Consider the following 57,671-nt stretch of genomic DNA (forward strand, 5'->3'; position numbering starts at 1 on the left):
ATGCAGGCCATCATTTACATTGGTCGCAATTTTCTGGTTGTTTTTATCCAGAACAATGTCGCGTGTCCAGTACGGCGAATAAAAGCTGGCTGTACGCGGGTCGATGCCGGGGAGTTCGGAAATCGTACCGTTCACCGTTTTTACCGGTACCGGCATGTTCATGGGCGTTTTGTCATCAAGGTGCTTGAAGCTCAGACGAATATAACCATTATCCAGATCATGCGTGATATTGCCACGGATCTGACCGCCATCTTCTGCAGTAACTCCCGCAGGGCGAGAGCTGTCACCCTGACGGTAATAGCCGGCAACGAACATCCGGGTTTTCGGTGACAGTGCCGCACCATAATCAAAGTCGAAGCGGGTCTGATCAAAATCCAGGCCTTTGGTAATACCGATACTTCCGCCTTTTTCCTTACCATTTTTGGTAATGAAATTGATGATGCCACCCGGCGCATTGGTTGCCAGCGTGGAAGAACTGCCACCACGCACGACTTCTAAATGACTGAGGCTGCCATCCGCGCGGATATACATGTCCGGCGTAGCGAACGCGATATCACCGAACAGCAACACTGGTAAGCCATCTTCCTGAAACTGCACATAGCGCGCACCACCTGCGGAAATTGGTACACCGCGTACAGTCAGATTGGCATTCCCTTCACCACCTGAAGATTCAGCACGGACACCCGGTACGGCACGCAGAATTTCGGCAGCATTGGTTGGTGAGGACTGTGCAATCTGATCCGCGTCCAGCGAACTGATCGCGACACTGGCCTTCATTTTTGATGTACCGGTTGGTGTACCGGTTACGATTACCGTATTCAGATTCAGCGAATTTTTCTCTTTCTCCTGGCTTGCAGCAGTCGGCGCTTCCTGCGCCCAGGCGCCCGCCATGTGCAAAACTGCCAGGGTAACGACGCTGGCCATACGTGTCATACGATGTTGCTGAGGTGTCATTATTGTCTCCGTTATCTTTTGCCCACCGGTTGTCCGGCGTCAGGGGGAAGTACCTGTGTCGCCCAAACTGGAAAACGACTGTGATGCAGCGTTGGTGTTCGGGAGCAAAAGACCTCCAGCAATTCCCGGTGCGATGATGTTGATGCAGGTTGCAGCATGTCCGGCATCACCAGAAATTCCTGAAGATCTTTTGCACTGTAGGTGAGTGCCATTATTGTGCAAAAAATTTCTGTTTGCAATCGATTGCAAAGATGCGGTGCAGCATGCGCCGATATTGTGCGTTTAAGGTCCTGATTTCAGCATCAGGCGAGAAATGGAAATGCATTCGCAAACGATTGCAGGCGGAGTTTCGTTGACGAATCGCCATTCGTTGAATGTCCGTAAATGATGCGAAATGGCTATTTGCGAGCTGAAAACGTCTGAAATCTGCAACTGCATTCGATTGCATTTCTCATTTTTGCTGCAATGCAAAATGAGAAATCAGCCTTTGCTTAGCGCTCGAAGGGCCTTTTTGTTTGAATACACAGATTTTTTTGCAATCGTTTGCAATCGGAGGATGGTATTTGCAAACCGGGTGCTTCAGATGCTGCTCTGTCGCACGATCAGTTCGGTTTCCAGTAAGCGTGGCTGCATGCTCTGGGCATCGATTTGATGCACGACAGCGTCTGCCATCGCAAGCGCAGCCGCTGGCATGGGCTGGCGGACAGTCGTAAGAGGGGGATGGAAATAACGAGCCAGCTCGATATCGTCATAGCCGACAACCGCAATATCATCCGGTACACGGAACTGCTTTTCGCGCAGGGAATTAATCGACGTCATTGCCAGCAAATCGCTGGTGGCGAATAAGCCATCAAACCGGACTTGTCTTCGGCAAAGTTCATCTACAGCCTGACGGCCACCATCTTCTGAGAACGATGCCGGAATGATCAGTGATTCCTGCAGGGGAATGCCGGCATCCTGCAGTGCTTCGCAGTATCCCTGAAAACGCAACGAGACTTCCGGCAACCTTGTATCACCAAAAAAAGCGATCGATGTTTTACCCCGGCTGATCAGATGACTGGTTGCGAGACGTCCGCCGGTAATATTGTCGCTACCCACTGTAACGTAAAGTTGTTGCGGTAATTGTGCGCCCCAGACAACCAGCGGAACTTTGCGTAATGCCAGTTCATTCAGCTGATCATGATGCCGCCACTGTCCGATCAGAATAATTCCCGAGGCGCGGCCTGTATCGTAAATTTGTGACACGCTGTCCAGCTGCTCCGCATCAACACGCGATACCAGCATATCAAAGCCACGTTCAGTCAGCGCATCGGCAAGGCTACCCAGCATGCCAAGAAAGAATGGATCTGTTAAGTGCTGGCGGGTTTGTGTGTCATAAGGAATGACCACTGCGATCGTGCGGCTTTGCTTTAGTCGCAGATTCTGCGCTCCTATATTAATTGAGTAATTAAGAGATTTCGCAAGAGCGGCAATCCGCTCTTTGGTTTCATCGTTGACCAGTTTGCTGCCACTGAGTGCGCGCGAGACAGTTGAGGTGGAAACGCCGGCAAGTCGTGCAATGTCTGCCATTTGTAAGCGACGCTGCTCTTTTTTAGCAGCAGAAGTCTGATTCTGTTGTTCTGTCTTGCTGTGTTTCATATCAACGGTCCGGCCTCTGGGTTACATACGCAGGTGCAAGGATAGCAAATTCAGTGCCGGGATTGGCGAACTTCTCGCTGGCTTCGCAATAGCCAGTTGTCGACATCGTTGTAAAAAGAGTGTCGTTTTTTTAATCCCAGAGAATTAATTAAAGTATTTGCAAATCATTGTTCTGGTGTTATAGTTAACTAACACACCAACACATTGAGAGGGAGCGATGGCTGTGTATAAGAGAAAAGGATCGCAATGGCGCATAACTGGCACGACAACGCACCGATTTACCGGCAGTTAAAGGAAAAAGTGGTGCAAATGATTCTGCAAGCGCAACTGGCACCGGGTGATGCATTGCCTTCTGTCAGGCAAATTGCTGCAGATTTTGAACTGAATCCGCTGACAGTGTCGCGGGCATATCAGGAATTGGTGGATGAGGGGATCATAGAGATGAAGAGGGGGCTTGGCATGTTTGTTTTAGATGGCGCAAAAGACCGCTTACTGCAAAGCGAGCGCGAGCGCTTCCTGCAGGAGGAGTGGCCTGCCGTACTGAAAAAAATGCAGAGTCTGGGTATCAGAATTGATGATCTGATTGCACGCAAAGACAAAGGAGGCATCTGATGGATGTGATGATTTCCGCCAGTGGCCTGGGCAAGTCGTATGGCAAGACCGAGGTCCTGAAGCAATTGAATTTCAGCATTGAACGCGGACGCATTCTGGGCATCATTGGCCCGAACGGCTCCGGCAAAACCACCCTGCTGAAAGCCATTCTGGGCATGACACCGTTTAAAGGTGAGTTATCGGTACTGGGCCTGAATCCGGAAACCGAGCGCGATGCCCTGATGAATGACGTGTGTTTTGTCGCCGATGTTGCCGTCCTGCCGCGCTGGATCAAGGTCAGTCAGGCACTGGATTTTGTGGAAGGTGTGCATCCGCGCTTTAACCGCGCCAAAGCCGAGCGTTATATCGCCGCGACCAAGTTAATACCGTCGATGAAAGTCAAAGAAATGTCGAAAGGCATGCTGGCGCAATTTCATCTGGCGCTGGTCATGGCAATTGATGCGCAATTGCTGGTGCTGGATGAGCCAACACTGGGGCTGGATATCATGTACCGAAAAATGTTTTACCGGCATCTGATTGAAGATTACTACGATGCACAACGCACCATCATCATCACTACGCATCAGGTCGAAGAAATTGAAAACATCTTATCGGATGTGATGTTTATACAAAACGGCGAAATCGTTTTGCACGAAACGATGGAAAAACTGCAGCAGCGCTTTATTACCATCGCCGTCAAACCAGAAAATCTGGAACAGGCGCTGGCTTTAAAACCGATTGATCAGCGAAAAACACTGGGTAGCCAGATCATGTTATTTGATGGTGTTGATGCGGAAACGCTGATGGCTCTGGGTGAGTTGCAGGCATGCAGTGTGACAGACGTATTTATTCAGGCTATGAAGGGAAATTATCAATGAAGACTTCATCAGATTTTGGATTGTTAAACCAGATGTCGATTCCAGAAAATAAAATGAATAATCGCGATTTCAGTCAGATACATGTTTTTAAGCAATTGCTGAAAAAAGAATTTTGGGAGCACAAGCAGCTGTTCTGGTTACCAGTAATTTTTTTTGCAGTTTTTTTGGCATTGTTTGTATTTCAGTATACATATCTCGCGCCAATAAATTTTTTTGGAACTTCGATAATTGTATTCAACGCAGGTTTGGTAAATGACTTGCCTCTTGAACTAATGATTACAGGTTCTTTCAGTGCGATGCTTTCGTTAATGTACGTGATGGGGGGCTTACACACGGATCGCCTTGATCGCAGTATCCTGTTTTGGAAGTCGCTGCCTGTGCCGGACTGGCTTACTGTACTGTCAAAGCTTGTTTATCCGCTACTCTACGGACCTGTAACCGTCATTCTGGTTTGCTTGCTGTTATTTGTTGTTAAAGGCATGGTATTTCTTATCCTGACTCAGCAGTTAAGTCTGGCACAGATTGCCAGCGTGTTATTCAATCCAAAGATATGGCAGGATTTCACTCGAATTTTTGTGATGCTGCCTTTGTATAGCCTTTTCGCACTTCCGTCAGTTTCGTGGATGCTGATGATGTCTGCGGTATGTAAATCACGTGTATTTCCCTGGGCGATCGGAGTGCCGTTTCTGATTGAATTTGTGGTGCTTATTTCAAAAGTAATGGATAAGCTTGGATGGAGTACTTTTGAGTTTTCATACCAGATATTTGTACGCGGTATCTGCAGTTTAATTCCTGGCATTTGGTATTTTGCTGCAGATGTTACTCAAAATAAAATACCTACACCTGAATTCACTCTGGAAAACACTTATCAGCAAGCGTTGATCGAATATGTAAGCCCAGGTTTGTGGATCGGTGTCTTGTGTTCTTTCGTCATGATTGCAATTGCCATCCGCCAACGCCGCTACGCCGACGTCATCTGATTTGCAAGAAGTTAGCATTTCCTGTTTTTACCGTGGTTTTTCCCGTTCAGTTCTCAAAAACTGAGCGGGTTTTTTTATTGCGAAAATAAAAAAACGGACAAAGCCCAGTCAAGCTTTGTCCGTAACCCACTTTGGAGAAGTTGGGGTAAAAGGGATAAAAAGGAAAATTACTTAATAATCATGTTTAAAGGAAGGCGCATAAAGCGGATGCCGTTGCCGCCGTTTTCATAAATGATGCCGACATTGTTTGCATCCACCAGTGTCAGATCGCTGTATGCGGAAGCGCCGGAAGTAATCAGAATCGAATATGGCCAGGTTTTGCCGTCATCGGCACTGGCGCGTATGGTCAGGTTAGAGCGGCTGGTCGTCGAGGCGGGATTAGCGTGCAGCAGGTATTTTTTGCCATTCCAGACTATGTTCAGCAAACTGCCTTCGCAGACGGGATCAATCAGATTCTGATCCGGCGCTGCTGTTGCAAAATTCTGGCCGCCGTCAGCACTGCTGGCAACGATACGGCGTTTGCTGACACCACTCTGATCGCGGCTGTTCAGCATGACCATTGTGTCACTGAGTTCTGCCGCAGTAGATTCATTCGCGCCCGGATAGGAAGCAGGATTGCCGATTTTAAACGTATCGCCATGATCATCGCTGTAAAACACATAGGCACGGCCATCGGCGTATCCGGCTAAAGGAGGTCCGGCAGTGAAGTTACCCGGAACGATCAGACGTCCGCTTGAGTGCTGTAAGCCATGACCCGGCCCCATCGCCAGCGTGCGCCAGCCAGCCGGATTGTTGTACGGAGCTTGTCCCATTTTGGCGGTTTGCGCGGTGATATTGCGTGGCGTGTCCCAGGTCAGGCCATTGTCGACAGAAGTGACAACATATTGCTCGCGTGAACCTTTACCGCCATTGCGCAGCGTGCTTTCTGAGACATTGCCGGTGTTATAAAACAAAAACAGACGGCCATTCGGATAGCGCGGATCTTTCATATCCAGCAAAGGAACGGCATTGCCGGCCTGTACTGTACCGTTACGGGCAACGACGGTTTGTGCAGACCATGTTGTACCGCCATCTGTACTGCGTTTCATGACGATCTGGATATTGCCAAAGTCGGCGCAGCCGGACGGGCGACCTTCGCTGAACGCCAGTATTTCGCCGTTCGGTAATGTGATAGTTGCCGGAATCCGGTAGCAACCATAACTGGCATCCGATGCCGGAAATGGTGTGCTGGCCGGAATACCGGCTAAGGCATTCAGACTGGTGCAGGCAGTTGCCAGCAGCATGGTGATTGCCGGAATAGTCATCTGAAATTTCATTGTTGTCTCCTCCCCCTGACTTGCGGGATGCGTTAGATATAGCCCATACCTCCGTACAGCGATATTGTCCTGATGGGCAAAGGACAAAATTCTGCATATTTTGTTGTCAGCAAATTCTGTTTTTGTTGTATTGCGCAAACAGTAAAAACGGAAATTGTCTTTATGGATATTGGTTTTATAAACAGGCAGTGTGCAGCGGGAGTGATGTGCTGAGCTCTTCCTTTCACCTGTGACAGGAGAAATGTTTCCTGTCACAGGTGAGAAGACAATGCACGCATCGTTGCCGTTTTAAACGGTCTTGGTAATTTTTTTCAGATAGGCCGGTGCATCCGGATTCATGCCACGGGCAATCGCAAGGGATTCCACCATCAGATAAAAGCTTTGAATCGCCGTCACCGGATCAAGATGCAGATCATCGGTGCAGATCAGATCGAGATCGCGGTCAGCAATATCTTCAGGCGCTGCCAGCAATACCTGCGCACCACGTTCACGCATATCACCTGCAAAGCGCAGGCAATCCGCTTGTTCAGGCCCGCGCAGCGCGAGTACCAGTACAGGATAACCGGGCTGTATCACTTGCATAGGACCGTGCCGGACTTCCGCGCTGGAGAACGCTTCTGCCTGTATGCCGCAAGTTTCTTTCAGTTTCAGCGCGCATTCGCGTGCGATGGTTTCACCCAGTCCGCGGCCAATGACATAGGCTTTGTCTGCGCTTTTCAGAGTAGTGATTGCGGTTTGCCACGGGTTATTGCAAGCAGCTTTCAGTTTTTCCGGCAGAGTTTGCAAGGCATTGATAAGGCTGGCATCGTCGCTGGCATAGGCCACAAATCGCGCCGTCGCCGTCAGCGATGCGATGAAGCTTTTGCTGGCTGCAACGCTTTGCTCAATGCCGGCGCACAGCGGTATATGCCACTCCGCGACTTGCTCCAGTGCCGAATGTGGCAGATTGGTCAGGCTGACGGTGCGTGCGCCTTGCTGGCGTAACTGGCTGATGCTGGTGATCAGATCCGGACTGGCGCCGGATTGCGAAATCGCAAATGCCCATTGCTTTTGCACCGGAAACTGCGTCTGATGCAGTGTCATCAGTGATGGCGGCAGCGACAGTACCGGACGTTTCAGTTTCAGCATCGCCAGATAAGCAAAGTAAGCAGCGGCATGATCGGAACTGCCGCGTGCGATGGTGATCAGGTAACCCGGCGGGCACTGATGATAAGCCGCGCATAAGTCGCGTAATGCTTCGCTGGTGGTTTCACCCTGAAACTGCACCACGTCCGGTGCACTCAGCGCCTCTTGTTTAAGCAGCGAGCTCAATATCTTCTCCTTCGACCCAGACTTGCCGGATCTGTAAATCATTGTCCAGCACCACCAGATCAGCCATCATGCCTGCGGCCAGCTGGCCGCGGTCAGTCAGACCCAGATAGTGGGCAGGGCGTAAAGACAGGCAATCGGATGCGGTTTGCAAAGGCAGACCGATCTTCACCAGATTGCGTAAAGCCTGATCCATGGTCAGGCAGGAACCGGCCAGCGTGCCGTCTTTCAGACGCACACCGCCCATACATTTGTGAACCTGATGGCTGCCGAGTAAATACGTACCATCCGGCATACCGGTAGCAGCAGTCGCATCACTGACGCCGTACAGACCCGGAATGCTGCGCAGCGCAGCCAGCATGGCGCCCGGATGTACGTGCAGCAAATCCGGGATAATTTCGGCGTATTCGGCATGCGCCAGCGCAGCGCCAACGATGCCGGGTTCGCGATGATGCAAGCCACTCATCGCGTTAAATAAATGGGTAAATCCGCTGACACCTTGTTCCAGCGCGCGTTTACCTTGCTCGTAACTGCCATTACTGTGTCCGATTTGCAGGCGTATACCGGCGCTGCTCAGCTCTTTCAGCAAAGCTTCATTGCTCAGCATTTCGGGAGCCAGCGTCAGAATTTTGATTGGAGCCAGTGCGCATAATTCACGGATGCGACTGGCATCGGCATGCTGAATCTGATCCGGTTGCGCGCCGAGCTTCACGCGGTTCAGATACGGACCTTCCAGATGCACGCCGAGAATCCGGGCACTTTGCGGGCGGCGCGCATCGCATAAAGGGGCAATGGCACTCAGCACTTGCTTCAAATCTTCATGCGCGGCACTGACTGTGGTGGCAACCAGTGAGGTGGTGCCAAAACGGGCATGGGTGCGGCAAATGGTGTTTGCGGCTTGCGCACCTTCCATCAGATCTGCACCACCGCCGCCATGCACATGCAGATCAATGAAACCGGGCAGTATCAGCCGGTCCGGTACCTGATCCGCCGGTAAGCGGGTGATGCCGGTAATACGGCCGTCGGCTCCGGTGTGTAAGCGGCCGGGCAGCATTCCCTCGCGGGTATAGAGATTGCCTTCGATGGTACGCATAGCGGGAAAAAATCAGAAAATTCAGACAGTTCAGAAACGGGTGCGCAGAAAAAAACGTGGTGCGTGTGCGCCGCATCACGCACCACGAAACTCGCAGCACCCAACCTACTCAGGGTTCGTTCACAACAGTGTGTTTGAAAGACGGATGAAGATGACGACTGCCTGACCCATGAAGTGATCAGCGCACGATCTCAACTTGCTGGCCTTTCATGCGCAGCAGAAACACATCTGCACTGGCTGCACCGCCTTGCAATTCACCACCGACAATCAGCACACCGTCATCTAGCTGAAACGCTGAGCCATAGCCCATCGCCACCGGCAGTTTGCCTGCCAGTTTCCACTGACCTTTGCTGTAGCTGTAGATTTCATCGCGCCAGGTTTTCTTCAATCCTTTGTGTGCAAAGTTTTCACCTGCACTGAATTGCTTCCATGCACCGGGGAAGTTTGCACCGCCAGCGACCAGCAGCGTCCCTTGCGCATAACCGGCAAATGCACCTGCAGGGCCTTCCTGCGCTTCATTGGCAGAAACGGAAGGCAGGGTTTGCTGCGCTTTCCATTCCAGCTTGCCGTCTTTCAGAATCACGGTTTTACTTTCACGGGAACGCAAACCGGGTTTGATTTCACCGCCGGTAATCGTGATCGTATTGCCACTGACTGCCAGTGCCGCACCAACGGTACCCGGATTCGGATCAATGCCTAAAAAGCGCCACTGATTGGTGCTGGTGTTATAGGCCAGCACATAGCGATTGAATAAATAGTCAGCCGGTTTGCGATCGAAATAATGCTGCGCGACTGCATCCTGCTTTTCTTTCTGACCGCCGGAATGCACGAAATAATCAAGGAAATAACCGTTGAAAATTTGCTGATTCACACCGCCAAAGAAAATCACTTCATCTTTGCTGACGACCGCAGAACTTGCCAGCAAGCCAACCGGTGTGCGGGTCGGCAGTTTTTCCCAGCGGTCTTCTTTGATCAGATAACGATAGACCGTATCAAACATTTGCAAATGTTTATCTGCAGGATCGGCTTTGCCTTGTCCGGCAAATACATAGACCGCGTCGCCAACCGTGACCGAGGTGGCAGCATCACGCGGCTGATCAGGAAACTCTGCCAGCGCGGTCCATTTCAATTCTTTTTCAGATAAATCCAGTTTGTACCAGGCTTTGCCTGCAGTACCCAGACCCGCATAAATCACATTACCGGCTTTCGCACCAGCCGTCATTTTGGCTGGCACCGGGAAAGCCGGATAGTGTGCATCGGCTGCCAGCACGGGCAGGGCGGTTTGCGACATGACAGCGGCGAGCACAGAACTCATAAATACTTTCTTCATTGCCTTCATCTCCACAGGGAATGGCGATCAATGGAAAACTGCAATCAGCTTGATGCCTTGATCAATGCGGAGCGCGTTGCTGCGCTCCGAGTCATACATCAGAAGTTGCTGGTAAAGCCGACACGCAATTCAGTGAATTTTTCGCCGGTCGCCCATTTGCGGTACATAGGACGCGCCCACAGCGTAGTTGCGCCATGTGGCTCGCCGATATTGAACTTGTAACCCAGTTCTACGCGCACTTGCTGGAAATCGGCGGTGTTCGCGCCAATGCCATCAACCTTATGATTGATGTAGACAGGGCGCAGGTGGAAAGCCGGCGTCACTGCGATATGACCACCCAGAATCAGCTCTGTATCTTTTACGGTATTGCCTGCTGGCAGCTTGGTTTTATCCTGATTAATCAGGAAACGGACTTTATGATCGCCGACCGGCACCATCGCGCCCAGTGCCAGTTGTGTGGTGTCATACACGCCGTTACCAATCACCACGCCATCGGTGGATTTCGCACCGCTCAGATTTTGCTTCTGACCACCGAAGCTGGCATCAATACGCACCGCCGGAATTTCATAACGTGCAGCCAGTACGTAACCATTAGCACCTTTGGTGTTCGGTGCGACATTCGGTGCTGTGCCGGAAGCCAGTGTTTCATCATTAAAGCTGACGCCGTTCCAGTAATACTGGCCGCGTATCGTAGTGGTGCCTGCCAGTTTCGGGCTGGTGTAGGTCAGGGAATTGTCTGCCCAGATTGCATTCGAAATACGGGTCAGACCAGCCGGATAGCCTTTCGCAACGCCGGTACCCAGTTCACTCATTTCACCGATGTTACCGCCGGAAGCATACGGGTCCATGATGTTGATATACGTGTCTACCCACTGACGACCAAAGCGGAACTTACCGAATTCATTGCTGTTCAGCGCGCCCCATGCCTCGCGGTTACCGACAGAATTGGTCCAGCTAGGATTCGCATCGCCGGATACCAGTTTGGTCGACACAAAAATTTCTGTCGTGAACATGCTGGTCTTCAGCGGCAGCTGACTGCCCAGTTCCAGCAACAAGCCCGGATGGCTGCGCTGGCGGTGCTGATTGTCACCTTGCTCTTTCACACCGGCGCGGTCACTGATCGAATATTCAAACTGGCCAAACACAGTGAACGGCAGATTCAGGTCCGCTGCCAGTGCGGATGTGGAACTCAGTGCAAGGATACTGCTGCAAATCAGCTTACGCTTCAGATTCATGGTCACTCCTCTAGGTTCAGAATTCATTGTTAGTGTGTTCAAGATCAGTCTCCGGCTCGTCCTGCAGCAGCAAACTGTGAAACCAGTGTACAGATATATGACATCTAATGTCAAACAACAAGAAATGCGATGTTGCGAAATTCCGCCACTCACCGTGGTAAATCCGCATCGTACATGCCGAAATAGTCAAAACTTCATGCAATTTCGCTCATAAGTCATGAAATTTCGCCAATAAATGCCCGTCAAAGCACGGCATCTGGCACGTAAATCGCCGATTCACATAGAAACCGGCTCACCGCCAGTGCCATACAGGACATCCATTTGCCGATGGCGCCGGATGGCAAGTCAGATCAGTTCGGGGGGCGTATCAGAAAAACAAGGGGAAGGCAGTCGCCGGAAGACGGGCATGCAGAAGCTGCAGAGGTAAGAAATGCATGCCGCCGTGGCAGGTAATCCGGGATATGGCAGGACGGTGTGAGTAGCATGATACGGACAAACGCTGTGCAAATATCGTCATTTGCTATTTCCGGAGCCCCGGACTTTCTGCCGACGACCGCCGGATCGCTGTGCTGAACACCGCATTTGAGGCATTTTGTGTCGAAACTTTGCTCTTTATCTCAGCCGAAAGGTCTAGTGCGTGTGATGGCGAAGGGAGCTGTACGGCAGTGTCTGTTCGAAATAAAGAAATTGTCCCCCCGTACATTTTTTTATAGATGCGGCGTATTTCAATTTAAGTTTCAGTTAATAGTGCATATAGAGCGATATAATTATCTTCTTCACCACATTTGCTTTTTAAGCAGTCCTGCTCTTGTCCCGCTGTATATCCCGACCGTTACCAATTTCATTCTTATGCAAATAAAATTATTACCTGTGCTGTTAATGAGTTGCATTATCGTTGCAATGCCGTTGCCCATATTCGCTGCTGATATACAAAAAGCAGAACTGCAGTTTGCGCATACCGCCGCCGAAAATGAAGTACTTGGTCTAAATGCGGCTCAAAAAAATGACATGACGACTGCGCAGCTATATTTCAGTAAAGCTTATGAAATTGATCCGTCGATGTTCACTTCCGCCCGTTTTGCGGCGGTGATTGCCGCCGAAACAGGGCAAACTGACGCGGCCTTTGCCTGGCTGGAACGGGCATATCAGGCGAAGATGACGAATGTGAATCAGATTCGCAACAGCAAGAATTTTGAAAAACTGCACGCTGATCCGCGCTGGGCGCCGCTGGTGAAAAAATTTGAAGCAGCAGAGCAAGCGGAAAAAGAGTTCTGGAACGGCAAACAATGGACAGGCAGCTATAAAGCGAAACTGAGTGAAGATGAGCGTGTGGCAGGCCTGTCCAAAGTCTGGTCAGAAATCAAATTCAACTTTGCATTCCCGGAAAAACTGCAGTCGCTGCAATGGGATCAGCTGTACTTACAATATCTGCCGAAGGTGCGTGCGGCAAAAGACAATGTCGCGTATTACCAAACGCTGATGGAAATGGTGGCGCTTCTGAAAGACGGGCATACCAATGTATATCCGCCGGACGAAGAACTGGATATGTTTTATGCCAAGCCGAAGATTCTGACGGAGCTGGTTGAAGGCAAGGTGATCCTGCGTCAGGTCGGGGATGCACAGTTACAAAAGGCCGGGATCAGCGCCGGTGACGAAGTGCTGGCCGTCAATGGCTTACCGGTGCGTTTGTATATGGAGAAAAACATAGCGCCTTTTGTCTCTTCCCCGACGCCGCAAGATATGGATGTTCGCCTGTATCAATACGGTTTTTTGATTGGCAAAGCAGGCGAGAGCCTGACGCTGACGCTGACGCTGCAAAAGCAAAGCGGTGAAACCGTGACGCAAGCGGTAAAACGTGCACCGTATAAAGACCGCTTATCGTCCGGCGATGCCAATTATGAGCTGGTGATGCGCGATGATGGCATTGCCGTCGTCACGCTGGGAAGTTTTGGAAATTTTGAAGTGGCCAAGGCATTTATCGATGATTTCAGCAAAATTTCCAGCGCCAAAGCGCTGATACTGGATGTGCGTGCCAACGGTGGCGGTAGTGGCAATGTTGGTTTTGAAATCCTGCGCACGCTGGCAAATGGCAGTTTTACAGCTGCAAGAGCGACGGTCCGGAATTACCGTGCCGCATCCCGCATTCATAACAATGTCAACAAGGAATACACCTACCCGCAGTTGACCATTTCTCCGAATCCGACGCTGCATTTTAATGGTCCTGTGGTCGTGCTGGCTGGCGGCCAAACCTTTTCTGCCGCGGAAGATTTTGTCGTCGCCTTTAAAAACATGAAGCGCGGCAAAGTGATTGGTGGACTGACAGCAGGCAGTACCGGCCAGCCACTGGGCTTTACCTTGCCGGGAGGCGGTGAGGCACGTGTTTGTACCAAGAATGACAGTTTTCCCGATGGTACGGCATTTGTCGGCACCGGTATTGTTCCGGACATTTCATCGTTCCAGACGCTGAAAGACCTGCGCCAGAAAACCGATACGGTACTCGAACGCGCCGTGGCGGAGTTAACAGCGCAGATGAAGTAAAGAAAGCGCGCAGAAACGATGGATGTAATCAGCCGTTTGCAGGGGATGCCTGCAAACGGCTGTTCATTTTGACGGATGAGCAGCCTGTATCCCCGCGTGTTGATTGTGCAAATATCGTCATTTGCTATTTCAGGAAGCCCGGACTTTCTGCCGACGACCGCCAGATCGCTGTGCTGAACACCGCATTTGAGGCATTTTTTGCCCTAAGCTATGCGCTACAGGAAATGGCGCTTCAACTTCAGTCGTGGAATCATTGAATTTTTTAAGCCTGATATCGTGCAGGCTACAGGTATTCTTTTGTGAGTTTTGAGAAAAATTTTATGCAGTCAGATGTTAATAACGTGATGGCGGATATTTCTGAATCACAGTTGCAGCAAAAACAGGTAGTACAGCATCAAACCGAGACGGAGACGCAAGTTCAGCCGGTTCAACAAAAATCCCCGATGACGCCAATCGCCAGCAACGAGCGTATTGAAGTGCTGGATGTGATACGCGGATTTGCGCTGATCGGTATTTTTCTGATGAATATCGAGTTTTTTAACCGCAGTACGTACGAAATTGGTGAAGGTATTCCGCATGGTTTAGCAGGACTGAACTGGCTGGCGGCTGTTGGTATTCAGTATTTTGTCACGGGCAAATTCTGGACCATATTTTCTGTCCTGTTTGGTATGGGGTTTGCTGTGATGCTGACCCGTGCGCAAGCCAGCGGCAGTGAATTCTTAAAACCATATATCCGACGGGTTGCTGCGCTGGCGGTGTTTGGTATCTTGCATAACACTTTTTTGTGGTCCTGCGATATTTTGTACTGCTACGCCGTAACTGCCAGTATGTTATTACTGATTTTATTTGCGTCAGTCAGGGTCTTTGTATCAGGTACGGTGTTATTCGGCGTAATTGCTTTCTTTCCCGCTATGAGCGCTTTCTTCAGTATTGCCGCCGTATTTGCGCTGGCAGCCTGGATCGCTTTGTATTTACGCAATGAAAGGGGCATCGTACATGGCTTTTATGCGGTTAGTGCTTCTTTATTAATGGTAGTCGCGGGAGGAATTGCAGCGTTCACAGAAAAAAAAGATGTCGCGCTGATCGTATTGCTGATTGCTGTATTTGGTTTTGTCTTGAGCTATGTACTGAAGCGCTTTCATCGCAAGCCGGAACAAAGGCCACTTGCCGTTGGCGTGATTTATTATCTCAGTATCTTCGTGGTTGCCGTTGCAATGTCTGCGTATCAGTATGTTACCGTCGATCAAACGGAGACCGTTACATCCCGGATTCATCAGAATTCTCAAAACGATCAAAAGACAGCAGCGGCAGACATGGCCAGTGCTGCAGGATCAGCCAAGCCTGCGCAGAAAACTGAAGATAAGAAAACACTGAAAAATCCGGAAAAGAAGCAACAGAACAGTAGCGATAAGGGGGATGACCAAAGTGATGATTCTGATGAAGAAGTCCGGCTTGTTCAGATTAACGCATATATTGAGTTAGTTAAGTTTCGTGCATACGAATTTGCGGATAATTATGGCGGACGAATTTGGGCGTCGCTTACTGTGATTGCCCTGTTCTTGATCGGATTCGGTCTCATGCGTCTGGGTGTGATGGAGAATACGGGAGCTTATTTATCGCAGTTTAAAAAAATGGCATGGACAGGCATTCCGGTCGGATGGAGTATAGGACTAGCGTCTGCTTACTTTGCAACAGAACACTTTCCCGGGAAAAATGACGAAGCATTCAGTCTGAGCACTAGCATGCGGGATCTCAGCGATTTACCCGGCTGCTTAGGCTATCTCTCACTGCTGGTGTGTTTAATGCACACTCGCTGTGCCAGGTACTTACGGCATTTAGCACCATACGGACGCATGGCGCTGACCAATTATTTAGGGCAAAGTCTGATCGCCAGTACGGTGTTTTACGGCTACGGTCTGGGCTGGTATGGCATGGAGCGCGCCAAGCAGGTGGTATTTGTGTTTGCCGTCGCCCTGCTGCAAATCGCTTTCAGTCACTGGTGGCTGGCACGTTTCCGTTACGGGCCGATGGAATGGGTATGGCGTGCCATTACTTACCGGACCTTGCCTGAGAACCGGATAAGGCGCACATCCTGATCTATCGGCTGTGCAAATATCGTCATCTGCTATTTCCGGAAGCCCTGACTTTCTGCCGACGACCGCCGGATCGCTGTGCTGAACACCGCATTTGAGCCATTTTTTGCTTGAAAACCGGTTTTGCTGGCGGTTTTGCGGGGGCTTCTGGTATGTTGGGGGATTGTGCCTGCGGGCAGGCTGATGGCGGAGAGGGTATGGCGGCGGGGATAGGGTTTGCGCTGATTGCAGGGATGTTGTGGGGGCTGGTATTTATTGCGCCGCTGATGCTGGCGGAGTATCCGGCAATGTTGTTGTCTGCGGGACGCTATCTGGCCTTCGGGTTGATTGCACTGCCGCTGGGCTGGCTGGACCGGCACAATCTGCGTCGTTTGTCGGCAGCAGACTGGCGCGAGGCGCTGAAGCTGGCGCTGGTGGGCAATCTGCTGTACTACCTGTGTCTGGCCAGCGCGATTCAGCGTGCGGGTGGCGCATTGCCGACCATGATCATCGGTACCTTGCCGGTGGTGATTGCGATTACTGCGAACCGGCGTAATGTGCAGCGCGACGGGCAGTTGCCGTGGCGTTTGCTGGCGTTTCCGCTGGTGCTGATCCTGAGCGGCATTTTGCTGGTCAATCATGCGGAAATGCAGGGCATGCAGCAGACTGGCGAATGGTCGCTGCAAACCTATGGCAGTGGCGTTTTGCTGGCGTGTCTGGCGGTGGCGTGCTGGACCTGGTATCCGGTGCGCAATGCAGACTGGCTGCGTAATCATCCTGACCGCAGCCCGCGCTCATGGGCGACGGCGCAAGGTTTGATGACGTTGCCACTGTCGGCCATCCTGATGGCGGGTATCGGTTTGCTGCCGGAAAGCGGCGGCGTGGCATTTCCGTTCGGCCCGACGCCGCAGAAATTCATTCTGCTGATGCTGGCGATGGGCTTGTTAGCATCGTGGCTGGGCACCTTGTGCTGGAACGAAGCGAGCCAGCGTTTGCCAACTGCGCTGGCGGGCCAACTGATTGTGTTTGAGACCCTGTTTGCGTTGCTGTACGCCTTTGTGTTGCGTGGTGAATTTCCGCCTTTGCAGATACTGGCCGGTATCGCATTGCTGGTATCCGGTGTGATTCTGGCGGTGCGGATACGCCCGGTCGGTGCGGTGGAATCGGCACATTAATCAGTAAGTCATCAGAGAATAGGGTTGTTGCACTGCAAATAACGCCGGATTGCTGAAATATTCAGCATTTCCGGCGTTTTTGCTATGTATTCCGGGTAGATTCTGTTGCGATGCAAAATCTTTTAACGTCGCTTAAATCACATTGAATGTCGCGTAAACATCAGTTAAATCCAGATTAAATACTCTAAAAACACGCCGAAAACCGAATGAGATGTCACACTGGCAACGGGGACTTCTATACTCACTGCAGCGTCACTTTGCAGTCCGTATCTACCCATAATAACCAGGAGACACCCATGCAAGTTCGTCGTATCGCAGCACTGTTGCTGGCCGCCAGCGCCACCTTGACCGCAGCACAGACTCAGGCAGCAGCTTACACCCAGACCCGTTATCCGATTGTGCTGGTGCACGGTTTGTTTGGCTTCGATAACATCGGGCCGGTCGAATATTTTTACGGCATTCCGTCCGCACTGCGTTCCGGCGGCGCAACGGTGTACACGCCGCAAGTGTCGGCGGCTAACAGCACCGAAGTGCGGGGCGAACAGCTCTTGCTGGAAGTAAAAAAAATCGTCGCGGTCACCGGTAAACCGAAAGTGAATCTGATTGGTCACAGCCACGGTGGGCCAACTATTCGGTATGTGGCTTCTGTGAGGCCGGATCTGGTGGCGTCGGCAACCTCGGTCGCGGGTGTGAATAAGGGTTCTGCCGTGGCGGATATTCTGCTGGGCATCGCGCCTCCGGGTAGTTTGTCACGCGATGTGATTACCACTATCGCAACCGGACTTGGTAAATTGCTGTCGCTGCTGTCCGGTAGTTCCACATTGCCGCAAAACTCTCTGGCTGCTGCGCAATCTTTATCGACGGCGGGTTCGGCAAAATTCAATGCTGCGCATCCGGCTGGTTTGCCAACAACGGCTTGCGGGGAAGGCGCCTATCAGGTCAATGGCGTTGCATATTTTTCGTGGAGCGGTGCGTCGAATTACACCAATGTGCTGGACATTCTGGACCCCGCGCTAGCAGTGACAGGGCTGGCATTTGGTGGCGCGAAAAACGACGGTCTGGTTTCTTCGTGCTCCAGCCATCTGGGTAAAGTGATCCGCGATGATTATGCGATGAACCATGCGGATGAAATCAATCAGAGCGTAGGCATTGTGAATCTGTTTGAAGTAAATCCGGTGTCGGTGTTCCGTCAGCACGCCAACCGTCTGCAGGGCATGGGCCTGTAATGCGCAGCTTGCCGGTATTGCCCGCTGCGGCGGGCATTTTTCTGACCGTCACCGGTTTTGTCTGGTTCCTGACAGAACCGGCGGCCGGTGTGCCTGCGGCTGCGCTGAATTCTGCTTCTGCACCCGTGTTTGCACAATCCATGCAGGGAACCCGTCCTGACGGGCAACTGACGATACGGCATGATCAGTTACAGGTCGATCCGGAGTTACTGTATCTGTTCGACTATTACCTGTCTGCGCAGGGCGAAAAACCCCTGCCGCAAATTCTGGAGGCAATTCGTGCAGAATTGCGTCAGCGTTTGCAGCCTTCGTCGCAGGCACTGGCGCAGGCGGAGCAATTGCTGAACCGTTATCTGGACTATAAAAAAGCCTTGCTGGCGCTGGAAAAAGCAGAAAACTCATCAGAAACAAAACTGAACACGGCCGCCAGACTGCGGGCACGTCTGTCACGTCTGCATCAGTTGCGGGTCAGTATGTTTTCCGAGAAAGATGCGTTAGCCTTGTTTGCGCTGGAAGAAATGCGCGATGCCGATGCTGTACGGCGTATGGAAATTTTTGAAGACACTAAGCTGAGTCTTGCAGAGAAACAGCAAGCCTATGCAAGGCTGGATGCGAACTTACCGGCGCGCTTAAAAGAAGAGCGCGAAGCGCCGCAAAGGATTCAGAATGTGGAACAGCAGGTAGCGCAAATGCGTGCATCCGGTGCCAGCGAGCAGGATGTTTATCAGTTCCGCGCCATGCAATTTTCTGCTGACGCCGCGTATCGCTTACAAGAACTGGATCGCGAAGAACAACAGTGGGCAAATCGCATTCAGCTTTATCAGCAAGCCTTGCGACAGGCATTGCAATTGCCGGACGGCCCCTTGCATTTGCCAGCGGTGCTGACGCCGTCACAACAGATCGCATTGCAATCGCTGCGTAACCAGTTTTTTAGTCCGCAGGAACAGCAAAGACTGGCGGCTTACGAGGGACGCAGCTGATTTTTTCGTGGTGAGGAGAATGCCATGCGGCACACCGTACGCATGGCATCGTTCTGACTTTCAATTTCTACTGCGGATCACACGGATCACTTTGATTACACTGGCGTGATATGTGTGATGTGCGGTGCACCTTGCAGCGGCTGATAAATCTGTACGATGGCTTCCCACTGACCAATAGCAGGGCTTACCAGGGAAGCAAGGCATTTATAACGGTAATTGGTTCCGGCCACAACCTGTGTCGAAACCATTTGCGGTGTATAGCTTACACCGAGCAAGCCGTGTGTCGCTTCTACGAAAATTATCTTTTCTTCCGGTGTAACAGGACCCCAAGCAGACCAGCCGCCAACTGTGTTCGTTGTCATTGCGATGCTCCTTAAATTGGTTGAGAGAAGAGTCAGTGCGAAACAGTTCGCTAGCCGACAACATGACCATTGCAAACCTTGTGCCAGCTATGACCAACCCGTCATCAGACCCGGAGCGGGTTTGTTTTAGTGTAAAAAAGGGATTTTTTGCTTAACTGACATGTCAGTGACATGTGTTAGCCTTGTAAATTATCTCAGTTACGATCAGAGTTTCCTGCCTCATCCTTGTGTTGGCGCAAACGCCTGCTGCAGACCGCCTGAAACAATACAATCAGACTTCGCCGGAGATGCCACAGATGGAAAATACGACGACTACCCCGAAAAAAATGCGCTGGTGGTTTTTGCTGCCACCGGTGGTGCTGGTGTGTGGTGTGCTCTGGTTTAACAGCAGTCATCCGCAACAGGATGTGTACACGGTGCAGCGCAAGGATTTCATTCAGACCGTGGTCGCCAGCGGACGGGTGGAAACGCCGCACCGGATTGATCTGGGGGCGCAAATAACCGCGCAGGTTGTCAGTGTTCCTGTTGCTGAAGGTCAGCAGGTCAGCAAAGGACAGTTGCTGATTGCACTGGATGCCAGAGAAAGTGAAGCATTGCTGGCACAGGCAGAATTACAAATTGCGCAGGCCGAAGCCAGACTCAGGCAATTGCGTGAGGTGGATGCGCCGGTGGCGGAGCAAAGTCTGCGTCAGGCCATGGTCACACGCGATACGGCGCGCAACCAGCATCAGCGGCAGCAGGATTTATTCAAACGCGGATTTATCGGTCAGGCAGCGCTCGACGAATCACAAAAAAATCACGATGTGGCGGAAGCCGCTTTGCAGGTGGCAGTACGTCACGCAGCTGGCACGGCGCCGAAAGGCAGTGATACCGCACTGGCGCTGGCAGCACTGGAAACCGCGAAAGCCAGTGCTGCGGCTGCCAAAGCCCGTGTGACCTATACCCGCATTACCGCACCAGCCGATGGCGTGCTGATCGCGCGGCAGGTGGAGCCCGGTGATCTGGTGCAGGCAGGGAAATTACTGATGACCTTGTCCCCGCAGGCGATACCGCAACTGGTGGTGCAGATCGATGAAAAGAGTATGCGTCACCTGCAAATTGGGCAGGATGCACTGGCATCGCTGGATGCGTTTCCCGAACAGCGTTTTCCGGCGAAACTGGTGTACATCAATCCGGCGGTGAATGCGCAGACCGGTGCTGTGACTGTGAAGCTGGATGTATTGAAAGTACCGCCTGAAATGCGGCAGGACATGACAGCGTCGGTGGATATTCAGGTCGCCAGTCATCCGCAGGCATTACTGATTGATAGCGCCGCAATCCGGGAACCTTACAGTCGTGAACCGTCGGTGATGCTGATCAGTAACGGCAAAGCGGAAAAACGGGTGATACGGACCGGCGCCAGTGCAGGCGGGCAAACCGAAGTACTGGACGGTCTGGTGCAGGGTGATCAGGTTTTGTCTGCGCAGTCTGCGGTGAAAGCCGGTGAGCGCGTACGTGTAGCGGCGCAGTAAGCGGAGGGCACATGAAAAACTGGCTGCCGTTTGAATGGATAGTCGCGCTGCGTTTTCTGAAAGAAGGGCGCATGCAAACTGCGTTTATTATGGGCGGTATCGCCATTGGTGTGGCGGTGATTGTGTTTATGTCGGAGTTACTGATCGGTCTGCAGGGTAATTTCATCAAGCGCGTGCTGACCGGCCAATCCCATGTGCAGTTACTGAATCAGAAAGAACAGGCCAGACCGTTGCGTGAGCAGGAGGCCGCAAGTATTCAGGCACCCGTGCAAAGGGTGCGCTCCATCGACCAGTGGCAATCGGTGAAAAAAACGCTGCAGGCGATACATGGTGTGCAAGTCGTGACGCCGACTTTGTCCGGCGCGGCATTGCTGACCCGTGGTGGTGGCAGCCGTTCGGTGTCGGTGGTTGGTGTGGAAGCGGAAGATTATTTTCGTATCGTCGCCATTCCGGAAAAAATCGTCAAAGGTCAGCCGCGTTTGTGGGCCAGCGATGTGCTGATCGGTACTGATCTGGCAACGGATCTCGGCGTTTCGCTTGGCGACAAAGTCCGGCTCGATACCGGTAACGGTTCTGCGATGGTGCTGACGGTGTCCGGTATTTTTGATCTGGGCAGTCGCGGTGCTAATCAGCGCACCACTTTTGTTGCGCTGCGTACGGTGCAAAGTCTGCTCGGCTTGCCGGGCGGCGCAACCACGCTCGAAGTCACGGTCAGTGATGTCTGGGCGGCGGAAGACATGGCGCGCCAGATGACGCGCCTGACCGGCATCGAGGCTGACAGCTGGATCCATAACAACGCCCAGTTTTTTGCATCGATCAGCGCACAAACCACCGCCAATACCGCGATCCGTTTTTTTGTTGGTTTGTCGGTCGCTTTTGGTATTGCCAGCGTACTGGTGGTGTCGGTTGTTCAGAAGTCGCGCGAAATCGGGATTTTGCGGGCGATGGGGATCACGCAGGGAAAAATTCTCAGAGTATTTCTGTTGCAGGGCGGGTTGCTCGGGCTGGGTGGTTCACTGATTGGTTGTTCGCTCGGCGCTACCGGTTTGCTGCTATGGGAGCATTTTGCGCGTAATCCCGACGGCACGCCGATGTGGGTACTGGAATTTCATACGGCGCTGTTCGGTGGTGCAGTCATTCTGGCCATGCTGACCGGCTTGTTGTCTGCGCTGGCACCGGCCTTACGTGCTGCACGGCTGGACCCTGTGATTGCTATCCGCGCCTGAGAGACTGACCATGAATACGCTGCCCGATCAGAAAAACAGTGTGCCGGTGATGGAATTGTCCGGCATTCGCAAGTCCTTTAATGTCGGTACGCCGATAGAAAACGAAGTCCTGCATGGTATTGATCTGATATTGCCGCAGGGAGAGTTTTGCGCCGTGATGGGACCGTCCGGTTCTGGTAAAAGTACGCTGCTGAATATTGTCGGTTTGCTGGACAGACCTACAGCAGGTGATTTGCGTATTTTAGGCGAGTCCACCATCGCGCTGGATGATGCTGCACTGACCCATTTGCGCGGAAAAACGATCGGCTTTGTGTTTCAGTATCACCATTTAATTTCTGCGTTTACTGCTTTGGAAAATGTCATGATGCCGATGCTGGGCCAGCGCGGATTTCCGGATGATGCTATGCGCGCCCGCGCTGAATTTCTGCTGGAAAGCGTCGGTCTGACGCGCTGGAAAGATCAGCCAGCCAATCGCTTATCCGGCGGACAGCAGCAAAGGGTGGCCGTGGCACGCGCACTGGCAATGGACCCGCCATTGCTACTGGCAGATGAGCCTACCGGTAATCTGGATACGCAAAGCGCCGAGAGTGTATTTTCCATGCTGCGTGAAGTCAGCCGTGCACACGGCACCGCAATCCTGTTCGTCACTCATAACCCCGAACTGGCAGAGCGTTGTGACCGCACCGTCCGTGTGGTGGACGGGCGTTTGCAGCAGTAAACGGTAAGGCCTGAAAACACTGCAGACGACCGGAATTCACTCTAGTTCCTTGCAATTGCATTGCTGACAATGGCAGATCTGCCGGTTACTGCACGCCATGTGATGGTAGCCGGATTTCTGTTACCAAACGAGGTCTGTCATGCAATTCACGGAAGAGATACAGCAAACCCTGCTGCAATTCAAAGCGCAGGGAAAAACCTATACCCAGTGTGTGTTTTTACTGGCGGGAGAACTTGGCTACAGTTTGCCGGTTGCGCACCGGATTACGGAAGCGGTATGGAATCTTGAAGGCAATCAGCGCCGGATTTTTCATTTGCCACCGTCTGCGACCCTGCCTTGCCCTGATATCAATACACAGGGTAGCGGTGCGACGATTGCTCTGTCAGACCGGAAAATTTGCATTGCATTTGAACAAATTGCAACGCGCATTGTTTTGCTGGATGGTTTCTTATCTGATGCGGAATGCGATGCCCTTTGCGCTTCAGCCGGAACTTTTCAGGCATCAGTGGTGATGAGCGGGAATGATGCAGCAAGCGAAGTGGACCGGGCGATTCGCACCAGCATGAGTGCATCGCTGAATACAGGCGAATCTATCGTGCAGACCGTACAAAAACGGGCAGCGGAATTGCTGAACTGGCCTTTGCATCAATGCGAAACCTTACAGATTCAGCGTTATCTGCCGGGTGACCAGTATCAGCCGCATTACGATTATTTTCAGCCCGGTGCGGATGATTTTGAACAGATCGTCAGCTACAGCGGTCAGCGTGTCGCGACGCTGATTATGTATCTGAATACACCGGAGCGTGGCGGCGATACTTATTTCTGGAATCTGGGTATGAAGATCAAAGCCCGTAAAGGCAGCGCTGTCTTTTTTAGTTATCCGGATGCCAGTCCGCGCGGAGGCAGTTTTCATGGTGGTGATATGGTGATCACCGGAGAAAAATGGATTGCAACGCAATGGCTGCGTTCACCGCCAGTACCGGTATCAGACGATACCGGTCAGTAAGCATCCTGACCGGTAACAACGCATGAGTCCGAACGCGGAAGATGCGTCGTGGCGTATAAGTTTATGCAATTTAATTATTTTTCAATCGCAGCACTTCGTTCTTAAGATGGGAGTTTGTTCACTCATCTTTGGAGCGCTTGCGAATGAAACCAGAAACGCTTGCAGTACACGCTGGCTATCAGCCAGATCCGGTGACACGTGCAGTAGCTGTACCGTTGTATCAGACAGTCGCGTATGCCTTCGATAACACGCAGCACGGCGCGGATTTATTTGACCTGAAGGTCGCGGGAAATATTTATTCCCGCATCACCAATCCGACCAATGATGTACTGGAAAAACGTGTCGCCGCGCTGGAGGGGGGCATCGGTGCGCTGGCACTGGCTTCCGGTCAGGCAGCGATTACTTACGCGATTCAGACCATCGCCGAAGCCGGTGACAATATCGTTTCTGCGGCAACCTTGTACGGCGGTACTTACAATCTGTTTGCGCATACCTTGCCGCAGTACGGCATTGAGACACGGTTTGCAGATGCGCGTGATCCGGCATCGTTTGCGGCGCTGATTGATGAGCGTACCAAAGCGATTTACGCGGAATCGATTGGCAATCCGCTGGGCAATATCACCGATATCGCGGTGCTGGCGGAAATCGCGCATGCACACGGTGTGCCGCTGATCGTGGATAACACAGTGCCGTCGCCGTATCTGTTGCGCCCGTTTGAGCATGGTGCAGATATCGTGGTGCATTCGCTCACCAAATATCTGGGTGGTCACGGTACGTCGATCGGCGGCATTATCGTGGATTCCGGCAAGTTTCCGTGGGCGCAGCATAAGGAACGTTTCCGCCGCCTGAATGAGCCGGATGTGTCCTATCACGGTGTGGTCTATACCGAAGCACTGGGCGAAGCAGCTTACATAGGTCGTGCGCGGGTTGTTCCCTTACGCAATATGGGTGCGGCGCTGTCGCCGTTTAATGCCTTCCTGATACTGCAAGGCATAGAAACACTGGCACTGCGCCTCGACCGCATCACGGAGAATACGCTGGCGATTGCGAAACACTTGCAACAGCATCCGAAAGTGGAGTGGGTGAATTACGCCGGATTGCCGGATCACCGCGATCATGCGCTGGCGAAGAAATATCTGGGTGGCCGTCCTTCCGGCATTCTGACCTTCGGATTAGCCGGTGGTCGTGAAGCCGGTGCACGTTTTCAGGATGCACTGAAACTGTTCACCCGTCTGGTGAATATCGGCGATGTGCGTTCGCTGGCATGCCATCCGGCGACCACTACGCACCGCCAGCTGAATCCGGAAGAACTGGCTAAAGCCGGTGTCACCGAGGATACTGTGCGTCTGTCGATTGGTATCGAGCATATTGATGACCTGATTGCCGATCTGGAGCAGGCGCTGGCGGAAGCGTGAGCCTTTTCCTTCGTGTCAGTGTTTTGTCCGGCGTCACCTGAGCTGCATTTGCCGGACGAATTCCCACAGTTTTACACCCGATATTGTGCAAATATCGTCATTCAGCATTTCCGGACGCCCGCAGTTTCTGCCGACGTCCGGCAAATCGCTGTGCTGAACCCCGCATTTGGGGCATTTCCAGGCATTCACCGGTGTTTTTTCCTGTTTTCAGACGATAAACTCAGGGCTGGCAGGGTGCCGGTGCGTTTTTGTCCAGATACGGCTGAATATACTTTTCAGCCCTGCCACCGGGATTCAGCGAAGTCAGTGCTGTTTTCAGGCTGTTCATTGCCTTCTCTAAACCATCCGCTTTATACGCTTTGGAAGCGACCAGAAACGCATCTCTGCCGCCAAAAGCGATGGCGGGCTGGGCGACGATTTTTTCGTTTTCTTCGGTGAAACGCAGATCAAATTGCGTCGTCGTGTAACTGGCAATAAAGCCATCAATACGCTGCAACATCAGGTTTTGCATATTCTGTTTGCTGGAATTGACTTCATCGCCGGTAATCACACCGTTTTGTATGGCTTCGGTAAATTCCGAAGGCAGCGCATAGCCACGGCTGTACCCGATGCGCTTTCCTTTCAGTGCCTGCAGAGACGTATACTCCCTGAGCTTTTCTTTGCGTATGAACAGTGTCGGAACGCCCTGATGCAGCGGGGCAATAAAATGTGCAAAGCCAGCACGCTCTTCGTTATAAAACAGAGGTAAGGCGAACGGAACTTGTCCGTTCTGCACCAGATACAAGACCCGTTTCCATGGGTATGGCACGATCTTTAAGCGGACTCCGGCCAGCTTTGCCGCATCCTGCAGCAAATCGATATCTGAACCTTTCGCAACTTGTTGTCCGCAGGAAAAAGAATACGGTGCCAGTGCCTCATCTACCGCGACCTCCCACACGGTTTCCTGTATCTGCTGTGTCAGCTGCGTATGTCGGGCTGTAGCCGTACCCGCGTGTCCCGCTAGTAGCAGCACCGCAGCGGTGAATATCAGGCGCCGGTAGCGAAGCAAGCTGTTCATTACCGTTGTTGCCCCTGAACGGGGAAAAATGCGGTTGAATCATTGTCAGTCAAAGTGCACTTCATTGTTTTCTGACCAGGTTGGGGTTAGTAGTCCGAATAACCCTGCTCATTGCAGGTGAAAGGGCAAATTTCCAGCAAAGGATTGTTGTTTTTCCTATAGTAGAACGAGTCGCACGATCATGCCAAATTAACTTTCAAAAGACATTATTTCGACACAAGTTTTCAAGCGTTCGTTGTTAACAGGCCATGCCAGTGAGTCAGTACAGGAGTAGCGGATGCCTCATCAGATTGACAGTCGTATCAGCGCAACGGAATTGATGTATGCCGTGACAGAGCAGGAATTGAATACGCTGTGCGAAGTCGCTGCCAGTTTTTTTCAGGTGCAGTGCTGCGTGGTCAAAATCCGGGATGCTGGACATTTTCGTATCAAAGGCAGCTCCGGTACGCCGGAAGCATTACCTGAACCGGGCACCCATTACTGCCTGCAGGTGATGGAAAATCGTGAACCGCTGCTGATCAGTGAACTGATGCTGAACGAGGCAGGGGCGACAGGAAATGCCGTTGTGGCAGCGTATGCCGGATATCCCTTATGCGTTGAAAATCAGCCGGTGGGTGTTTTTTGTCTGACTGATCAGCGACCGCATCCGGATTTTCAGGAGGCAGGTTTTCGCGCAAATCTTGCCCGTTTTTCGGCACTGGCAGCAGCGGTGCTGACCGCAGCGTATCTGAAAATGCGCGCCGCCGCCCGCCCGGACATTTTTCGTCACAGCCCTTTCGGCATGCTGGTCTGGCATATGGGGCCAGTGATGCGGATCACCTATGTTTCGGATCAGGCCAGAACTTTACTCGGCGATGATTTATTCATTTCAGCAACCGATTCCGGATTCCTGAGTCTGCTGACACCGGATGATGCACTGGCATATCAGAGAATACTCAGCCATCACAGAGCACCGGATACCGCAGAGCAGGAACTGACGTTTCAGCTGAAAGATAAACCGGTCTGGATCAGTCAGTTCAGCTATCCGGAATACGATACCAACGGGCATTTGCAGTCTGTGTACTGCTATTTGCTGAATGCCACAGCGCAAAAGGCGGTAGAGCAGCAACTCGAGCGTGCAAGGCTGGAAATGTATGTCAGACTGGATTCGGTTGCGATCGGTACCTGGTCGTATGATCCGCAGACGGAGATCCGGCGCGTCAGTCCGCGTATGGCGGAAATACTGGGTTTTCCGGCTGAAGAATTACGTATTGCTCAACGGGACTGGGTGGCGCTGATGCATCCGGATGACCGTGCCTACGTGAGTGCGGCAACGCAGGAGGAATTGCAGAACCGGCAACGCTTTCCGCATGAAAAGCCGCGTCTGCGTTCGGTGGAATACCGGATACGGAATCGCGAGGGTGTGTATGTCTGGGTGCAGAGCGGCGGTGCTTTTATTGAAAGCATCGATACGCCAGGTCGCTTTGTCCTGATGGGCTCGTACATCGATATCACCGCACGGAAACAGGCCGAAAGTGCGCTGAATGAACGCAGAACCCTGCTGAATATCATCCAGCAGGCGCAGCAGCAATTTATGCTGAACCGGGATCTGCATGCGGCATTTGATCTGATGCTGAGTCAGTTACTGACCCTGCTGCAATGCAGTCTGGGCTGTATTGCACTGGTCAGGAAAGATGCCAGTGGCCGTCTTGACTATTATCTGAGCGCAGTGCTGGATGTGTTCGGTGAACATCCGCATCCTGCGCTGAATGGCGCGGCACGCACCAGTGCGGGTCTGGAATCGGAGAATTTGCTGTCTGAACTGGTGCGTGAGGGCAGGGCAATGTACTTCAACCCACCCGCAGTTGCACAGAACGGTTTTCCCGAAGGAATGCCGCAGCCGGAAAACTATCTGGGTATTCCGGTTTTTTTTAATGGCGAACTGACCGGTTTGCTGGCGCTGGCAAACCGCTCGCAGGGATTCAGTAACGAAACCATTGAGTTACTGTCACCGGTGGTGCTGAGTCTGGGGGCGCTGATTCATACCCGGGATGAAGAAGAGAAACGCATGCAAACCGAAGCGCAGTTAGCCAGACTGGCTGTGACGGATACGCTGACCGGCATCTTGAACCGGCGCGGTTTTTTTGAGAAGACCACTGATTTTCTGGCACTTTTCCGGCGCTACGGAACGCCTTCAACCATGGCAATTATCGATATCGACTTTTTTAAGCGGGTGAACGACCGCTACGGACATACTACTGGCGACGAAGTATTGCGTTCAGTCGCAGCGACGCTGGATAGCGGCGTGCGGGATACAGATGTGGTCGCACGGTTCGGCGGCGAAGAATTTGTGATTTTGTTTGCCGCAACCGGTATGGAACAAATACAGGCTGTGATGGAACGAATCCGTGTGGCGGTGGCCAGTGTCAGTTATGAAGCGCCTGGCCGGAAAGATGAGTTCTTTGTCACGATCAGTGCGGGTCTGGCACAGCTGACAACGGAAGAAAACACCGTTGATAAATGGATTGCTGCAGCCGATGTCGCGCTGTATCAGGCCAAAGAGCAAGGGCGAAACCGGGTGGTGTGTTTTATGAGTGGCGGTGCGGGATTTTCATAGCAAAAAGGAAAAACCTATTCTTTTTATAGTCAAATACAATTGGAAGTAGTTATTTGATTTGTCTAATCTATCGATGTTGTCACACGAAACCCGAATAAAGGAAGCAAATCATGAGTACACCATCCAAATGCCCGTTTGCTGCACAACACGCCAACAAAGCCGTCGCCAGTGCGCGTTCCAACAGTGACTGGTGGCCGAACCAGCTGAATCTTGCCATTCTGCATCAGCATCATCCTGCATCTAATCCGCTTGGTGGCGAATTCACCTATGCGGAAGCGTTTGCACGCCTTGATTACACAGCCCTGAAACAGGATCTGACAGCGCTGATGACCAGCTCGCAAGACTGGTGGCCGGCAGACTGGGGACATTACGGTGGTTTATTCATTCGTATGGCATGGCACAGCGCCGGTACTTACCGTACTGCAGATGGCCGTGGCGGCGCAGGCACTGGCAATCAGCGTTTTGCACCACTGAACAGCTGGCCGGACAACGGCAATCTGGATAAAGCACGTCGTCTACTGTGGCCGATCAAACAAAAATACGGCAATCAGATTTCCTGGGCAGATCTGATGATACTGGCCGGTAACGTGGCACTGGAATCGATGGGCTTTACAACCTTTGGTTTTGCCGGTGGCCGTGAAGATATCTGGCAGCCGGAAGAAGACATTTACTGGGGTTCGGAAAAACAATGGCTGGCTAACAGCAAAGCAGAAAACAGCCGTTACAGCGGTGATCGCGAACTAGCGAATCCGCTGGCAGCTGTGCAGATGGGCCTGATTTATGTGAATCCGGAAGGTCCGGATGGCAATCCTGATCCGGTTGCCTCAGGCCGTGATGTACGCGAAACCTTTGCCCGTATGGCGATGAATGATGAGGAAACCGTCGCACTGGTAGCCGGTGGTCATACCTTCGGTAAAGCCCACGGCGCAGGCGATCCTTCACTGGTTGGCCCTGAACCGGAAGCCGCACCGATAGAAGCGCAGGGTCTGGGCTGGATTAATCAGTTTGGCAGCGGTAAAGGTGTGCATACGACCACCAGTGGTATCGAAGGTGCATGGAAACCAAACCCTACTCAATGGGATAACGGTTATTTCGACATGCTGTTTGGCTACGAATGGGAACTGACTAAGAGTCCCGCAGGCGCACATCAGTGGGTAGCGAAAGATGTGAAGCCGGAACACATGATTCCGGATGCGCATGATCCGTCCAAAAAGCATGCACCGATGATGACGACAGCGGATTTGTCGCTGCGTTTTGATCCTGCGTATGAAAAAATTTCCCGTCGCTTCCATCAGGACCCTGCAGCATTTGCAGATGCATTTGCCCGCGCATGGTTCAAGCTGACACACCGCGATATGGGCCCGAAAGCTCGTTATCTTGGCCCGGAAGTGCCGCAACAAGAACTGATCTGGCAGGACCCTTTGCCTGCCGTGACACATGCACTGATCGGTGAAACAGAAATTGCTGCGCTGAAACAGGACATTTTATCCAGCGGTTTGACGATTGCAGAACTGGTATCGACTGCGTGGGCATCGGCATCGACCTTCCGTGGTTCCGACAAACGGGGTGGCGCAAACGGGGCACGTATCCGTCTGGCACCGCAAAGTGAATGGGAAGTGAACCGTCCGCAACAATTGCAACGTGTATTGTCCGTGCTCGAAGGCATACAGACACGCTTCAACACCAGCCGCAGTGACAATATCCGCGTCTCGCTGGCCGATCTGATCGTTCTGGCCGGTACAGCGGCAGTCGAAGCCGCCGCGGCTGCAGCCGGACAAGCAGTCAGCGTGCGCTTCACACCGGGTCGTACGGATGCAACAGCTGAGCAAACCGATGCAGAATCATTCACTGTGCTGGAGCCGGTTGCGGATGGTTTCCGTAATTATCAGAAACAGACTTACCGTATGCCTGCCGAAGCTTTGCTGGTGGATAAAGCCCAGTTGCTGGCACTGAGCGCACCGGAAATGAGCGTACTGGTTGCCGGTCTGCGTGTACTCGGCACCAATGCCGATGGTTCTGACACCGGTGTTTTCACCAGCCGTGCCGGTCAGCTGACAAGCGATTTCTTTGTGAATCTGCTGGACATGCAAACCAGCTGGAAACCTGTGAACGAGTCTGCGCAATTGTTTGAGGGCACAGACCGTAAAACCGGTCAGCGTAAGTGGATGGCAAGCCGCGTGGATCTGGTGTTTGGCTCAAATTCGCAATTGCGTGCGATCGCTGAAGTGTATGCGCAGCAGGACAATGCGATGAAATTTGTGCGTGACTTCGCTGCTGCATGGAGCAAAGTCATGGAGCTGGATCGCTTTGATCTGTGATGATTCCCCCTGTGCGACCCGCTTCCCCCGGAGCGGGGTACAGCACAATCCCGCTGCGGCGGGATTTTTTTATTTCCGGCAACGCATTCTGCTGACATGACGTGTGTGTAGCCATTCGGGTAACATATATTCGTTTTCCCTTGTTGCTGGATTTTTGCGTGGATGCCAAATGAAAAAGCAGATTGAAAAAATCGGACAGGTCGTTGTGCGTTCGGCCAATGTTGCTGGTCGTGGATTATCCGGTGTGCAGCATCATGCGCAAGACCTCGGGCAGGTCATCACCCATACCGTCAGCAAAGGTGCGCAGGATGTCCTGGAAAAAGCGAGTTCAGCCGCCGGTTCGGTAGTCAGCACCGCTGCCAGTACGGCATTGCAGGCAAAAGACCTTGCGGTGCAATCGGTGACGGAGGTGATCACTCACGAAAAAACCAAAGCGATTGTTGAGCAAGTGATTGACGTGAGTACTACGATCGTTGACGGTGCGGGTCACGGCGCAAAAGTCGTCGGAACTCAGCTTGTTGATTGCGTTAAAAAAATTGACCAGAGCCTCGAAGAAAATCACCACGACATCAAAGAAAAAACGGAAATGGTTTCCATGGGCTTTGGTGTTGCTGCCGGCGTCACCGCCGGTGCCGCCATCATTGGCCCGCCAGTGGTTGCCGCGATCGCGCCTGTGATTGGCGCTGCCGCTACTGTATCCGGTGCCGTCGCCGGTACGGCTTACTTTTATTCTAAATGGCGTGAAAAGAAAGCGGGTACCAGTGAGCAGGCACTTGATTCGGAGAATAAAAATACTTTGCCTGACGCAGAGAGCAGCCACAAGCCAGAGTAGCCACAGCTGCGTGCATTCATCTGAAAACCCATGCAAGTGTTTGACGGATGCGTCAGGCCTTTAATCCCGCCGGACTGACGGGACTATGTTACGGATTCACAGGCTCACCGGTTCATGGATTCAGGGTTTCTGAATGTGATTTTTCAGAAATTTTTCAACCCGGGTCCAGAAGTCGATATTATTTTCCAGTCGTTGCCAACCATGGCCTTCATTCGGATAACTGACCCATTCCACTTGCTGATTGTGCTGCGTAACTGCATCGCGGAATTTGGTACCGTGAATCATCGGAACCCGCAGGTCTTCCGCTCCGTGCGCATACAGCAATGGCTGCCTGAGTCTGGCTGCATTCTGCAAAGGAGATGTTGCTTTAAATTGCGCAGCATCTTTGATGCGGTCACCGACTTTCAGAGGCAGAAAGAACTTTTCAACATAATCGTTAGAGTCACTCCAGGTCACGCTGTAGCGTAAATCGATATCTGTTACCGCCGCCCACGCAATGCCGCAGCGATATAACTCCGGTTCTTTGATTAAACCCATCAGGGTGGCATAGCCTCCGTAGCTGGCACCGGCCAGACAAATCCGCTGCGGATCTGCGATACCTTGCTGTATCGCCCAGCGAGTTGCATCGGTGATGTCATCCTGCATCGTTAAGCCCCATTGTTTCCAGCCCAGGCTTTCATGCTTTTGTCCGTATCCTTTACTGCCACGGAAGTCGACCTGCAAAACCGCATAGCCACGTGAAGCCAGAAATTGCGCTTGCGGATCCCAGTGCCAGTATTCACCCCTGAGATTCGGACCACCGTGAATCAACACAACCATAGGAAGCTGTTTTTTCTGGCCACGTGGCAGCGTCAGGTAAGCAGGCAGGCTTAAGCCATCTCTGGCGGTGATTCTGACCGGATCGCGATATGCCATTCGTGCCGGATCTATCCAGGGCTGTAACTGACCAACCGTGGTGATTTTTTTACTGGACGGATGGTAAATGTGGAAACTGCCGGGATCGTTGTCTGCGCCGGAATAGATCAGTATCACATCCAGATCACGGCTCGGCGACAGCAGATTCGACTTCCCTGGTAACAACTGATCGATGGTCTCCTGTATCTTTTTCAGTTCCGGATTGAACCATAACGCGCCCGGTGCATCGGTTTCATACTGCAAACCTAACCATTCACCGTCTTTACGGCTGATCAGAACATCGCCATTGTAATCATAGCCATCAAATGCAATCACCGGTTCAGCCGATGTCTGCAGCGTTTCTGTATCAAAGCTGTACAGTTCGCGCAGATCGTGGTTTTTCAGTTTACTGACATACAGCTTGCCGTGCTGATCAAAAAATTCTGCACGCAGACCATCGTCCTGAAACAGCGCCTCATCAAATAATTTTTTCTTGCTGCCGTCAGTGTTGAGCAGATAAGTCACACTGCGTCCGTTTTCGGACACGCTGACAAGGCGCGGGAATTTGTTCTGATCGAGCAGCCAGCCAAGCGCTTCGCCCGGACGCGGAATCAGTACCTGCGTACCGGTTCGGGTATTCAGACGCAATAAATCATTCGTCGGGGCACGGCTGCTATCGTTGTGATACTGCACTTTGTAGACAAAAATATCGTCCGGATAGGCATCACCAGCGCTGCTGACAAACCGGTGATTCCATTCAAGTACGCGCTGCATACTGCCGCTTTCTTTCCAGCCACGCAGAATCAGCTGGCGCTGGTTGCTGCCATCCGCATCAATCGCCCATAAACCCGGGCCACGGTTGGATTCGTCTTTATCCAGCTGATAATTACTGACCGAATAGACCAGCCGCTGACTGTTCACCCAGTGAAAACTGCTGATATCTACGTTGGTAAATTGCGCGAGGATGCGCGGTTTTAAATCTGACACATCCATTACCGCGAGTACATGGCGCTTCGCAGCACCTTCCGCCAGCATGGCGATCCGCTTTCCGTCGGGCGACAGTTGTGCTTTGGTCAGCGAAGGCATGCGGAAAAAATCCGCTATCGGTATGACTTCCTGCTGCCCGCTGGCGACAATTTGTGAAGTGTCAGCAGAAAAAGCCGGTGCATGGAAGATTGTGCTGGCGATCAGCGCACTCAGAATCAGTTTGTGAGGAGACAATGAAATCATATGTTTGTACAGACAAAAAACGGGATGGCGCAGCACTGTCATAAAGAAGGCCGTCAGAAAAAATGATCGGGAAAGAATATATTGATAAAAAGGCAGATTCCGGGTCTTTTTACTGTGCTGTGCGTATTTCATGCATTTACATATCGATGCGCATTTATGGTGTTGTCTTTGAGGCATATGAATCCTCATGGCAACAATATTTTTATTAATAAAACTGGTTACTAAATTTTTGTTTTCAGTAAACGAAGTTCATGCAAAGCAGAGGGGGAATTCGCTAACGTGTAAGAGACAACAATGTCATTTCCGGATGACACATGATCTCTTTCACCGGCTCAGTAAAGACTGAGCGTGATGACTTTGTCCCGATGTCTGAGGGAATGCCATTACACAACGTGCCGATGGGGGGGCACTTCGGCGTCCGGAGTCTGTATCTGGTGGAAAGCAGGAGGTTGCGTATCGATGAACTGAGCTCTGCGTACGATTTCTGCTCCGGCGCCCGGGTTCATAAACATGAAGCATGCTGAACACCGAGCGCAGAGCAATTGCAGATGACAGATTGCGGGAGGAGAGTACTGTCAGGTTGCTATTGATTTCTATCTGAAGCAGAACTGCTGATGCTTAACTTTTTGCGTCTGTGCTTGAAGCGCTTTTCTTAAACGGATTGCGCTCCGGTGCCTCATCATGCTCCATGCCCAACAGTAAGTGTTTGATGACCTTATTCAGAATCGGCTGGCGGTGTCTGATCAGGACGGAAAATTCCTGTGGTTTTGCGCCAAGCGCTGCTTTGGGCTCAAGTGCGGTGCGGCCGAACGAAAGCTCCTTGCAACCGAGTGCCAGTGCATCAGCAATTGCCGCGTGCAACAGCCGCAGATATAAGGGCAGTCCCTGATCCGCTGCCTGACGGTCGAAGCCGATGTGCCATGCAATCGCGGTGTCTCCATCTTTCAGTGTGACGATAAAACCAAGTAATTCGCCGTTACGACGTATGCCACTGGCGCGCAAAAGCTTGCCTGCTGTTTGCTGTAATGCCGGAAAATAACCGGCGTCCAGTTCAAACGGCCGGAAATCTGCGTTGATTTGTACCATTTTATACAAAGCATGGATGCGTTCAGCTTCACCGCTGAGATCCGGCAGGCTGACCAGCTCACAGCCTGCATCATCTAATGGCTTAAGAATACCGTTTCTCACATTGCTGCGGTATTTGGACTGCAGACTGGCAAGATAGTCTTCCCAGGTTTTCCACGCCGGATCAAGCGTCAGCACCATATTCGGTTCCGTTTCCAGCAGACGGTAACTCAGATGTGTCAGTCTGGCGGCGGAATCCTGCCACGGTGCGTGCAAATCTTTGATCATCATAAAATGCGTAGAGCCTGTCAGCTTTTCTGCGCGACGCACACGGTATAAAACCTCAGCCACACCATGCCATGCCTGCTCAGGATCGGCATATTCTGCAAATGCCAGACCATGCTGACCAAAGGTGAGCATGTTGCCGCAAATCAGAATTCTTTGTCCGGGTGTGATTTTATCGATGGTTTCTGTAAGCACAGCCGCACTGCGGTGTACATCCGCAGAATGAGTTTGCTGCAGCCGTAACGTAGCGAGTTGCATCATCATCGCAACCAGCGGTTTGCCGTCTGCATCACGGATGATGGCGTAACGCGGCCACAAATTGTCCGGCAGCGCAGATTCCATCGCCTTCAGATAGTGTCGCGAGAGTAGCCAGCTGGTGTTTGCGGTTAATGCATCCCACACCTCGGGATTGAGATCATCGATATGTTCACTGATGGTGTAATGCAGGCTGGCCGGTCCGCGCAAGCGCTTTCGCTCAGCCTGACGCTGAAGATTTCTTGCGAGTAAGCTTTTGAAGGCGGTAGGCAGTGACATAGGAAGATCCTGTAAAGACGGAGAGGATATTGTATATGAGGTGTTTTTTATGCAATCACAATTCTGCCGGACGGTTTTTTTGCGCAGGGAGATCAGAATTTTTTCCGGAACCGTCACGGAAGCCTTCCGCATTTGCCGGTGCTGACTGAGTCATATCCACTCTTTCGCTTTGCCGGCACGGGCTTATTTCTGCAGCAGGGTTTGCTGATATGCCACCGGTGTCATGCCGGTGAGCACACGAAATGCGCGCACAAAATGAGCCTGATCGAAATACCCCAGTTCCAGTGCCAGCGCCGCCCAGTCCTTGCTGTCACCAGACTGAATACGGGCGATTGCTTCATGCAGACGATAACGCTGAATCACCCATTTGGGGCTGACGCCGACATATTGCTGGAACAGGCGCTGAAGCTGTCGTTTGTGGATGCCGTAACGCTTTTGTAAATCTTCCACGCTGTTCAGTTCCGGCTGTGCGACGATGTCCTGCATGATTTGCTGCAGAAGCGGCAGGGCCGGATCGGCGTTTGGAATCTGTGGGAGCAGGGAGAGAAACATCTGTTCCGCCAGCAGACACAAGGCGCTGAACGGCTGCTTGTCGCTGACTGCTGCGGTGAGTTTTTCTGCGGCTGATGCGATGTTTGCAGGAACGGCGCATTGCTGGTTATGAATGCTGGCCACGGGTTGTCCCAGCCAGTGATAAAAACCTCCGGCACGGAATTTGATACCGAATACGCTTTGTTTTCCGTGCAAGCGGCGTGTGAAGCGATCGGTTTGCACGCCCCAGATGCGGGCTTCCCCTTGTTCGATGACCAGATGCACATTCGGATGCGGCAGCGTGGTCTGTTCCGTCGCTTCGGCATCCTGAACATCCCAGGCAACAAACCAGAAATGTTCAATCCAATTGTTTAACTCCGCGCACGGTGCGTGTCGCTGATGCTGAAATTGCGCTTCGGGAATCTGCGGGCGTAAAACGCCGCGTGGCGGTGGCAGGCTCATCAGCTTGTTTGTCGCGTTTTTACTATGGTGAAATCGGGAACCGGTGTTTAATCGCTTATCTGTGCTGCATCCGGTATCCGGCGAAGCCAAAACCGATGTTGCTGTCGTCGAAGCTGCATTTAGCGTTGACGTAACAGCGGATCTTAACAGGAGCGGTCAGTATGTTCAAAATAAGCAATCGTATCGCGTTGTCACTTTGCGCTGCGTGCTTGCTGCAGGCAGGCGCTACTTACGCATCTGCAACGGAAACGAACAGTAATCAACTGAATCAGGGGAAAAACATGCAACAGATACGTGGCAGCTTCGAGGTGCAATTGCAGGCGCAGCCAGCGGCGGATGCGATTGTCAGTGCAGAGCTGGGGCGACGCACCATCGTTAAACAGTTTCACGGTGAACTGCAGGCTTCCAGTCTGGGGGAAATGCTGTCGGTACATACGCCGGTGAAAGGCTCTGCGGCCTATGTGGCGCTGGAGCGTGTCAGCGGCACGCTAAGTGGCAGACAAGGCAGCTTTGTACTGATGCATACCGGTCTGATGGATAAAGGACAGTCGTCGCTGACGGTGCAGGTCGTTCCTGATTCGGGGACAGACGCATTGCAGGGATTAAGCGGCAGCATGCAGATCGAGATACGTGAAGGCAAGCACTTTTACGTGTTTGATTACCAGTTGCCATCAGCGCAGTCGCCGGACTGAGCGCTTGCTGATTGTGCAAAAATCGTCATTTTGTATTTACGGAGAGCCGGACTTTCTGCCGACGACCGCCGGACCGCTGTGCTGAAGTCCGCATTTGGGGCTGAAAATGCAAAAAAACGCGCCTGAACGCGTTTTTTTCGACTGTGCCTTTTGATTCTGGGTTTGCCTGCAGAAACAGTGCGCTGCCGGATATTCACGGACAGCGCACGGTGTTGCTTATTTTGCCAGCGGTGTTACGAAATCTCGAATCGCCTGATTCAGAATGGCTGGCTGATCTTCCATTGGGAAGTGCCGCGATCCGCTGATGGGTTTCACCGTCAGTTGCGGGATGCCTTGGCTGAGTTCTGCCCAGTAAGCATGTTTGACCGCTTCGTCACGGAAGCGCGAATTTTGCATGTCCGGTGCGTAGTAAGGGGAAATCAGCATGACAGGAACGCTGATCTGCGGCAGGTCTGCGCGGAAATCGTTCAGGTACACATCGCTGACCCAGCTGGCTACCGTTGCCGGATCACTCTTGCTACTGCGCTCTGCGAAGTAGTCGGCGGTGGCCGGATCCACCATGCCCATGATGCGCATATAGTTTTTTTGTGAAGCAGCGTAAGCTTCGGCGCTCATGTTACTCATCCCTTGTTTCATTTGAGCAGCCACCGCTGTGCGTTGTGCACCCTGCGTATTTTCGCTGAACGGCAATACCGGTAAGCCATCCACTGCGACAACACCGCGAATCTGATCCGAATGACGGGTAGCGAACCATTGCGACAGGCTGGCTCCGATGCTGTGGCCGATCAGTACTGGTTTATTCAGTTTCTCATCACGGATCAGTTGCTGCAGAGAGGCTTCAAAATCCTGACGCGGTTGCGCAGACAGTTTTTCAGGGACAGGGCGACCACCAAAGCCGGCAAAAGTCACCAGATAAATCGCGTAATCTTTCTCAAACGCCGCAACCACATTGCGCCAGCTTTCCGCATCGCAGCTGAGACCGGGAACCAGGATCAGTGCCGGTTTTTGGGTGTTTTGTACGCCGCGCTTCTGTACATAGAACACACCAGTACGGGTTTCCGGCTGCGCTGACGGAATGCTGTTCTGTGTTGTGCTGGCTGCGCTGCTGGTATCAGCGTGACTGATGACAGGGAGGCTGGCTGCACTGAGCGCAATCAGGGTGCTGATCAGTGTTTTGCGCAGAAATGTTGTTGTGGTTTGCATGCTGAACTCCTGAATTTTGTTGAAAATGCCGGGGAAAACGTCAAAAAATCAAAAAGCCAATAAAGCAAAAAGCAAAAATCAAAACGAAGTAAGAACCGGTTTAATCTTCAGAAAAAATCTCTTCAATCCGCTTGCCAAACAGCCGGGCCAGCGCGAAAGCCAGTGGCAGGCTGGGGTCGTATTTACCGGTTTCAATCGCATTAATGGTCTGACGCGATACGCTGAGTAAATCTGCCAGTGCGGCCTGGCTCCAGCCTTTTTCTGCGCGTAAATCTTTGACGATATTCTTCATACTTCACCCCGGAATTTGCGGAACATGCTGATCACGAGCCAGCTGCCCATGAAGATGCCGTAATAGATAAATCCACTGAGACGCGCAAAGCCGACGCCTTCCAGAAAACCGTAGCTGAAAGCCAGCAGGGCAGTGAACCCGCCGGAAATCGCCAGCGTTTCCAGCATGATCAAACGCACATAGTCATCCATACGGCGCAGATGGCGGATCACGACCCACAACACACCGGCGGCCGGAATCGCTGGCAGCAGTACGATGGCCGCGCGCAGAACTTGCTCCGTGATGCCTTTCGCAATCCAGATCGATGCAAACAGCACCACCATGTAAATCGCGATGCAGCTGAACAATTCCTTACGGTACTGGCGCAGGGTGTTGATTTCGTGTTGAGAGTAGTCAGACATGGTGTTTCCTTTCTTTGTAAAGCAAACTTGACTTTCAAAGGGATTAAAAATGCCGCAATGCGGCTTCATGCCTGACACCGGTTTCCTGCCTGTTGTGTGTCAAGCTTCCTTTACATCATAGCGTTTACATTCAGGATGTCAAGGACGCTTTACATCAATGTTGGAATTTTGCAGAAATCGTCATTGGTGATTTCGTGAGAGCCAGACTTTCTGCCGACAAGCATGAAACTGCTGTGCTGAAGTCCGCAAAACGATGAAAAAGTGCTGTTTTTCAGCGATCTGCCAGTACTGAAATGAATACAGACGACACGGTTGCACCACTGCGCGGAAATTTTTCAGAATTATTTATTTGGCATGTCATAATTCTCAGCTTTGACTGACCACGGTATTGAGGTCCGCATGGCAGGAATACTGAAAAAGCATCGCTTAATCTCCCAGAAAGATCCGTGGCTGACGCTTGAAATCGAATTGATTCAGGTACAGGGCAAGGACGATGCGCCACGTTTTCTGGTGAACTGGCGCGAGGGTAAGTCCGGCACATCCTGGCTGGAAAACTCAAAGACGCCGTTCCCGGTATCGTTGCCGGAGGCTGAGCGTTTATTCGATGAGTTGTTACAAAGTCGTCTGCAGCAAGGATTTATCCATAAGGATGTGCAGTGGGCGGAAGCAGCAGCACCGGTACAGCACAACAGGCAGCAGGCGGATAAGACGGATGCCGGCACCGTGACGACTCAGCAAAAAGCCTTACTTGCACAACTGGGTCAGTGGCGCAGTTTGTCTGCCCGTGCGCGTTCACGCCTTGCTTGGCAGCTGGGCGAACACCGCTGCCGCGCAGCCTTGCCACAATTGATTCCGCACCTGCAATCCGGCACGGATTTACTCGATTACTGCATTTGTTTCGCGATCATCCGCTGCGATGATCGCGGTGCTTACAATGCGGTTCATGAATTACTGAACCGTACCTCATCCGATATGGTGCGCCGTATCGCCCGTCTGGCATGGTTACAGCTTTGTACGGAGACAGAAGCGCAGACTTACACAACGGGTCTGATTCAGGCATGGCCGGATGAGTTGCAGAGCGCCTGGCAGCACGGATTAAAAACGCAGGATACAGAACCGGTGTTAAAGGCCTTGCTGCATGGAATGGCATGGCATCACTGGCGTCTGGACGACTGGCTGGAAGCTTTGTATCTGATCAGTTGCAGCGCAGGCGGACCTGCCGCTGCACTCGCGCGGAAGCTGGTACTGTGCCAGTGCCGTAATTTACCGGTGGATAGTCTGGTTTTCCGCGCTTTGCGTCGTTTGTGGAAGAGCGCAGAAATGCGTCAGGACGCTGAATTGTTCGGCGTGCTGTCCATGCGTTTTGAGATCACACCAGCCCGCTTGTTTATCGCAAGCGCGCAGTCAAATATTTTTCTGCAGCAAAAGCGCCGCTATGTTCGCTTCCGGAACGCAGTCCAGCAGGAAGAAAATCAGCTGTGTTTTTCTAATCTGACCCGCGATTATTTCCGGCGTCGTGCATGGCGCACGTTACGCCGTCTTGCCATGATGGAACCGAAGGCCTATCCGGCGATGGCAACGGGTATTTTGCTGGCGGCGCGCGATAAAGATGCGCCGAAACCGTTTGTATCACGCCATCCTTACTGGGATGCCGACACACGCCGCTACAACACACATGAACGTCACCATAGCCCGTATTCGCGCTGGCTGGTGTTCAGCCAGATTCTGTTCAGGGAAGATCCTTCAGTTTGCTGGTCTTCCAGCGGACTGAGCTGGTGGCGTCAGCAGCCGGAAGCGCAACTGGCATTTGAGCTGCAGCCACGTACCGAAGCATTTGCCGATTTGTGGAATGCGCAACCTGCATGCTTAATGCAATGCCTGACGCAGGCCGATATTCCTGAAGTCAAGCGGTTTGCAGCCTGTGCGCTGGCGGATTTGCCGGAATTTCTTGCTGCGTTGTCAGTTGCTGAATGGGAGATTGTTTTGCAGCAGGGCGAGTACGGACTCGCACTGGCATGGCATTACTTCAAACCATTGCTTGAGGCAGGAACAACGTCAGCCAACTGTGCAGTCTGGTTTTTACGTGCAGTGTACGCGCCGGCAACGGACTTTTTGCTGAACTGGATAACGGCGAACCCTGCTGTTATTCAGCAGGTTCCGGAAATCCCCCTTTATCTGGCTTTACATCCTGATGCACGTTGTCAGCACTTGCTGGCATTGCTGATGCCGCGTTGCGAACAGACAGATTGTGGCCGGATCATACAAGCGCTGAATCAATGGTTATCAGCGAATCCCTCGCCGGATGCAGCAGCATCTGATCGGGTTTGTGTCTGGATACAGCAATGGCTTCCGGCAACCGTGTCTGTCTGCGGAACTGCCGAAACGGCTGTCTGGAAACATTCCTTACAGGAAGCGAATCCGCGTGTGAAACGGATCGCACTGATACTGCTCAGTATGCATCCGCAATGGCAGGCTGAAAGCTGCATCCGTCGCTTGCCGGAGTGGATGGCGGAATCAGATCCGGATTTACGGGTTCTCGCTGCAACACTGTGTATGGTGCTGCCACGTGCGCTGATGTATGAACGTACAGATCTGATCGCGTTTCTGGCATGTGCGCAACATGCCAGCGTACGCAAAGCGATATGGCCTTTGCTGTATCAGCTGGAAACGGGATCGTCTGCAGCAGGACAATTAGCCCGTGCGCTGGTGGACAGCCTGTTCCGCGCTTTACCGGATGATGCCGAAAGCGATGACGTTGAAACACCTGCTCATCATTTGCATCAGGAAATTGTCGGCTGGATGCAAACTTATGCCGCAGATGTCATCGGTGCTCTGGACACTGATTTGCAATGGCGCTTATTGCAGGCTCGCAGTGCCGGTGCGCAACTGGCCGGATTCTGGTTGCTGGAGGCAAACGATTCCACATTGCTTCCATCCATGACCACTGCCCGCTGGGTCAGTCTGGCAAAACATCCGATGGCTGCTGTTCGCCAGCGTATGCTTGAACATATCCGGCAAATTCCATTGCGGGAGCATCCTGACCGCTTACTGTGGCTGGATGCATTTAACTCGCCGTGGCCGGAATTACGCTCGTCGTTGATCGGGTGCTGGGAACAGCAGTTTGCTCCGGAAGACTGGACTCTGCCAGAACTGATGCATTGCTGCGATCATCCTTACGATGATATTCAGCGCTTTGCCCGTCAGTTGCTGACATCACGTTTCAGTGTCGAAGAGTCTGCACAATGGCTGGCGGAACTCAGTCAGCATCCGTCTGAGAGCATGCAGTTATTTGTCAGTCAGTGGCTTGAACAAGTATTTGCTGCAACGCCTGCTATCGAAAAAATATCATTGCTGACGAAGTTGATGCCATATTTTCTGAGTGTGCTGTCGCGTGTGAATCGCAGTCGTATTACCCGCATCCGTATTCAGCATCTGCTGCATACGCTGGCAGCACAGCAAGCTGATCTCGCGCAGCGGATTATTCCCTTATATGTGCGGCTGGTCGCAACGCAGGCAGTACAGGATAAAGCGAGCTATATCCTCGGCCTGACGGAGATACTGCAAGCCCATCCGCAGCTGGCTGAACTGGCAGAAGGCATTGTCAGTTTGCCGCAACCGGAAATACGTGTATACCGTCGCGGAGAACCAGTATGAAGTTTCGTTATCGCTATTACGGGCAGAGTCAGATTCAGGATTCGGCAGACAGCACGCAAATGCAGTTTGCTCCGGACACTTTGCGTGCACCGGTTTTTTTCGATGGCGTATTACAGCCTTCTGCCTCACTGCATTTTCGGGAGGCAATCAGCAGTCTGCATGATGTTGTGGTTTCTGACCTGAAAACCCGTCCGAAAGACCGGTCTGCTTATCAGCAGTGGTTGCAGGAAAATCAGCAATCCATGCTGAACCAGTTTATGGCGCGCTCTGATGTTCTGCGCGAGGAAAGCGGACTGATTCAGAGTGAGCTGACACAGTTAAGAACAGAAAAGAATAAATTACTCAAACCTTTTTATGAGGCGCGACAACGCTATTTTCACGACCTGTATCAACAGAACCGTGATATGTGGATCGTGCTGGATCCTGTGATCACTGTGCATCCGGATCAGATTTTGTTTGAGTGTTTCAGCCGTGATGAGGCCAGTTACGCCAGTTTATCCTGTTCGCACAATGTGTTCAGTCAGCGTGGCGATATGGCTTACGGGACGACGAATATTGATTATTCCGATGCACTGTATTCGGAATTTCAAAAAATACGCGATTACAAGAAAACCCGCTTTGGTGTCCAGCAGGCTGGATTTTCGGTGGCGACCGCGAATGATGAACAATGGCAGGAACCGGAAATTGAACTGCCGGACAGCTGGGTTCGTGGTTTTCTTCAGGTCAGTACCGCGATGTGTTTACCTTCGGTGCAGTTGCAATTGCATCCGATGGATATTCACAGTATTTGCCTTGCTTTACGTCGCCGTAAAGAAAAAAACGGGCCACGTTCTTTGCGCTTTATCCTGACGCCCGGAAAGCCGGTTGAGGTACTGATAGAGCCATGGAATCAGCGTCTGCAATTTTCCCGCTCACTGTTTCAGGGAAACGATGCGAAGGAAATTCGTATCTGGGGACGACGTCGTTTGCTGACGCTGGAGCGACTGATTCCGGTCGCGCAATCTTTTACCGTGCATTTGCTCGGCAACGGTATGCCTAGTTTTTGGGTCGCAAATATGCCGGATATGGTGTTCACGCTCGGTTTGTCGGGATGGACGTCGAATGACTGGTCGTCAGGCAGTCAGCTGGCGCTGATGGCGCCGCGCGCTTATTTCCAGGCTTCAACGATGCAGGCTGTGACGAACGCGCTGAATACCCGGTGGCATCTGAGCGTTGCAGATCTCAAACAGCAGCTGTCACTGCCGGAAGCTGAAATTCCGGCCGCAGTGGAAGCGCTGATACAAAGCGGCAGAGCAGTGTACGACCTGCAAACGCAGTCTGTGCGCTGGCGCGACCTGATGCGTGAGCCGTTGAAAATGGAAAGCTTACGTTTTCAGAGTGAGCAGGAATCCCTTGCCAGTGCGCTGGTGACAGAAGGACTTGTGAAGGATGCAGGAATGGAAAGTGGTGGCGAATATCCGCTCTGGCGGGCGCAGATTGCTGACAAACCATACGGTAAGTCGCGCTGGCTGGCAGTTTCTCTGACGCTGGATACTGATCTGAGAATTCGCGAAACGCAGTGCGCTTGTGATTATTTTTTCCGCCATCAGCTCAGGCGGGGGCCGTGCGAACACATTCTGGCTTTGCGACAAGTTGTTTATCAGCGCTAAGCAAATGATTTGATGACGTATTGCGATATTGAAACTCAATTCACCAGTATCCGCGAAATGCGTTTGCACGCGTTGCTATGAATGAAGTGAATTCCGGAAATTAAGAAACGTTTGTAAATTAATATTCAGGCTTTGGTTTACATGGCTGCAATCAGGCAGTAGAATCGCAGTTGGCAGGAAGGCTCTTGCAACCCGAATGATGTTTCGTCATTCTTGCAGTATGTCTTGTTATGCATCACTGAGCCGCTCTTCACTGTGCCGTATATGACTACCGGCGCAATGACGATGCGGGTTCCGTGAACCTCATTAGCGCCGGTAGTCATATACGGCGTCGAGTGGAGCTTCTCAGTACCAGAGGCTCTTCGATGAGCTTCCTGCCCTCTCTTCCTGATTGCTGTCGTTCATTTTATGTTGACTATGACAGCGAACTCTACAACTCCCGCCAAACCTTTGTCGCAAATGACGCGCGATGAACTGTATGCCCATGTCAGAAGTCAGGGTAAGGACCTCATTGTTTTGCGTGAAATGCAAAGACTGGGTTACTGGCCGCAGAGCACTGATATTCCAGCTCCCGAAGAAGAATTGCTGGAGCGCGAAAAGTTTCTCACGCAGCGACTACTGGACATGCAGTCTGAACTGGCGAAAATCAGTGATCCGGAAAAAGCACTGCGCTTACTGCAGCGCGAACGGATGGATGCCGCACGTGAACGGCGTGAGCAGACCCGGCGTGAAAAAATAAAACAGCGATATGAAAAAGCGCAGGCATTCTGGCAGAGACGGCAAACAGGCATTGACTATATTGGTGAAGACCTGAGTGCCGGACTGGTGCAGCAGCAAAGTAATGTTCAGCGCTTGCAGCAATATGGTTTGCCGGAATTTCACGATGCTGCAGGCTTGGCATCATTTCTGAATATCAGTTTGCCTGAGCTGCGCTTCTTAAGTTTTCAGCGCAAGGTCAGCCGCTATTCGCATTACCAGTATTTCTCGCTGAAGAAAAAAACGGGTGGCTTACGCGAAATTGCTGCGCCTATGCCCAGAATTAAACGTGTGCAATACAGAATTCTGGATGCTTTATTGCAGAAAGTTCCGGTTCATGATGCGGCTCACGGATTTGTCGGCGGCAAGTCTGTGCTGAGTAATGCGATTCCGCATACGGGACAGGCTATCGTCATCAATCTGGATGTGAAAGATTTTTTCCCCAGCGTAGGCTGGCGCCGTGTAAAAGGCATTTTCCGGCAGCTTGGTTACAGCGAGCAGGCAGCAACTCTGCTGAGTATGTTGTGCACCGAGTTGCCAGTCTCTCCGGTAAAGATTGACGGCCAACAGTGGCTGGTTGCACGTGCAGACAGACGATTGCCGCAAGGGGCGCCAACCAGTCCTGCGCTGACGAATTTGTTGTGTTTCGGTATGGATAAACGATTACAACAACTTGCCCAGCGGCTGGGATTCCGTTACACGCGTTATGCGGACGATCTGACATTTTCAGCGGCAGAACCTAAGGCACCGGTAGGGAAACTGCTCTGGCGTGTCAGTAAATTAATGACAGCAGAGGGATTTACTTTACATCCGGATAAGCAGCGCGTGATGCGCGCGCATCAGCGTCAGGAAGTGACCGGTATCGTGGTGAACCAGCATCCGTCCCTGAATCGCGACACCTTGCACCGGTTTCGCTCCTTACTGAATAAACTTGAAAAACAAGGGCCTGCTGGCTTGCACTGGAATGGCAATACGGATGTGTTACGTGCTGCAGAAGGTTTTGCACGCTATCTGATGATGGTACAGCCGTCAAAAGGGGCAGTCGCGCTGCAACGCGTACACCGGCTGAAAAAGCAATGGAGTGGTGCGCCTGCATTTACCGGTGGCAATGTCTGGAGAAAAACGGCGGCTGATGGCGGCGTGCCTTTACGTAAAAATGGCGCACAGTGGTGGAAAGCCTCAACTACCCCCGCACCGGTGCAGGAAAAGACAGATTTACAGCGTCGTGAGCAACGCATGCAGGAAAAACATGCTCAACTTGCACCCGACGCTTCAAATGATGCAGCCTTGCCTGAAAACAGACAGGCCGCTCCGGTAAATCATACGACGCAAAATGCGGGGGCAAACCAAAGCGTTTCCAAACTTCCACCTGTGATCAGTGCTGGTACAATGATTGCTGATCTGATTGCAGGGCTGACGCTCAGTATTCTGATGGGTGTTGCCACACCACTGCTACTGACGCTGCTATCGTTTTATGCCACGTTCAGGTTCAGGCGTAATTTCCGGCCTTTGCTTTTGGGAGTGTTGATACTGTTGCTGATATTGCATGTGATGAAGTGATTTTCAGGTATTCAGGTGGTATTGCACGATCTCATGACTGAATATCTGCTCAGAATTGCCTAAACGATATTGCTAGCTGTCGATTCGTCTTTATCCTGTAGTAAAGCCCGCGTCGTCGTGCAGGGGTGTCGGAGAAAGTGTATGGACAGAATTGCCAGTATGTTGCCGGATTTGATTCAGGATCTGGAAAATTTTCAGCGGGTATTATCTGAGCTGGCGATTGAAGAGTTCGAACTCCGGAAAATCGAGTCTGCGCTGGAAGCACGCAGCGCCCATCCTGCCAACTTTCCTGATCTCGCTAAAAAACGTGCGCAGGTCAGTGCGCTGAAAGAAGCTGCAGCGCATCTTCATTCCCGTCTCAGTGGTCGCATTGAGCAAAGGCAGCGCGATTTATTCGATCAGATGCCCACTTTCCATTAAGACGATCCAATGCCGTTGCTGTATCGGCTCATAGAGTTTCGGATCTGATGATCTGACCTACAACTGCACTTCTGATGCTGACCGGTAGTGGTCTATGGAGCGGGTGGGAACACATGCGGCGAAACGCGTTTGTCCCGGCAGAAAAATTTTCAGGAGCAGAAAAAAATGAAGCCCGCTGGAGGGCGGGCTTAAATCCAAACCGATTAAGTTTTGGAGGAGACAGGTGTAACTATACTGCGCCGCAGCAAAGTCAACCAATTCTTTCTGTGAATGTAAGATATGCGTCGGCGTGATGTCTGATGACGCACAGCAAAAAAGCGGCCTTCAATCCGATGAAGACCGCTTTTTTATTCAGAGTGCAACTGCAATGAAATCAGAATTTCAGTGTGCTGGTCAGATCACCGGGCGGCAAAGCGCGCTGAGCTTCAAATGCAGCATTACGGACTTTTAATCCTTCCAGTAAAGGCAAATCAAAGCGGCGTGTCAGGAAACGCATGATGGATGTGGTGTCGTAAAAGTTATGATCCACATGCTTTTTCTTGGCGAACGGCGACACAATAATCGCCGGAATACGGGAACCCGGCCCCCAGCGATCACCTTTTGGCGGTGCGACGTGATCCCACCAGCCACCGTTTTCATCAAACGTAATGATGACCAGCATGCTCTTCCATTGCGGGCTTTTTTTCAGATGTTCCAGAATATTAGTGACGTGCTGATCGCCCGATTCCACATCCGAATAGCCTGCATGCAGGTTCAGATTGCCCTGTGGTTTGTAAAAGGTGACCGCTGGTAATTTACCGGCAACCGCATCAGCGAGGAAGCGGTTGGACATCGGACTGTCTCCGGTTCCGCCATCACGCAAGTGTTCCGCACGTGCCGCCGTGCCGGGCGCAAATTGCTGAAAGTAATTGAATGGCTGATGGTGATACTGGAAGTTCGGTTTTTCACCGCCGCCACGGTATTCGAGGGCCGCCTGCCATGCCGCGCCGTACCAGGCCCAGCTGATGCCCTTGCGTGACAACAGATCGCCAATCGTGTCGTAAGTTTGCGGTGGCAGTGTGGATTGATCGGCTGGATCTGCGAGCAGCGGATCGCCGCCCGGTGCGGGTTTGATATAGCTTGGCTGGTAAGGTGGTGCCATGGTGTTGACCGCATAACCATCCGGCGTAATCGCACCGTCGTTGACATACTTTGGTTTGCCTTCCAGCGCAGATTTTGGCGAATTCGGATCCAGCGCCAGACGTGTGCCAGCCGGGCCATCTTCCGTGACGGCGATCTTACGTTTTGCGGCTGTCGTCGCTGCGTGGAAGTATTCCGGTGTGCGGCCGGAAATCAGGAACTGATGGTTCAGATAAGAACCGCCGAACGCTGCCATAAAGAAGTGATCGCACAGCGTGTATTCTTCCGCGACTTTCCACAATCCCAGATTGCGACTGGTTTGTCCGTAATAACCCATGACCAGCGCACCGGAGTCAGCAAAGGCGACAAACTGATCATTTTTTCCACCGTTGATCTGCATCTGATTCTGATAGAACAAATGGCATAGATCGCGGGTGATGACGGATTCCGGTAATGGTTTGCCGGTTTCATCTTTCAGTGTGAACGGCGCATTTTCCAGGCCGGTAATTTTGTCTTCGCCAATCGAATACTGTTTGCCACCGATGTTCTGGCTGCGCGGCACCATGCCGCCCCAGATTTTCGGTAACTGCGGCAAAACACTGCCATCACGGTCTTTTTGCAGATACGCGTCAGCACTCAATCCGGACAAGGGTTTTGCCAGACCCGGAAAGTTGGCGAACAGATTATTAAAGCTGCGGTTTTCCAGATAAATAATCACCACATTCTGGATATGCTGCTTCAGTTTGGCATCCAGACTCGTTGCTTTTACCAGCTGATCCGCGGCTGTTGTTGTGCCGGTGGCGGCGAACAAGCCGCCGGACAAACCGGCCAGCGCAGCACCTTTCAGGAGCTGACGACGTTGCGGGGCTTCGGGTTCAATGGATGAATTGGCAGAACCTGCCGGAAGATTTTTTTGCATAACAGACCTTGTAGAAAGCGTCGCGAGGCAGACGCTGACAGAAAACCGTGGGCGTGAAATTCACGCGGTTTTATCAGACCATACAGTTTGGCGGAAGTTTCGTGCAGTCGTGTAACGAAATACAGCAGTGCCCGTTGTGAGCGGGCGCTGTAAAGAAAAGAGAGGGAATTAAACTGTGCTGCGGCCGGACGGATACATTTCGTCCTGCAGAGAGCGGAACTCAGCTTGCGGCGCTGCGTTGATTTGCTGTTTTTGCTGCTGTAACTGGCGCAGCTGATTTTCCTGACGCTGAATTTGCAGCCGTACGCGCAGAAATTCAGAGACGTATAAACGGCTGGTATCCGATAAATTCTGATGCGTGCTTTCGCAAAACTCGCGGTAGGTATTTTGTCCCTGAGCTTTGGCTTCTTCGGAAAAACTCTTCCATTGCTGAGTCAGCTGACGGTTTCTGTCGATCAGTACACTCTGCGAGCGAGCCTGCTCATGCAAGGCATCGATCTCTTCCTTCAGCTGCGCAATCTGGTGATCAAGCCAGCGCAAATACAGCCATGAAGACTGTAGCGGGCGAAGCACCTGTTTTTTGAGGCTGGAAGGCATAGTAGGAATACGGAATCTGTCAAAGTCTTATCAGAATTTCGAGATTATATATTAACCCTGACATTTCACGAGAGAAATGTTTAATAGAATGCAATTTTATGCGTTATTGTTAAAAACTGTGTCATATACCGCACAATCCGTGTGTTCTATTTTTGCTGAATTTTTACGCAAACGTTTGCACTCTGGTTACACCCTGATGCAACTCTGACGCTTAGAACTCATTTCATCAATACCCGCGAGATGCGTTTGTCTCATAGCGCGGGCTGGCAAGGGTGTAGCAGGAAATTCATGCAGCAAAGCTGCATGCCTGCGTAACGATGTGCGCTTACCAGCGCACATGCGCCCTGCAAGGGGGCGAGGCAGTGAATAGCGGTGCTATTCACAACGCGTCCAACGCTGTCCAGCGTGCGCTATGAGGCAAACCCTCCGGGAACGGAGGTGCCGGGCGCATTGCTTTGTTGCGTCGCTTGCGCAGGCACCAGCCTGTGCTGCGCAACGGCGCCGCGCACTGCATCCCGGCAACTCGCGTTCGCACTCGTGGCTATTGATGAAATGAGTTCTAGATACAAAGTGCATCATTGTCACAACGTCATTCAGAAAAATTTCCCGTTTTGTAAGACAAATTGTCAGCTTTTATGCTGACCGAATGTATGCTGACCGCGGGCGAAAACAAACATCCAAGATTGCTGCACGATCAGTAATCACGCCCTAACCAGTGCAATCCCGTACGGCGGGCTGTCTTCACGAGAGCACGGCACGCCGCATTTTGAATGTTCAAATATGGAGAAGCGGTCTATGCATCAATTAAAAAAAGCAGCACTGATCGTCGCTGCTGGAATGGCGTTCAGCCAGTCCGGATTTGCGGCGGACAAAACCGTCTGGATTACCCTCGGAGACACGGCATTCCAGCAATTACAGCAAGCGATCCCTGCTGTACGTTCTGTGCAAAACAGTCAGCAATCGGTAGCCGGATTCAAAGCGGCAACCCATCACAGCGAAGCGGTCCATGTGGTGCAACTGAGCGAGACCCAGTTGCTGAAACTGTCCGGCATCGTGCATCAGAAGCTGAACCGTTGCGGTGGCTTCATTCAGCACAGCAGTAAGGAAGAAGCCGTTACCGCGCTGTATGCGCAGCCAAAAACACTGGCGGCACTGGCTCGTCCTTCTTATACCATTGACAATCAAACGATTGTCAGCCCTATGGTTGCGCAAATGCAGGCGACGAATATCGCGCAAACCATTATCGATTTATCCAACTTCACGAACCGTTATTACAAAACCACTGCTGGTACGAATGCCTCGAACTGGTTGCTGAACAAATGGAAAACCATGAGCAGCGCCCGCAGCGATATTCTGGTGGAGCAGTTCACGCACAGCAGCTACCCGCAAAAATCCGTGATCCTGACGATCAATGGTACCGACAACGCGGCGGAAACCGTGGTGCTGGGCGCGCATCTGGATTCGATTAATCTGAATGGCACGACAGAAACCACCCTCGCACCGGGTGCGGACGATGATGCCTCCGGCATTGCCAGTCTGACGGAAATTCTGCGCACGATGCTGGCCAATAACTACAAACCACGCCGCACAATTAAGCTGATTGGCTATGCCGCGGAAGAAGTCGGTTTGCTTGGCTCGAAAGATATCGCCGCCAGCTTCAAGGCGAAAAATGCGAATGTGGTCGGTGTGATGCAGCTGGATATGACCAATTACAAAGGTTCGCCGCTCGATATTTATCTGTACACCGATTACACCGACAGCGCACAGAATCAGTTTGTCGCGAATCTGATCACGACTTATCAGCCGACCCTGAAAATCGGTTACGACAAATGCGGCTATGGTTGTTCCGATCATGCATCCTGGTACAACCAGGGTTATCCGGCATCGATGCCGTTTGAAACGGCGTTTACACAAGATAATCCGAATATTCACACCGCCAACGACACTTTCCAGAATGCGGGCGGTAATGCTGACCATTCGCTGAAATTCGCACGTCTTGGTTTGTCATTCGCGGTGGAACTGGCCAGTGACGGCCCTGCAGTGGGCGACAAAGTCGAAAACTTCAGCGGCAGCCTGACCAAAGGCCAGAGCAAGAGTTTCGGCCCGTTTAAACTGAAAGCCGGCGGCACACTGACGGCCAGCACGACCGGTACCGGTGATATGGATTTGTACGTACGTAAAGTGTCGGTGCCAACCACCACTACCTACGATTGCAAATCGGACGGTTCCAGCTCTACCGAAAACTGTAGCGTCAACAGCACCACCAATACCGATGTTTATGTACTGGTCAGTGGCTACGCGGCAGGTAACTACGCGCTGAAAGTCAGTTATCCGGCGCAGTAAGCTTAATTCTGCAAGGCCGTTCACATCAGAAAAAGCCGCGCTCGTGCGGCTTTTTCTGTTTGTACGATCAGTTTTTGTCATGGATAACAGCTGTCGTCATGCCGGAGCAGTTCTGAAAAACGGCCAAAGAACAGCCAAAGAACAGCTTTGGACTGGCTTTTTCAGCCTGAAAACACCTGAAATGCGGTGTTCAGCACAGCAGTCTGGCGGTCGTCGGCAGAAAGTCTGGCTGTCCGAAATCGCCGGATGACGAATCCGGCACATTTTGTGAGCAGTGCAGTGCGGCATTCAATGCGGACAGTTGGAGGAGTTTTGCCGTGCTGGTGTACGGTGTCTGAAATCTGGCTGCCAGGCTCAGTGATATCCGAACGCAGACAGCATCATGTTGATATCGCCGGTTTGCTGCAGAAACCGAATGTCTCTGTCCAGTGCCGTGACGATCTTTTGCAGGTTTTTTGCCTCTTTTTTCAGTTGGTTCACCTGCACACTGATTTTTTCGTGACGGGAAATGTTGTAGCGCTGCCGGAATGTGTCGGTCATATACTGAATTTCAGAGCGCAATTCCTTTTCCTGTTCCGCCAGTACCTGCAGGTAATGCTGTAATTTTTCTTTGCTCAGGCTGGCAAGATGCTGCTGGTCAATTTGCTCCAGCCTGAGTTGCAATTCCATTAGCCGTAGCAAGTCCCGTGCGTCATACGCGGCATTGACTTCCTGCATCAGGCTATTTTTTTCAATGCGCTTTTGCTCATCCTGTTCGCGGTCCGGATGCAGCATGCTGGCCAGCTTACGATAGACTTCGCGTATCGACAGACTGACTTCCTTTTCCTGTTGTTCAATACGGGCTTGCTTTGCTGCTTGCCGGCGGCGTGCATGTTCGCGTTTTGCGTTCTCTGCTTCAGTTGCGGCGTCGTCTGCGTTTTCCTCTGCAATCTCTGCTGCAGATTGCGCCTGTTCTTGCTGGCCGGTATCAGCATCATCCGTCACCGTTTTCAGTTCATCCTGCAAGTTTTGCTCTGCGTAGCCTTTTTCAGCGCTGTGTTCCTGATCAATATCGATATTGCACCAGTATGAAAATATGGCCTTCAGCGCCGGTTCACTGTCGGTATCCAGTATCTCTTTGCCGAGGCTGTAAATCAATTCGCCGATGATTTTCTCAAGTCGTTTATTGATTTGTGTCTGTCCGGCGGTCTGATCAATCTGTTTGATCAGCTGCACTTTTAACGCGTCAATGGCCCGTACCTGAGGGTAATATTCATGGGCAAAAACCACGTCAAATGCGGTGATATCTGCTTTCAGCGTAGCCAGTGTCTGCCGGTATGTATCAATTTCCTCGATCAGCGTATTGAAGCGTTTCAGATCCTTACTCAGTGCGTTTTCTTGCGCAGCCGCGCTGATTTTCAGATTCGTTGAAATAGAAATAGTCATGTCTTTCGTGGCAGCTAAAGCACAGCCGGATACGTCGCTTTGTGAAGGACCGTATTGTATCCTTATCCGTTTTCGACACGGGCTGGTACGGGCTGATTTCGTGCTATGCAGGCTGGCTGCCACCGACAGGGCTGAAAATACCCGCAAAATACCCCGAAAACACCCGAAATGCGGAGTCCAGCACAGCAATCCCGCTGTCGCCGGCAGAAAGTCAGGCTGTCCGCAAACGTCAAATGACGATGTTTGCATAACGGATGGCCTCAGTTCAGCATGTGCCATCCAGCACGTAACACTCCTGTCAGTAGTGCGAGGCCAATCAGGGGCAGGGCGTTGATTTTTTTACTGAACAACAGGGCGGCGGCTGCAATGCAGATCAGAATGCTGCTCCAGTCGGGCGCTTGCCAGCCTTGCGGGAATAGCACCGGCACGGCGAAGTACAGAGTTAAGTGCAGAATCAGGCCGGAAACCGCAGCGCCAATCGCATTCAGCGGACTATGCAGCGATGGCAGATGGCGGGTGGTTTCGATCAGCGGTGCACCGGCCAGAATAAATAAAAACGATGGTAAGAAGGTGAACCAGACCACAATCGCCGCCGCCAGCAATCCCGATGGCGCCATACCGAGCGCCGCAAGCGGCAATTGTCCGCCTGCCAGAAAACCGATGAAGCACACAATCATAATCAGCGGGCCGGGCGTGGTTTCGCCCAGTGCCATGCCATCCAGCATTTGCGCACCACTGATCCAGCCGAACTGGCGCACCGCCGCATCTGCCACATACGGCATTACGGCGTACGCACCGCCAAAGGTCATGAATGCCGCTTTGGTAAAGAACCAGCCCATCTGCGTATACGCATGCGTCCAGCCCAGCGCAGCGATCAGTGTCAGCAGCGGTGCTGACCATAACAGCAGAAAGCACACCACAATGCGCGCTGCACGCGGCCATTGCCAGCGTGCATGCTCAGGCAACGGGGAATGATCATCAATGATGGCGGGGCCGGCAGATGTTTGTCCGGTTTTGTGACCGCTGCTGGCAGGCATCTTATAAAGCCAGCCGGTCAGTGCCGCAATCGCCAGCACCGCTGGCACCGGCAATTGCAGCCAGCTGACACCCGCGAGGCTGCCCAGCGCCAGAAGCAAGCCCAGCGGATGTTCCATCGTTTTTTGACCTATCTTCCATGCTGCATGCAGAATCATCGCCAGTACCACCGGCTTCAGCATGTCGAATGCGCTGTGCATCAGCGGATGATTGCCAAAGCGCAGATATAGCCAGCCCAGCGTGCTCAGCAACACGAACGAAGGCAGGATAAAGCAGACACCGGCCAGCACGCCCCCGCGCGTGTTATGCATCAGCCAGCCCAGATAGGTAGCTAGCTGCTGTGCCTCCGGCCCCGGCAGCAACATGCAGTAATGCAGCGCATGGGTGAAGCGTGCAGGCGAAATCCAGCGTCGCCGCTCGACCAGCTCCTGATACATCAGCGAAATTTGTCCGGCCGGTCCGCCAAAGCTGACCAGTCCGAGCCACGCCCAGAAGCGCGCCGCTTCAGTAAAGGAAATCCTGGGTGTTGTGCTTGAATTCATGTTGGCCGGAAGGAGCGGAGATGCGGCGAGTATAAAAGAAAACGTCCGGCACAAACGATGCCGGACGCAGTGGTCTGTTGCAGATTCAGCGTTAAGAAATCAGCGGCCGTACATCCGCTTTTCTTTTTCTTCGATCAGGTTTTGCACGATCACGCAAACCGCATGCGCCTGCTCCGGTGTCAGGTCAATGTTTTCAATCACAGAACGTTTGAAGCGGATGCCGTTGACCAGGCCGCTGGTTTCCACGAAACCCAGTGTCAGCTGGCGGTTCAGAAAATAATAAATAGCGGCGATGATAAAACCGATACCCGCTACCAGAAAGAAATCGCTGGCACCGGAACTGCCTTCACGGGCATGACTGTTCAGCACGGAGAATGCAAAAAACAGGAAGAACCCGAAAATACCGGCCGCCGATTTCCACGGCTTGTGATAACCGTAATAGCTGGAGCAAATATTTTGCAGCGGAATAATGCGCGCCTCGTTGCCTTCGATGGAGCCGGACGCAAATTCCAGTCGTTCCGGACTGACGCGTATCGTGGTGGTCGGGTCAATTTTGACCAGCGATAACAGCCATGCCACCAGCCCGCCTTTGCGGCCGGTAATGCTGACGTAATTGTTAGCACTATCGACCGGTTTCTGATCAGCTTTCCATTCTTTGATTACGAGTGCGCTCATGCGGTTTCCTTATGATTTTTATGGGGAATTGGCGGATTGGCCAAGAGTCGGATCATAGAGGAATTGTTTTTAAAGTTACATGTAAACGCGGAAATCTGCATAAAAATGCAACATTGCTGCCAGCGCAACAGAGTTGTCTCTGTGTAGCTTTGTTTTTAAAAATTTGGACAAATGTCCAAAAAAGTGCAGAATAGGCGTACCAATACAGTCAACACGGCGGGGATGAACATGCATCAGCGGGCAGAAACAGCGGTACAACAGGCGGCGATGGAAGCGATACTGGCAGCGCAGAAAACAGCTTACGGCAAAGAAATGTGTCCGCCGTGGCAGTTGCGGCGTGATCGTTTGCAGCGTTTGCGTACGCTGGTGAAACAGCATCAGTCCGAGATTGCGGAAGCGATCAGTGCTGACTTCAGTTACCGTCCGCAGGAAGAAACCCGCTTGCTGGAAGTGTTCCCGTCGCTGGCAGGCATCAGCCATGCCTTATCACATGGCCGCAGCTGGATGAAACCGCGTCGCCGTCGCACGGGATTCTGGTTTTTACCGGCCCGTTCCCGCCTGTTGCCGCAACCGCTGGGTGTGGCTGGCATCATGGTGCCGTGGAATTATCCCTTGTTTCTGGCAATCGGCCCGCTGACTGCGGCACTGGCCGCAGGCAACCGCGCCATGATCAAAATGCCGGAACTGACACCGGCATTTGCAGCGCTGTTTGAACGCCTGATCGCCCGGTATTTTGCACCCGAAGAAGTCGCCGTGATCAATGGCGATGCTGCCATCGCACAGGGTTTCAGCCAGTTACCGTTTGATCATTTGCTGTTCACCGGTTCTACCAAGGTCGGGCATGAGGTAATGCGCGCTGCCAGTACCCATCTGACACCGGTGACGCTGGAACTCGGTGGTAAATCGCCCGCGCTGATTTGTCCTGGCGACGGCAGCGAAGCCGCTTTGCGTAAAGCCGCCGAAGCAATACTGCGCGGTAAATGCGTGAATGCAGGCCAGACTTGCATCGCACCCGATTATGTATTGCTGCCGG

43 protein-coding genes (2 of these 43 only partly in view) are annotated in these 57,671 nt (G+C 52.2%); 23 read left to right on the forward strand and 20 right to left on the reverse strand.

Annotated features, from left to right (window positions below; genetic code table 11):
* Both KDM89_RS06605 and KDM89_RS06610 read right to left on the reverse strand, forming a co-directional pair.
* A protein-coding gene (locus KDM89_RS06605; protein ID WP_212687141.1) for a TonB-dependent receptor crosses the window boundary here: on the reverse strand, positions 1-954 show its 5' end (the start). 1,356 nt of this gene lie to the left of the window's left edge; only the first 954 of its 2,310 coding nucleotides appear in the window; it begins with the start codon at positions 952-954; the stop codon falls past the left edge of the window.
* 579 nt (positions 955-1,533) lie between these two features.
* Positions 1,534-2,592, reverse strand: a complete 1,059-nt coding sequence (locus KDM89_RS06610; RefSeq protein ID WP_230427705.1) for a LacI family DNA-binding transcriptional regulator — start codon at positions 2,590-2,592, stop codon at positions 1,534-1,536.
* Between the two features lie 246 nt (positions 2,593-2,838).
* Here KDM89_RS06610 and KDM89_RS06615 point away from each other — a divergent pair, with 246 nt between their 5' ends.
* From KDM89_RS06615 to KDM89_RS06625, 3 genes are read left to right on the forward strand one after another with little or no spacing between them, the layout of a single operon-like run.
* Positions 2,839-3,204, forward strand: a complete 366-nt coding sequence (locus KDM89_RS06615; protein WP_212687142.1) for a GntR family transcriptional regulator — start codon at positions 2,839-2,841, stop codon at positions 3,202-3,204.
* Positions 3,204-4,061: an ABC transporter ATP-binding protein gene (locus KDM89_RS06620; protein WP_212687143.1), complete on the forward strand. Its 858-nt coding sequence runs from the start codon at positions 3,204-3,206 to the stop codon at positions 4,059-4,061. The genes KDM89_RS06615 and KDM89_RS06620 overlap by 1 nt, the downstream gene beginning before the upstream one ends.
* The gene (locus KDM89_RS06625; protein ID WP_212687144.1) at positions 4,058-5,041 is read left to right on the forward strand and encodes a hypothetical protein; all 984 of its coding nucleotides are present in this window, start codon (positions 4,058-4,060) and stop codon (positions 5,039-5,041) included. The genes KDM89_RS06620 and KDM89_RS06625 overlap by 4 nt, the downstream gene beginning before the upstream one ends.
* 167 nt (positions 5,042-5,208) lie before the next feature.
* Here KDM89_RS06625 and KDM89_RS06630 read toward each other — a convergent pair whose 3' ends face one another.
* The 5 genes from KDM89_RS06630 to KDM89_RS06650 form a co-directional block, all read right to left on the reverse strand.
* A complete protein-coding gene (locus KDM89_RS06630; protein WP_212687145.1) occupies positions 5,209-6,357 on the reverse strand; it encodes a sialidase family protein in 1,149 nt (382 codons plus the stop codon).
* 288 nt (positions 6,358-6,645) lie between these two features.
* Positions 6,646-7,668 (reverse strand): SIS domain-containing protein, encoded by a 1,023-nt coding sequence (locus KDM89_RS06635; protein ID WP_212687146.1) that lies wholly within the window; start codon positions 7,666-7,668, stop codon positions 6,646-6,648.
* A complete protein-coding gene (gene nagA / locus KDM89_RS06640) occupies positions 7,652-8,758 on the reverse strand; it encodes an N-acetylglucosamine-6-phosphate deacetylase (protein ID WP_212687147.1) in 1,107 nt (368 codons plus the stop codon). Before nagA ends, KDM89_RS06635 begins: the two co-directional genes overlap by 17 nt.
* A gap of 178 nt (positions 8,759-8,936) precedes the next feature.
* The gene (locus KDM89_RS06645) at positions 8,937-10,097 is read right to left on the reverse strand and encodes an N-acetylneuraminate epimerase (RefSeq protein ID WP_329604626.1); all 1,161 of its coding nucleotides are present in this window, start codon (positions 10,095-10,097) and stop codon (positions 8,937-8,939) included.
* Between the two features lie 89 nt (positions 10,098-10,186).
* A complete protein-coding gene (locus KDM89_RS06650; RefSeq protein ID WP_212687149.1) occupies positions 10,187-11,323 on the reverse strand; it encodes a porin in 1,137 nt (378 codons plus the stop codon).
* 1,008 nt (positions 11,324-12,331) lie between these two features.
* Here KDM89_RS06650 and KDM89_RS06655 point away from each other — a divergent pair.
* The 5 genes from KDM89_RS06655 (at position 12,332) to KDM89_RS06675 (ending at position 19,314) form a co-directional block, all read left to right on the forward strand.
* Complete coding sequence (locus KDM89_RS06655) at positions 12,332-13,861, forward strand: S41 family peptidase (protein ID WP_212687150.1); 1,530 nt, start codon at positions 12,332-12,334, stop codon at positions 13,859-13,861.
* Between the two features lie 320 nt (positions 13,862-14,181).
* Complete coding sequence (locus tag KDM89_RS06660; RefSeq protein WP_212687151.1) at positions 14,182-15,957, forward strand: DUF418 domain-containing protein; 1,776 nt, start codon at positions 14,182-14,184, stop codon at positions 15,955-15,957.
* A gap of 194 nt (positions 15,958-16,151) precedes the next feature.
* A complete protein-coding gene (locus KDM89_RS06665) occupies positions 16,152-17,108 on the forward strand; it encodes a DMT family transporter (RefSeq protein ID WP_212687205.1) in 957 nt (318 codons plus the stop codon).
* A gap of 296 nt (positions 17,109-17,404) precedes the next feature.
* The gene (locus KDM89_RS06670; RefSeq protein ID WP_212687152.1) at positions 17,405-18,334 is read left to right on the forward strand and encodes a lipase family alpha/beta hydrolase; all 930 of its coding nucleotides are present in this window, start codon (positions 17,405-17,407) and stop codon (positions 18,332-18,334) included.
* Entirely contained in the window at positions 18,334-19,314 is a 981-nt protein-coding gene (locus tag KDM89_RS06675; RefSeq protein WP_212687153.1) for a lipase secretion chaperone, read from the forward strand. The genes KDM89_RS06670 and KDM89_RS06675 overlap by 1 nt, the downstream gene beginning before the upstream one ends.
* Positions 19,315-19,409: 95 nt before the next feature.
* On the opposite strand, the gene KDM89_RS06680 is transcribed toward KDM89_RS06675, so the two are convergent.
* Complete coding sequence (locus tag KDM89_RS06680) at positions 19,410-19,676, reverse strand: cystatin family protein (protein ID WP_212687154.1); 267 nt, start codon at positions 19,674-19,676, stop codon at positions 19,410-19,412.
* A 296-nt stretch (positions 19,677-19,972) separates the two neighbouring features.
* Between KDM89_RS06680 and KDM89_RS06685 the strand changes: the two genes are divergently transcribed.
* The 5 genes from KDM89_RS06685 (at position 19,973) to KDM89_RS06705 (ending at position 25,552) form a co-directional block, all read left to right on the forward strand.
* On the forward strand, positions 19,973-21,187 hold the full coding sequence (locus tag KDM89_RS06685; protein WP_212687155.1) for an efflux RND transporter periplasmic adaptor subunit: 1,215 nt from the start codon (positions 19,973-19,975) through the stop codon (positions 21,185-21,187).
* Between the two features lie 11 nt (positions 21,188-21,198).
* Entirely contained in the window at positions 21,199-22,413 is a 1,215-nt protein-coding gene (locus KDM89_RS06690; RefSeq protein WP_212687156.1) for an ABC transporter permease, read from the forward strand.
* Between the two features lie 10 nt (positions 22,414-22,423).
* Positions 22,424-23,131: an ABC transporter ATP-binding protein gene (locus tag KDM89_RS06695; RefSeq protein ID WP_212687157.1), complete on the forward strand. Its 708-nt coding sequence runs from the start codon at positions 22,424-22,426 to the stop codon at positions 23,129-23,131.
* Positions 23,132-23,270: 139 nt separating this feature from the next.
* Positions 23,271-24,137, forward strand: coding sequence for a 2OG-Fe(II) oxygenase (locus KDM89_RS06700; protein WP_212687158.1), 867 nt, complete (start codon positions 23,271-23,273; stop codon positions 24,135-24,137).
* Positions 24,138-24,280: 143 nt separating this feature from the next.
* On the forward strand, positions 24,281-25,552 hold the full coding sequence (locus KDM89_RS06705) for an O-acetylhomoserine aminocarboxypropyltransferase/cysteine synthase family protein (protein ID WP_212687159.1): 1,272 nt from the start codon (positions 24,281-24,283) through the stop codon (positions 25,550-25,552).
* A gap of 220 nt (positions 25,553-25,772) precedes the next feature.
* Here KDM89_RS06705 and KDM89_RS06710 read toward each other — a convergent pair whose 3' ends face one another.
* Positions 25,773-26,609 carry a substrate-binding periplasmic protein gene (locus KDM89_RS06710; protein ID WP_212687160.1) on the reverse strand — a complete coding sequence of 279 codons (837 nt, stop codon included), beginning with the start codon at positions 26,607-26,609 and terminating at the stop codon, positions 25,773-25,775.
* A 277-nt stretch (positions 26,610-26,886) separates the two neighbouring features.
* Here KDM89_RS06710 and KDM89_RS06715 point away from each other — a divergent pair, with 277 nt between their 5' ends.
* The 3 genes from KDM89_RS06715 to KDM89_RS06725 all read left to right on the forward strand — a co-directional run bounded on the left by KDM89_RS06715 (position 26,887) and on the right by KDM89_RS06725 (position 32,355).
* A complete protein-coding gene (locus tag KDM89_RS06715; RefSeq protein WP_212687161.1) occupies positions 26,887-29,205 on the forward strand; it encodes a sensor domain-containing diguanylate cyclase in 2,319 nt (772 codons plus the stop codon).
* Positions 29,206-29,315: 110 nt separating this feature from the next.
* Positions 29,316-31,523, forward strand: a complete 2,208-nt coding sequence (gene katG, locus KDM89_RS06720; protein ID WP_212687162.1) for a catalase/peroxidase HPI — start codon at positions 29,316-29,318, stop codon at positions 31,521-31,523.
* 169 nt (positions 31,524-31,692) lie between these two features.
* Entirely contained in the window at positions 31,693-32,355 is a 663-nt protein-coding gene (locus KDM89_RS06725) for a hypothetical protein (protein WP_212687163.1), read from the forward strand.
* A 120-nt stretch (positions 32,356-32,475) separates the two neighbouring features.
* Here the strand turns inward: KDM89_RS06725 and KDM89_RS06730 are convergent, their stop codons facing one another.
* The 3 genes from KDM89_RS06730 to KDM89_RS06740 form a co-directional block, all read right to left on the reverse strand.
* The gene (locus KDM89_RS06730) at positions 32,476-34,479 is read right to left on the reverse strand and encodes a S9 family peptidase (protein WP_212687164.1); all 2,004 of its coding nucleotides are present in this window, start codon (positions 34,477-34,479) and stop codon (positions 32,476-32,478) included.
* A 618-nt stretch (positions 34,480-35,097) separates the two neighbouring features.
* Entirely contained in the window at positions 35,098-36,363 is a 1,266-nt protein-coding gene (locus KDM89_RS06735) for a GNAT family N-acetyltransferase (RefSeq protein ID WP_212687165.1), read from the reverse strand.
* Between the two features lie 183 nt (positions 36,364-36,546).
* Positions 36,547-37,356 carry a helix-turn-helix domain-containing protein gene (locus tag KDM89_RS06740; RefSeq protein ID WP_212687166.1) on the reverse strand — a complete coding sequence of 270 codons (810 nt, stop codon included), beginning with the start codon at positions 37,354-37,356 and terminating at the stop codon, positions 36,547-36,549.
* A 161-nt stretch (positions 37,357-37,517) separates the two neighbouring features.
* Between KDM89_RS06740 and KDM89_RS06745 the strand changes: the two genes are divergently transcribed.
* Positions 37,518-38,048, forward strand: a complete 531-nt coding sequence (locus KDM89_RS06745; protein ID WP_230427706.1) for a DUF3224 domain-containing protein — start codon at positions 37,518-37,520, stop codon at positions 38,046-38,048.
* Positions 38,049-38,264: 216 nt separating this feature from the next.
* Here the strand turns inward: KDM89_RS06745 and KDM89_RS06750 are convergent, their stop codons facing one another.
* The 3 genes from KDM89_RS06750 to KDM89_RS06760 form a co-directional block, all read right to left on the reverse strand.
* The gene (locus KDM89_RS06750; protein ID WP_212687167.1) at positions 38,265-39,251 is read right to left on the reverse strand and encodes an alpha/beta fold hydrolase; all 987 of its coding nucleotides are present in this window, start codon (positions 39,249-39,251) and stop codon (positions 38,265-38,267) included.
* Between the two features lie 100 nt (positions 39,252-39,351).
* Entirely contained in the window at positions 39,352-39,543 is a 192-nt protein-coding gene (locus tag KDM89_RS06755) for a helix-turn-helix transcriptional regulator (protein ID WP_212687168.1), read from the reverse strand.
* Positions 39,540-39,944 (reverse strand): hypothetical protein, encoded by a 405-nt coding sequence (locus KDM89_RS06760; protein ID WP_212687169.1) that lies wholly within the window; start codon positions 39,942-39,944, stop codon positions 39,540-39,542. The genes KDM89_RS06755 and KDM89_RS06760 overlap by 4 nt, the downstream gene beginning before the upstream one ends.
* A gap of 399 nt (positions 39,945-40,343) precedes the next feature.
* Here KDM89_RS06760 and KDM89_RS06765 point away from each other — a divergent pair, with 399 nt between their 5' ends.
* The 4 genes from KDM89_RS06765 (at position 40,344) to KDM89_RS06780 (ending at position 47,983) form a co-directional block, all read left to right on the forward strand.
* Complete coding sequence (locus KDM89_RS06765) at positions 40,344-43,598, forward strand: hypothetical protein (RefSeq protein ID WP_212687170.1); 3,255 nt, start codon at positions 40,344-40,346, stop codon at positions 43,596-43,598.
* Complete coding sequence (locus tag KDM89_RS06770) at positions 43,595-45,247, forward strand: SWIM zinc finger family protein (protein WP_212687171.1); 1,653 nt, start codon at positions 43,595-43,597, stop codon at positions 45,245-45,247. Before KDM89_RS06765 ends, KDM89_RS06770 begins: the two co-directional genes overlap by 4 nt.
* 408 nt (positions 45,248-45,655) lie before the next feature.
* Positions 45,656-47,563: a reverse transcriptase family protein gene (locus tag KDM89_RS06775; protein ID WP_212687172.1), complete on the forward strand. Its 1,908-nt coding sequence runs from the start codon at positions 45,656-45,658 to the stop codon at positions 47,561-47,563.
* 141 nt (positions 47,564-47,704) lie between these two features.
* Entirely contained in the window at positions 47,705-47,983 is a 279-nt protein-coding gene (locus KDM89_RS06780; RefSeq protein WP_212687173.1) for a hypothetical protein, read from the forward strand.
* A gap of 373 nt (positions 47,984-48,356) precedes the next feature.
* On the opposite strand, the gene KDM89_RS06785 is transcribed toward KDM89_RS06780, so the two are convergent.
* Together KDM89_RS06785 and KDM89_RS06790 are read right to left on the reverse strand one after the other, a co-directional pair.
* On the reverse strand, positions 48,357-50,021 hold the full coding sequence (locus tag KDM89_RS06785) for an acid phosphatase (RefSeq protein WP_212687174.1): 1,665 nt from the start codon (positions 50,019-50,021) through the stop codon (positions 48,357-48,359).
* 168 nt (positions 50,022-50,189) lie between these two features.
* Positions 50,190-50,594, reverse strand: coding sequence for a hypothetical protein (locus tag KDM89_RS06790; protein WP_212687175.1), 405 nt, complete (start codon positions 50,592-50,594; stop codon positions 50,190-50,192).
* Between the two features lie 819 nt (positions 50,595-51,413).
* Here KDM89_RS06790 and KDM89_RS06795 point away from each other — a divergent pair.
* Positions 51,414-52,961, forward strand: coding sequence for a M20/M25/M40 family metallo-hydrolase (locus KDM89_RS06795; RefSeq protein ID WP_212687176.1), 1,548 nt, complete (start codon positions 51,414-51,416; stop codon positions 52,959-52,961).
* Positions 52,962-53,315: 354 nt separating this feature from the next.
* On the opposite strand, the gene KDM89_RS06800 is transcribed toward KDM89_RS06795, so the two are convergent.
* The 3 genes from KDM89_RS06800 to KDM89_RS06810 all read right to left on the reverse strand — a co-directional run bounded on the left by KDM89_RS06800 (position 53,316) and on the right by KDM89_RS06810 (position 56,638).
* Positions 53,316-54,386, reverse strand: a complete 1,071-nt coding sequence (locus KDM89_RS06800; RefSeq protein ID WP_212687177.1) for a hypothetical protein — start codon at positions 54,384-54,386, stop codon at positions 53,316-53,318.
* Positions 54,387-54,646: 260 nt separating this feature from the next.
* The gene (gene chrA, locus KDM89_RS06805) at positions 54,647-55,963 is read right to left on the reverse strand and encodes a chromate efflux transporter (protein WP_212687178.1); all 1,317 of its coding nucleotides are present in this window, start codon (positions 55,961-55,963) and stop codon (positions 54,647-54,649) included.
* Between the two features lie 99 nt (positions 55,964-56,062).
* Positions 56,063-56,638 carry a hypothetical protein gene (locus KDM89_RS06810; RefSeq protein ID WP_212687179.1) on the reverse strand — a complete coding sequence of 192 codons (576 nt, stop codon included), beginning with the start codon at positions 56,636-56,638 and terminating at the stop codon, positions 56,063-56,065.
* Positions 56,639-56,809: 171 nt separating this feature from the next.
* On the opposite strand from KDM89_RS06810, the gene KDM89_RS06815 reads away from it, so the two are divergent.
* Positions 56,810-57,671 carry the 5' portion of a coniferyl aldehyde dehydrogenase gene (locus KDM89_RS06815; RefSeq protein ID WP_212687180.1) on the forward strand. The gene runs 632 nt beyond the window's last position, so only the first 862 of its 1,494 coding nucleotides appear in the window; it begins with the start codon at positions 56,810-56,812; the stop codon falls past the right edge of the window.

The organism is Cognatundibacterium luofuense (genome assembly GCF_018139685.1).
In the GTDB taxonomy this organism is placed as follows: Bacteria; Pseudomonadota; Gammaproteobacteria; order Burkholderiales; family Burkholderiaceae_D; genus Undibacterium; species Undibacterium luofuense.

Excerpts from the sequence above, each read along its gene's own strand:
- KDM89_RS06610 (WP_230427705.1), bottom strand. The coding sequence starts at position 2,592 with ATGAAACACAGCAAGACAGAACAACAGAATCAGACTTCTGCTGCTAAA.
- KDM89_RS06615 (WP_212687142.1), top strand. The coding sequence starts at position 2,839 with ATGGCGCATAACTGGCACGACAACGCACCGATTTACCGGCAGTTAAAG.
- KDM89_RS06620 (WP_212687143.1), top strand. The coding sequence starts at position 3,204 with ATGGATGTGATGATTTCCGCCAGTGGCCTGGGCAAGTCGTATGGCAAG.
- KDM89_RS06625 (WP_212687144.1), top strand. The coding sequence starts at position 4,058 with ATGAAGACTTCATCAGATTTTGGATTGTTAAACCAGATGTCGATTCCA.
- KDM89_RS06630 (WP_212687145.1), bottom strand. The coding sequence starts at position 6,357 with ATGAAATTTCAGATGACTATTCCGGCAATCACCATGCTGCTGGCAACT.
- nagA (WP_212687147.1), bottom strand. The coding sequence starts at position 8,758 with ATGCGTACCATCGAAGGCAATCTCTATACCCGCGAGGGAATGCTGCCC.
- KDM89_RS06645 (WP_329604626.1), bottom strand. The coding sequence starts at position 10,097 with ATGAAGGCAATGAAGAAAGTATTTATGAGTTCTGTGCTCGCCGCTGTC.
- KDM89_RS06650 (WP_212687149.1), bottom strand. The coding sequence starts at position 11,323 with ATGAATCTGAAGCGTAAGCTGATTTGCAGCAGTATCCTTGCACTGAGT.
- KDM89_RS06655 (WP_212687150.1), top strand. The coding sequence starts at position 12,332 with ATGACGACTGCGCAGCTATATTTCAGTAAAGCTTATGAAATTGATCCG.
- KDM89_RS06660 (WP_212687151.1), top strand. The coding sequence starts at position 14,182 with ATGCAGTCAGATGTTAATAACGTGATGGCGGATATTTCTGAATCACAG.
- KDM89_RS06665 (WP_212687205.1), top strand. The coding sequence starts at position 16,152 with ATGGCGGCGGGGATAGGGTTTGCGCTGATTGCAGGGATGTTGTGGGGG.
- KDM89_RS06670 (WP_212687152.1), top strand. The coding sequence starts at position 17,405 with ATGCAAGTTCGTCGTATCGCAGCACTGTTGCTGGCCGCCAGCGCCACC.
- KDM89_RS06675 (WP_212687153.1), top strand. The coding sequence starts at position 18,334 with ATGCGCAGCTTGCCGGTATTGCCCGCTGCGGCGGGCATTTTTCTGACC.
- KDM89_RS06680 (WP_212687154.1), bottom strand. The coding sequence starts at position 19,676 with ATGACAACGAACACAGTTGGCGGCTGGTCTGCTTGGGGTCCTGTTACA.
- KDM89_RS06685 (WP_212687155.1), top strand. The coding sequence starts at position 19,973 with ATGGAAAATACGACGACTACCCCGAAAAAAATGCGCTGGTGGTTTTTG.
- KDM89_RS06690 (WP_212687156.1), top strand. The coding sequence starts at position 21,199 with ATGAAAAACTGGCTGCCGTTTGAATGGATAGTCGCGCTGCGTTTTCTG.
- KDM89_RS06695 (WP_212687157.1), top strand. The coding sequence starts at position 22,424 with ATGAATACGCTGCCCGATCAGAAAAACAGTGTGCCGGTGATGGAATTG.
- KDM89_RS06700 (WP_212687158.1), top strand. The coding sequence starts at position 23,271 with ATGCAATTCACGGAAGAGATACAGCAAACCCTGCTGCAATTCAAAGCG.
- KDM89_RS06705 (WP_212687159.1), top strand. The coding sequence starts at position 24,281 with ATGAAACCAGAAACGCTTGCAGTACACGCTGGCTATCAGCCAGATCCG.
- KDM89_RS06710 (WP_212687160.1), bottom strand. The coding sequence starts at position 26,609 with ATGAACAGCTTGCTTCGCTACCGGCGCCTGATATTCACCGCTGCGGTG.
- KDM89_RS06715 (WP_212687161.1), top strand. The coding sequence starts at position 26,887 with ATGCCTCATCAGATTGACAGTCGTATCAGCGCAACGGAATTGATGTAT.
- katG (WP_212687162.1), top strand. The coding sequence starts at position 29,316 with ATGAGTACACCATCCAAATGCCCGTTTGCTGCACAACACGCCAACAAA.
- KDM89_RS06725 (WP_212687163.1), top strand. The coding sequence starts at position 31,693 with ATGAAAAAGCAGATTGAAAAAATCGGACAGGTCGTTGTGCGTTCGGCC.
- KDM89_RS06730 (WP_212687164.1), bottom strand. The coding sequence starts at position 34,479 with ATGATTTCATTGTCTCCTCACAAACTGATTCTGAGTGCGCTGATCGCC.
- KDM89_RS06735 (WP_212687165.1), bottom strand. The coding sequence starts at position 36,363 with ATGTCACTGCCTACCGCCTTCAAAAGCTTACTCGCAAGAAATCTTCAG.
- KDM89_RS06740 (WP_212687166.1), bottom strand. The coding sequence starts at position 37,356 with ATGAGCCTGCCACCGCCACGCGGCGTTTTACGCCCGCAGATTCCCGAA.
- KDM89_RS06745 (WP_230427706.1), top strand. The coding sequence starts at position 37,518 with ATGTTCAAAATAAGCAATCGTATCGCGTTGTCACTTTGCGCTGCGTGC.
- KDM89_RS06750 (WP_212687167.1), bottom strand. The coding sequence starts at position 39,251 with ATGCAAACCACAACAACATTTCTGCGCAAAACACTGATCAGCACCCTG.
- KDM89_RS06755 (WP_212687168.1), bottom strand. The coding sequence starts at position 39,543 with ATGAAGAATATCGTCAAAGATTTACGCGCAGAAAAAGGCTGGAGCCAG.
- KDM89_RS06760 (WP_212687169.1), bottom strand. The coding sequence starts at position 39,944 with ATGTCTGACTACTCTCAACACGAAATCAACACCCTGCGCCAGTACCGT.
- KDM89_RS06765 (WP_212687170.1), top strand. The coding sequence starts at position 40,344 with ATGGCAGGAATACTGAAAAAGCATCGCTTAATCTCCCAGAAAGATCCG.
- KDM89_RS06770 (WP_212687171.1), top strand. The coding sequence starts at position 43,595 with ATGAAGTTTCGTTATCGCTATTACGGGCAGAGTCAGATTCAGGATTCG.
- KDM89_RS06775 (WP_212687172.1), top strand. The coding sequence starts at position 45,656 with ATGTTGACTATGACAGCGAACTCTACAACTCCCGCCAAACCTTTGTCG.
- KDM89_RS06780 (WP_212687173.1), top strand. The coding sequence starts at position 47,705 with ATGGACAGAATTGCCAGTATGTTGCCGGATTTGATTCAGGATCTGGAA.
- KDM89_RS06785 (WP_212687174.1), bottom strand. The coding sequence starts at position 50,021 with ATGCAAAAAAATCTTCCGGCAGGTTCTGCCAATTCATCCATTGAACCC.
- KDM89_RS06795 (WP_212687176.1), top strand. The coding sequence starts at position 51,414 with ATGCATCAATTAAAAAAAGCAGCACTGATCGTCGCTGCTGGAATGGCG.
- KDM89_RS06800 (WP_212687177.1), bottom strand. The coding sequence starts at position 54,386 with ATGACTATTTCTATTTCAACGAATCTGAAAATCAGCGCGGCTGCGCAA.
- chrA (WP_212687178.1), bottom strand. The coding sequence starts at position 55,963 with ATGAATTCAAGCACAACACCCAGGATTTCCTTTACTGAAGCGGCGCGC.
- KDM89_RS06810 (WP_212687179.1), bottom strand. The coding sequence starts at position 56,638 with ATGAGCGCACTCGTAATCAAAGAATGGAAAGCTGATCAGAAACCGGTC.